General features: G+C 41.8%; 50 protein-coding genes (1 of these 50 only partly in view). 40 read left to right on the top strand and 10 right to left on the bottom strand.

Annotated features, from left to right (window positions below):
* From rbsC to CSV61_RS07410, 12 genes are all read left to right on the top strand, one after another.
* Nucleotides 1-887, top strand: the 3' portion of a protein-coding gene (rbsC, locus tag CSV61_RS07445; RefSeq protein ID WP_099638692.1) for a ribose ABC transporter permease. 55 nt of this gene lie to the left of the window's left edge; the window shows 887 of its 942 coding nt (coding positions 56-942); the start codon falls outside the window, past its left edge; the stop codon is at nt 885-887.
* Between the two features lie 15 nt (nt 888-902).
* Nucleotides 903-1,838 (top strand): ribose ABC transporter substrate-binding protein RbsB, encoded by a 936-nt coding sequence (gene rbsB, locus CSV61_RS07440; protein ID WP_099638691.1) that lies wholly within the window; start codon nt 903-905, stop codon nt 1,836-1,838.
* A 120-nt stretch (nt 1,839-1,958) separates the two neighbouring features.
* The gene (locus CSV61_RS16755) at nt 1,959-2,135 is read left to right on the top strand and encodes a hypothetical protein (protein ID WP_158233798.1); all 177 of its coding nucleotides are present in this window, start codon (nt 1,959-1,961) and stop codon (nt 2,133-2,135) included.
* A complete protein-coding gene (locus CSV61_RS16750) occupies nt 2,132-2,281 on the top strand; it encodes a hypothetical protein (RefSeq protein WP_158233797.1) in 150 nt (49 codons plus the stop codon). Before CSV61_RS16755 ends, CSV61_RS16750 begins: the two co-directional genes overlap by 4 nt.
* Nucleotides 2,266-2,466 (top strand): hypothetical protein, encoded by a 201-nt coding sequence (locus tag CSV61_RS16575; RefSeq protein WP_158233796.1) that lies wholly within the window; start codon nt 2,266-2,268, stop codon nt 2,464-2,466. The genes CSV61_RS16750 and CSV61_RS16575 overlap by 16 nt, the downstream gene beginning before the upstream one ends.
* Before the next feature lie 478 nt (nt 2,467-2,944).
* Nucleotides 2,945-4,198: a M20 family metallo-hydrolase gene (locus CSV61_RS07435; protein ID WP_099638690.1), complete on the top strand. Its 1,254-nt coding sequence runs from the start codon at nt 2,945-2,947 to the stop codon at nt 4,196-4,198.
* Between the two features lie 35 nt (nt 4,199-4,233).
* The gene (locus CSV61_RS07430; protein WP_099638689.1) at nt 4,234-4,458 is read left to right on the top strand and encodes a DUF3311 domain-containing protein; all 225 of its coding nucleotides are present in this window, start codon (nt 4,234-4,236) and stop codon (nt 4,456-4,458) included.
* Complete coding sequence (locus CSV61_RS07425; protein WP_099638718.1) at nt 4,458-5,921, top strand: sodium:solute symporter family protein; 1,464 nt, start codon at nt 4,458-4,460, stop codon at nt 5,919-5,921. The genes CSV61_RS07430 and CSV61_RS07425 overlap by 1 nt, the downstream gene beginning before the upstream one ends.
* Nucleotides 5,922-5,960: 39 nt before the next feature.
* On the top strand, nt 5,961-7,586 hold the full coding sequence (locus CSV61_RS07420) for an amidohydrolase (RefSeq protein ID WP_099638688.1): 1,626 nt from the start codon (nt 5,961-5,963) through the stop codon (nt 7,584-7,586).
* Nucleotides 7,587-7,866: 280 nt separating this feature from the next.
* Complete coding sequence (locus tag CSV61_RS16920) at nt 7,867-8,013, top strand: hypothetical protein (protein WP_167693435.1); 147 nt, start codon at nt 7,867-7,869, stop codon at nt 8,011-8,013.
* 20 nt (nt 8,014-8,033) lie between these two features.
* A complete protein-coding gene (locus tag CSV61_RS07415) occupies nt 8,034-9,584 on the top strand; it encodes a sodium/proline symporter (protein WP_083035071.1) in 1,551 nt (516 codons plus the stop codon).
* A gap of 19 nt (nt 9,585-9,603) precedes the next feature.
* Nucleotides 9,604-10,089 carry a hypothetical protein gene (locus CSV61_RS07410; protein ID WP_099638687.1) on the top strand — a complete coding sequence of 162 codons (486 nt, stop codon included), beginning with the start codon at nt 9,604-9,606 and terminating at the stop codon, nt 10,087-10,089.
* Between the two features lie 98 nt (nt 10,090-10,187).
* On the opposite strand, the gene CSV61_RS07405 is transcribed toward CSV61_RS07410, so the two are convergent.
* A complete protein-coding gene (locus tag CSV61_RS07405) occupies nt 10,188-11,804 on the bottom strand; it encodes a PucR family transcriptional regulator (RefSeq protein WP_099638686.1) in 1,617 nt (538 codons plus the stop codon).
* A 149-nt stretch (nt 11,805-11,953) separates the two neighbouring features.
* Between CSV61_RS07405 and CSV61_RS07400 the strand changes: the two genes are divergently transcribed.
* The 4 genes from CSV61_RS07400 to CSV61_RS07385 all read left to right on the top strand — a co-directional run bounded on the left by CSV61_RS07400 (nt 11,954) and on the right by CSV61_RS07385 (nt 18,073).
* Nucleotides 11,954-13,423: a CoA-acylating methylmalonate-semialdehyde dehydrogenase gene (locus CSV61_RS07400; protein ID WP_099638685.1), complete on the top strand. Its 1,470-nt coding sequence runs from the start codon at nt 11,954-11,956 to the stop codon at nt 13,421-13,423.
* 20 nt (nt 13,424-13,443) lie between these two features.
* Nucleotides 13,444-14,811, top strand: coding sequence for an aspartate aminotransferase family protein (locus CSV61_RS07395; protein ID WP_099638684.1), 1,368 nt, complete (start codon nt 13,444-13,446; stop codon nt 14,809-14,811).
* Between the two features lie 177 nt (nt 14,812-14,988).
* Nucleotides 14,989-16,128, top strand: coding sequence for an alanine dehydrogenase (gene ald, locus CSV61_RS07390; protein ID WP_099638683.1), 1,140 nt, complete (start codon nt 14,989-14,991; stop codon nt 16,126-16,128).
* 268 nt (nt 16,129-16,396) lie between these two features.
* Nucleotides 16,397-18,073 (top strand): N-acetylglucosaminidase, encoded by a 1,677-nt coding sequence (locus tag CSV61_RS07385; protein WP_143561069.1) that lies wholly within the window; start codon nt 16,397-16,399, stop codon nt 18,071-18,073.
* 45 nt (nt 18,074-18,118) lie between these two features.
* On the opposite strand, the gene CSV61_RS07380 is transcribed toward CSV61_RS07385, so the two are convergent.
* A complete protein-coding gene (locus CSV61_RS07380) occupies nt 18,119-19,030 on the bottom strand; it encodes an NAD(P)/FAD-dependent oxidoreductase (protein ID WP_099638681.1) in 912 nt (303 codons plus the stop codon).
* Between the two features lie 385 nt (nt 19,031-19,415).
* Between CSV61_RS07380 and CSV61_RS07375 the strand changes: the two genes are divergently transcribed.
* Nucleotides 19,416-21,437, top strand: coding sequence for a pectate lyase-like adhesive domain-containing protein (locus CSV61_RS07375; protein WP_099638680.1), 2,022 nt, complete (start codon nt 19,416-19,418; stop codon nt 21,435-21,437).
* A 31-nt stretch (nt 21,438-21,468) separates the two neighbouring features.
* Nucleotides 21,469-23,874 (top strand): RCC1 domain-containing protein, encoded by a 2,406-nt coding sequence (locus tag CSV61_RS07370; RefSeq protein WP_099638679.1) that lies wholly within the window; start codon nt 21,469-21,471, stop codon nt 23,872-23,874.
* A gap of 51 nt (nt 23,875-23,925) precedes the next feature.
* Here CSV61_RS07370 and CSV61_RS07365 read toward each other — a convergent pair whose 3' ends face one another.
* Nucleotides 23,926-27,810 (bottom strand): DUF5011 domain-containing protein, encoded by a 3,885-nt coding sequence (locus CSV61_RS07365; RefSeq protein WP_158233795.1) that lies wholly within the window; start codon nt 27,808-27,810, stop codon nt 23,926-23,928.
* Nucleotides 27,811-27,826: 16 nt separating this feature from the next.
* The gene (locus CSV61_RS07360) at nt 27,827-28,432 is read right to left on the bottom strand and encodes an Ig-like domain-containing domain (protein ID WP_099638677.1); all 606 of its coding nucleotides are present in this window, start codon (nt 28,430-28,432) and stop codon (nt 27,827-27,829) included.
* A gap of 93 nt (nt 28,433-28,525) precedes the next feature.
* Here CSV61_RS07360 and CSV61_RS07355 point away from each other — a divergent pair, with 93 nt between their 5' ends.
* The 4 genes from CSV61_RS07355 (at nt 28,526) to CSV61_RS07340 (ending at nt 34,667) form a co-directional block, all read left to right on the top strand.
* Entirely contained in the window at nt 28,526-31,396 is a 2,871-nt protein-coding gene (locus CSV61_RS07355) for an Ig-like domain-containing protein (RefSeq protein ID WP_099638676.1), read from the top strand.
* Between the two features lie 68 nt (nt 31,397-31,464).
* Nucleotides 31,465-32,208, top strand: a complete 744-nt coding sequence (locus CSV61_RS07350) for a cohesin domain-containing protein (protein ID WP_143561068.1) — start codon at nt 31,465-31,467, stop codon at nt 32,206-32,208.
* 10 nt (nt 32,209-32,218) lie between these two features.
* Nucleotides 32,219-33,634, top strand: coding sequence for a putative Ig domain-containing protein (locus CSV61_RS07345; RefSeq protein ID WP_099638674.1), 1,416 nt, complete (start codon nt 32,219-32,221; stop codon nt 33,632-33,634).
* Between the two features lie 97 nt (nt 33,635-33,731).
* Complete coding sequence (locus CSV61_RS07340) at nt 33,732-34,667, top strand: carbohydrate kinase family protein (protein ID WP_099638673.1); 936 nt, start codon at nt 33,732-33,734, stop codon at nt 34,665-34,667.
* A 167-nt stretch (nt 34,668-34,834) separates the two neighbouring features.
* Here CSV61_RS07340 and CSV61_RS16570 read toward each other — a convergent pair whose 3' ends face one another.
* The 4 genes from CSV61_RS16570 to CSV61_RS07335 all read right to left on the bottom strand — a co-directional run bounded on the left by CSV61_RS16570 (nt 34,835) and on the right by CSV61_RS07335 (nt 35,716).
* The gene (locus tag CSV61_RS16570) at nt 34,835-35,026 is read right to left on the bottom strand and encodes a hypothetical protein (protein ID WP_143561067.1); all 192 of its coding nucleotides are present in this window, start codon (nt 35,024-35,026) and stop codon (nt 34,835-34,837) included.
* Entirely contained in the window at nt 35,023-35,193 is a 171-nt protein-coding gene (locus CSV61_RS16745) for a hypothetical protein (RefSeq protein ID WP_158233794.1), read from the bottom strand. The genes CSV61_RS16570 and CSV61_RS16745 overlap by 4 nt, the downstream gene beginning before the upstream one ends.
* On the bottom strand, nt 35,190-35,360 hold the full coding sequence (locus CSV61_RS16740) for a hypothetical protein (RefSeq protein ID WP_158233793.1): 171 nt from the start codon (nt 35,358-35,360) through the stop codon (nt 35,190-35,192). The genes CSV61_RS16745 and CSV61_RS16740 overlap by 4 nt, the downstream gene beginning before the upstream one ends.
* Before the next feature lie 71 nt (nt 35,361-35,431).
* Entirely contained in the window at nt 35,432-35,716 is a 285-nt protein-coding gene (locus CSV61_RS07335) for a hypothetical protein (protein WP_099638672.1), read from the bottom strand.
* A gap of 573 nt (nt 35,717-36,289) precedes the next feature.
* On the opposite strand from CSV61_RS07335, the gene CSV61_RS07330 reads away from it, so the two are divergent.
* The 3 genes from CSV61_RS07330 to CSV61_RS07320 are packed head-to-tail and all read left to right on the top strand — an operon-like array spanning nt 36,290 to nt 38,526.
* A complete protein-coding gene (locus CSV61_RS07330; protein WP_099638671.1) occupies nt 36,290-36,994 on the top strand; it encodes a CBS domain-containing protein in 705 nt (234 codons plus the stop codon).
* Nucleotides 36,995-37,018: 24 nt separating this feature from the next.
* Nucleotides 37,019-37,762: an ABC transporter ATP-binding protein gene (locus CSV61_RS07325; RefSeq protein WP_099638670.1), complete on the top strand. Its 744-nt coding sequence runs from the start codon at nt 37,019-37,021 to the stop codon at nt 37,760-37,762.
* Nucleotides 37,762-38,526 (top strand): ABC transporter permease, encoded by a 765-nt coding sequence (locus tag CSV61_RS07320; protein ID WP_099638669.1) that lies wholly within the window; start codon nt 37,762-37,764, stop codon nt 38,524-38,526. Before CSV61_RS07325 ends, CSV61_RS07320 begins: the two co-directional genes overlap by 1 nt.
* Here CSV61_RS07320 and CSV61_RS07315 read toward each other — a convergent pair whose 3' ends face one another.
* A complete protein-coding gene (locus CSV61_RS07315; RefSeq protein ID WP_099638668.1) occupies nt 38,527-39,714 on the bottom strand; it encodes a cation:proton antiporter in 1,188 nt (395 codons plus the stop codon).
* 267 nt (nt 39,715-39,981) lie between these two features.
* On the opposite strand from CSV61_RS07315, the gene CSV61_RS07310 reads away from it, so the two are divergent.
* From CSV61_RS07310 to CSV61_RS07290, 5 genes are read left to right on the top strand one after another with little or no spacing between them, the layout of a single operon-like run.
* Nucleotides 39,982-40,944 carry an ABC transporter substrate-binding protein gene (locus tag CSV61_RS07310; protein WP_099638667.1) on the top strand — a complete coding sequence of 321 codons (963 nt, stop codon included), beginning with the start codon at nt 39,982-39,984 and terminating at the stop codon, nt 40,942-40,944.
* Between the two features lie 4 nt (nt 40,945-40,948).
* The gene (locus CSV61_RS07305; RefSeq protein ID WP_369824329.1) at nt 40,949-41,980 is read left to right on the top strand and encodes a FecCD family ABC transporter permease; all 1,032 of its coding nucleotides are present in this window, start codon (nt 40,949-40,951) and stop codon (nt 41,978-41,980) included.
* Complete coding sequence (locus CSV61_RS07300; protein WP_099638665.1) at nt 41,967-42,758, top strand: ABC transporter ATP-binding protein; 792 nt, start codon at nt 41,967-41,969, stop codon at nt 42,756-42,758. The genes CSV61_RS07305 and CSV61_RS07300 overlap by 14 nt, the downstream gene beginning before the upstream one ends.
* Nucleotides 42,748-43,167, top strand: a complete 420-nt coding sequence (locus tag CSV61_RS07295; protein ID WP_099638664.1) for an ankyrin repeat domain-containing protein — start codon at nt 42,748-42,750, stop codon at nt 43,165-43,167. The genes CSV61_RS07300 and CSV61_RS07295 overlap by 11 nt, the downstream gene beginning before the upstream one ends.
* Nucleotides 43,167-43,505 carry an antibiotic biosynthesis monooxygenase gene (locus tag CSV61_RS07290; RefSeq protein WP_099638663.1) on the top strand — a complete coding sequence of 113 codons (339 nt, stop codon included), beginning with the start codon at nt 43,167-43,169 and terminating at the stop codon, nt 43,503-43,505. The genes CSV61_RS07295 and CSV61_RS07290 overlap by 1 nt, the downstream gene beginning before the upstream one ends.
* A 698-nt stretch (nt 43,506-44,203) precedes the next feature.
* On the opposite strand, the gene CSV61_RS07285 is transcribed toward CSV61_RS07290, so the two are convergent.
* Nucleotides 44,204-45,556 (bottom strand): YjiH family protein, encoded by a 1,353-nt coding sequence (locus CSV61_RS07285; RefSeq protein ID WP_099638662.1) that lies wholly within the window; start codon nt 45,554-45,556, stop codon nt 44,204-44,206.
* 178 nt (nt 45,557-45,734) lie between these two features.
* Between CSV61_RS07285 and rbsK the strand changes: the two genes are divergently transcribed.
* From rbsK to CSV61_RS07240, 10 genes are all read left to right on the top strand, one after another.
* A complete protein-coding gene (gene rbsK, locus CSV61_RS07280; protein WP_099638661.1) occupies nt 45,735-46,616 on the top strand; it encodes a ribokinase in 882 nt (293 codons plus the stop codon).
* A gap of 161 nt (nt 46,617-46,777) precedes the next feature.
* Complete coding sequence (locus tag CSV61_RS07275; RefSeq protein ID WP_099638660.1) at nt 46,778-47,302, top strand: DinB family protein; 525 nt, start codon at nt 46,778-46,780, stop codon at nt 47,300-47,302.
* Between the two features lie 94 nt (nt 47,303-47,396).
* Nucleotides 47,397-49,019, top strand: coding sequence for a M20/M25/M40 family metallo-hydrolase (locus CSV61_RS07270; RefSeq protein ID WP_099638659.1), 1,623 nt, complete (start codon nt 47,397-47,399; stop codon nt 49,017-49,019).
* Between the two features lie 74 nt (nt 49,020-49,093).
* On the top strand, nt 49,094-49,420 hold the full coding sequence (locus tag CSV61_RS16565; protein WP_143561066.1) for a hypothetical protein: 327 nt from the start codon (nt 49,094-49,096) through the stop codon (nt 49,418-49,420).
* A gap of 389 nt (nt 49,421-49,809) precedes the next feature.
* Nucleotides 49,810-51,690, top strand: a complete 1,881-nt coding sequence (locus CSV61_RS07265; RefSeq protein ID WP_099638658.1) for an ABC-F family ATP-binding cassette domain-containing protein — start codon at nt 49,810-49,812, stop codon at nt 51,688-51,690.
* Between the two features lie 20 nt (nt 51,691-51,710).
* The gene (locus CSV61_RS07260; protein ID WP_099638657.1) at nt 51,711-52,832 is read left to right on the top strand and encodes a virulence factor; all 1,122 of its coding nucleotides are present in this window, start codon (nt 51,711-51,713) and stop codon (nt 52,830-52,832) included.
* 167 nt (nt 52,833-52,999) lie between these two features.
* A complete protein-coding gene (locus tag CSV61_RS07255) occupies nt 53,000-53,215 on the top strand; it encodes a hypothetical protein (protein ID WP_099638656.1) in 216 nt (71 codons plus the stop codon).
* 132 nt (nt 53,216-53,347) lie between these two features.
* Complete coding sequence (locus tag CSV61_RS07250) at nt 53,348-53,842, top strand: hypothetical protein (protein ID WP_099638655.1); 495 nt, start codon at nt 53,348-53,350, stop codon at nt 53,840-53,842.
* On the top strand, nt 53,812-55,278 hold the full coding sequence (locus tag CSV61_RS07245; protein WP_158233792.1) for a BCCT family transporter: 1,467 nt from the start codon (nt 53,812-53,814) through the stop codon (nt 55,276-55,278). Before CSV61_RS07250 ends, CSV61_RS07245 begins: the two co-directional genes overlap by 31 nt.
* Nucleotides 55,279-55,437: 159 nt before the next feature.
* Nucleotides 55,438-57,540, top strand: a complete 2,103-nt coding sequence (locus tag CSV61_RS07240) for a methyl-accepting chemotaxis protein (RefSeq protein ID WP_099638653.1) — start codon at nt 55,438-55,440, stop codon at nt 57,538-57,540.
* Nucleotides 57,541-57,671 lie beyond the last annotated feature (131 nt).

Below are 57,671 nucleotides of genomic sequence, written 5' to 3'. Positions count from 1 at the left end.
TATTATTGATCGTGGTCATTATTTCTATTATGAGTCCGAGTTTTTTAACGCTGAACAACTTGTTCAACGTATTGCGTCAAGTGTCAATTAACGCATTGATTGCGTTCGGGATGACGTTTGTTATTTTGACCGGTGGAATTGATTTATCAGTTGGATCGATTCTCGCATTAACCGGTGCCGTGACAGCAGGTATGATGTCAGGCGGTATGGATCCGATTTTAGCTATGCTACTTGGTGTATTACTAGGTGTGCTGCTCGGTGCAATCAACGGATTGATTATTGCGAAAGGGAAGGTCGCACCATTTATCGCAACACTCGCGACGATGACGATTTTCCGCGGATTGACTTTAGTCTATACTGAAGGACGTCCGATTTCAGGACTTGGCGATTCATTCACATTCCAAATGCTCGGAAAAGGATATGTTTTCGGTATCCCGTTTCCGGTCATCACGATGGCGATCTCCTTTGCAGTGCTATACTTTATCTTGAAGAAAACGACATTCGGCCGTCGTGTCTATGCGGTCGGTGGCAATGAAGAAGCGTCACGTCTTTCCGGAATCAATGTCGATCGCGTAAAGATTTATGTCTATTCATTGGCAGGCGGTCTAACGGCAATCGCGTCACTTATTTTGACGTCACGCCTAAACTCCGCACAACCAACAGCAGGAAATATGTTTGAACTCGATGCGATTGCGGCCGTTGTACTTGGCGGGACAAGCTTGACTGGCGGACGCGGTTGGATTGTCGGTACATTAATCGGGGCATTGATTATTGGTGTGTTGAATAATGGTTTGAATTTGATAGGCGTATCCTCTTTCTTCCAACAGGTAGTAAAGGGTGCAGTTATATTAATCGCAGTGCTCTTAGATCGTAAAAAAACCGCATAAGGAGATGTAAATTGTATGAAACATATCAAATGGTTACTACTTATGGCCGTCGTTCTCGTTTTGGCTGCTTGTTCATTAGAGCAACCGGGTTCAAATTCTTCCTCAGATGATCAAGGTGAGGCTGGAAATGACGGCGACAAAGTGTATAAAATCGGTCTTTCCGTATCGACGCTAAACAACCCGTTCTTCGTGACATTGAGTGAAGGAGTCAAGGACCAGGCGAAAGAGTCTGGATCTGAAGTGATCGTTGTCGATGCACAAGACGATGCATCTAAACAAGCGAGTGACGTAGAAGATTTAATCCAACAAGGTGTAGATTTGTTGATCATCAATCCGACTGATTCACAAGCGGTTGTATCTGCAGTAGAATCGGCAAACAGCTCTAACGTTCCGGTCATCACAGTAGACCGTAGAGCAGAAGGTGGAGAAGTCGTTTCGCACATTGCTTCAGATAATAAAGCAGGCGGTGTGTTAGCTGGGGAATACTTGATCGAGCTGCTTGGTGAAGAGAATCCACAGGTTGCAGAACTTGAAGGAATTGCGGGTTCATCCGCAGCACGTGACCGTGGAGCGGGCTTTAACGAAGCGGTGGACGGCAAGGTAAATATTGTAGCGAAACAAACAGCGAACTTTAACCGTGCAGAAGGTTTGACGGTAATGGAAAACATTTTGCAAGCTAACCCAGACATCCAAGGCGTATTCGCGCATAATGATGAGATGGCGTTAGGTGCGTTAGAAGCCATTCAGTCGGCTGGTAAAGATATTATAGTCATTGGATTTGACGCAACAGACGACGCTGTAGCATCTGTCAAAGATGGTAAGTTGTCCGCAACGATTGCCCAGAAGCCCGAGGAAATTGGGGTCAAGGCAATGAAAGCCGCGGTTGCTCTGTTGAATGGTGAAGAGGTAGAAGCAGATATTCCCGTTGAATTGGAGTTAATTAAAGAGTAAGTGTGAGTTTTAGTTTGGGAGGAGCTCTCTGGCCAGGTTTTTTGGCTGGGGGGCTTTTTTGTGTTTTTTGGGGGCGAGGGGTAGGTAGGGATTGAGCGGTTGTGGAGGGGGATTGAGCGTTTGCGGGCTGCTATAGAGCGGATGTGGTGGGTGATAGAGCGGTTGCGGGCTGCTATAGAGCGAATAGCTGGCGGGATAGAGCGGTTATGGCTTGCGATAGAGCGAATCTCGTATGTGATAGATTGGTTGGTAATATATAGGGGGAATATCGTGTCATTGAGCGGATGTGGTGGGTGATTGAGCGCTTACGAGCAGCTATAGAGCGGATATGGTGGGTGACAGAGCGGTTGTGGGCTGTTATAGAGCGAATAGCTGGCGAGATTGAGCGGTTATGGCTTGCGATAGAGCGAATCTCGTATGTGATAGATTGGTTGATGATATAGAGCGGGAATTTCGTGCGATTGAGCGGATGTGGTGGGGTATTGAGCGCTTACGGGCTGTGATAGAGCGGATATGGTGGGTGATTGAGCGGTTATGGACTGTTATAGAGCGAATAGCTGGCGAGATTGAGCGGTTATGGCTTGAGATAGAGCGAATCTCGTATGTAATAGATTGGTTGGTATTATAGAGCGGAAATTTCATGCCATTGAGCGTATGTCGGGGTGGATAGAGCGTTCATGGCCCACTATAGAGCGGTTAACACGTATCATTGAGCGCATCTCTGGTTGGATAGAGCGCTCACGGCCAACTACAGAGCGGTTACCACGTCTCATAGAGCGAATCTCCGGTTAGATAGAGCACACGCGGCCAACTATAGAGCAACTCCCACATCCACCATTCATTAATGTATAAAACCCAAGTATCCATCATATGCATAGGATGTAGATGGTTGGACTTTATTTTAAAAAGGACATGCCTATTATGCAATGTGTGGATGTGATAGATCGCCGCTAAAAAGATAGTCAATTCAGAGGTGCTTTTCAGATTCTGGTAGACTTTTTGTTTGTGTTTGTCCGTAATCACTTTACATTTAGTAAAATGAGAATTAATGTAATCAGATGTATACTGAATAATCAAAAGGTATGAATTCAAAGAGGAGTGGGGAAATGAAAGCGTTAACAACTTCTGTTAATAGTGCTAGATTAAATGATAATCTTCAAACTTTAAGTGAAATAGGGAGAATTGGTTCTACTGGAGTCTGTAGACTTGCACATTCCCCTGAAGATAAACAGGCTGTGTTACATGTAAAAAAGTATATGGAGCAAATCGGTTTGAAGACGGAAATTGACCATTTTGGTAATTTAATTGGCAGGATGGATGGTGTATTGAATGATTCTCCGGCTTTAGTCATTGGCTCGCATATCGATTCGCAACCTTATGGGGGAAAGTACGATGGGGCGCTCGGAGTGATCGGAGCGATTGAAGTATTGGAAACGCTGCAAGATAAGGGAATAAAACCTGAGATACCTATTATACTATTTGCCTTTGCTGATGAGGAAGGCGCACGATTCAATAAGGGGTTGTTTGGTGTAAGAGGCATGTTAGGTAAATTAGAGGAAGGAGAGCTCGAACGTAAAGATAAGAAGGGAATGACGAGACGAGAGGCGTTGATTGAATTTGGATGCGACCCGTCAAAATTTGAAGAATCTCTAATTGACCCTTCTACCATAGCGGCATTTTTAGAGCTTCATATTGAACAGGGACCTGTGTTGGAAGCGAAAGGTGAACCTGTTGGCATTGTGACGGGTATTTCTGGTCCTTTATGGTTAACGGTTGAAATGGAAGGTTTAGCTGGTCACGCTGGGTCTGTACCGATGCCTATGCGTCAAGATGCTTTAGTAGGGGCCGCTAAAGTCATTGTAAAGCTTAATGAGTTAGCTCAAGAGATCCCAGGAGCACCGACAGTAAGTACAGTCGGGAGTTTGCAAGTATTTCCGGACTCTCGCAATATCATTCCTGAAAGAGTGACTTTTACAGTTGATTTACGAGATATTGATGAAAGTAGACGAGATCGGATTGAACAGGTTTTACTTCAGGAGTTAGAGAGAATTGCAGACGAACATAGCTTAACGTATACAATCACTGAAGATACGCGAAGTGAACCTAGATTTTGTAATGAAGCGATTATGCAGATTATGAGAGAAGAAAGTGCGGAAATGCACTTAACGCCTCCAGAATTAATGAGTGGCCCTTTTCATGATTCGCTTGAAATGTCTTATGTGTGTGATTATGGCATGATTTTTGTCCGTTCTAAAGACGGTATTAGTCATAACCCGAAAGAGTATAGTTCACCAGAAGATATCGCACTAGGCGTAGAACTACTGTATAAGACTGTTTATAGAATGGCTTGTAAAAGGTGATCAAACACAAAGAATATAGTTAATGGGGGGATTGGATGAGTAAAAAGAAGTTCAATACGATATATATAATGATCGTGACTATTCCATTTTTATTGTTAATATTTCCTTTATTTGAACTGGCAAACCGAGCAACTCCAATTGTAATGGGACTACCTTTTTCATTTTTCTATATCATTCTATTAATTCTACTAACATTTGTTGGGATTTTGATTTTATATCGTTTTGATCCAGATCATAAGCTTGAAGAAGGTGATGAATGATGGAGCATTGGTTAATTGCGTTAATCATTATGATTGGTTATTTAGTCATTGCATTGGTTGTTGGCGTATGGGCGGGTAAAGGACAAGATTCTAGTTCCCTAGATGAATTCGCAGTCGCAGGGGGGAAACTAGGATTAATCGTCATGTGGTTCTTGATGGGGGGAGCAGTGTTTAGTGCTTTCTCGTTCTTAGGCGCACCGGGCTGGGCTTTTGAAAAAGGCGCACCTGCTTATTATATTATTATCTATACAGCCTTTGCGATATTGCCTTGGTATATTATCGGGCCTAAAATCTCGAAGATTGGTAAGAAATTTAATCTGTATACTATATCTTCGTTTTTCAGAATCCGTTATGGAAGTAAGGCTCTTGGAATAATAGTAGGGTTACTTGCATTATTGGCATCTATTCAATATTTAGCTACCCAGTTAACAGGAATGGCACACATCTTTAATATTATGACAGAAGGTAGAATTCCTTTTTGGCTTGGAGCTCTTCTTGCATACGGGATTGTTGTGGTGTATGTGGCAACAGGCGGACTACGAGCTGCGGCTTGGTCTGACGTATTCCAAGGTTTACTGATGATCATTATTTCATGGGTTGTAGGAATAGCGATCGTGAATCAGTTACACGACTCGATGGGCGCTATGTTTACGAACATTGCAGTAGAAAGCCCTGGATTCTTACAAATAGGAAAAGAAGGATCTACTATGGGGACGATACCCTTTACAACGACTATTTTAGTATCCGTAATTGGATTCTTGATGTGGCCACATTTATTTACAAAGTCCTATGCATCTGGCCCTAAAGTCATTAAGAAAACCGTGTTGGTTTACCCAATATTTGCGTTATTCTTAATACCATTATTGCTGGTTGGATTTGCAGCTAAAGGGATTGTAGATGCGAATATGATTGAAAGTGCAGATCAGATTCTTCCATTCTTGATCACTACTATTATGAATCTCCCAGGTTGGGTCTACGGATTAGTTGGCGCGGGTGCACTTGCGGCTGCCATGTCATCTGCTGATGCGATTACGCACAATGCAACATTGGAAACAACGGACGGTGTGATTCGTACTATCTTCAAAGATTTATCCGACAAGACCGTTTTGAAGATTATGCGTATAGGTGTATTCGTCATTGGAGGTTTAGCCTATATTATTACGATTTTCGGAGGTCAAGGACTAATTGTCTTACTTTTAGGTGCGTATGGAGCTATTGTGCAATTTGCTCCAGGCGTGTATAGCGCATTGTATTGGCGAGGAGCAACGGCAATAGGTGTGATTAGTGGCTTGGTTGTAGGAGCGATATTGAATTTTTATTTCCAACTCGTTGCAGACTCCACGCCATTTGGTATTCATGCAGGAATTATAGGATTGATTTTTAATGTGATTATTATGATTGTAGTCAGTTTACTGACCAAGTCAAAGAGAAGCGAGGAAGAAGATATTTATATTCGTAGCTAATTAATACATGTACATTTTAGTACAGAGAGGTGATCTACAGTGCATGCAGATATAGTATTTACTAATGGAGAAGTTATCACAGTAGATAAGGACTCATCCATTATGGAAGCCGTAGCGATTAAAGATCAGAAGATCATCAGCGTGGGTCAGATCGACGAAGTAAGTAAATTGATTGGAGAAAACACTAAAGTATTGGATCTGGAAGGAAAGTCTCTCCTTCCAGGTTTCATAGATCCGCATCTGCATTTAACTATTTATGGAACGAACTTACTCGGCATTAATTGTGCAAGTCCTGAAATCGATTCGTTGGAAAAATTGTATGAGCAAATGAAAAAGAGAGCGGAACAGACTCCAAAAGGGGGATGGATCCGAGTTACGGGCTTCAATGAACAGGCGCTAAAAGAAAAACGTTTTCCTACAATACAAGAACTTGACGCGATATCTACGGAACATCCAATTGTAATGATTCGTGTTTGTAACCATACATCGATCGCAAATAGCAAAGCATTGGAATTAGCTGGTTTCACAAAGGAGTCTGAAAATCCTGCGGGCGGAGAGATAGAGCGTGATTCCAGTGGGGAATTGACAGGGAAAATGATTGAGAATGCACATATGCAACTATTTTCTATAGCAGATTATAGTGCGGAGGAAATTACAAAAGGATTGAAATTAGCATCTCAGGTATTTGTGAAGTCTGGCATAACGAGTTTACACGATGCGGGTAGCTATGGCTGGGGACCCGATATTTTAAAACTGATGAAAAAAAGTATAGACTCAGGTGATGTGAAAAACCGAGTATACGCTCTCATTGGATCATTAACCGATTCAGAGTCGTTTGTTCGACATATGATGGATGAAGGTGTAGTGACTGGAGAGGGCGATGAATGGTTTAAGATTGGACCTGCTAAACTCTTTACAGACGGCAGTAGTACAGGGCCCACTTTAGCCACAAGAGAACCTTATGAGAGTGACCCGACAGATAGAGGTATACTGTATTATGACCAAGATAGAATGAATGAAATTCTAGGGGAAGCTCATAGCAAAGGGTACCAAATCACTGCGCATGCACAAGGCGATCGAGCAATTGAAATGGTGTTGAATTGTATTGAAGAGGCGTTAAAGAAGCATCCTCGAACAGATCACCGCCATCGTATTGAGCATGCAGGAATAGCCAGTCCAGATCTTCAGGAACGGATGAAGGAATTGGGAGTTGTAGTGATTCCTAACCCAGCATTCATGTATGTGAATGGGGATGCTTACCTGGAGTATTATGGCGATCGAGTAAATGTCATGTATCCAGCAAAAGATTATTTGGCAAAAGGAATACCTTTTGCATTTGCCTCCGATACGCCCGTAGTAGACCCTAATCCCCTTCTCGGGATTCATGCAGCAGTGAACAGAAAAACCGTTACAGGTCAAGATGCAGGAACTTGTCAGCGAGTGTCTGTGCTAGAGGCAATCAAAGCCTATACGTTTATGGGTGCGTACGCGAGCTTCGATGAAACACAAAAAGGGAGTATTGAAGTTGGCAAATTAGCGGATTTGGTTGTGCTGGATCAAAGTATTCTCTCTGCTGAGATAACGAATCTTAAAGAAATAACAGTAGAGATGACGATGATCGATGGAAAAATAGAGTATGAAAAACAGGTGAGTTATCAGAAGTAAATACCGTTATATTTTAGCATACAGCAAAGATTGCCATTCGACTTTTTCGGATGGCTTTTATTATGGAGAAATTTAACTGGATAAAAGTTCCAAAACTTTTATAAGTACTAGAAAGCAATTCTCCACCATAGAGTTTTCGTGGTATATGATATGCAAGACATAGTGACCAAACTTGCCTAGCACTAAATAACAATGTGTCCAATGTATGATTACCTGATTCTAAATATACTATATTACACATTCGGAGTAGTCTGATTGCGTGAAAATGGGAGGTGAATACATGTTAGGTTTTCCTGTAGAAACTTTTTGGTGGTTTGTTCCATGGCCTTTCATATGGGTAGGGTTGGCTGCAATTCTCTATTTTAAAATGAAACGCGACGATGAGATGGAAGAGAAGATGGACAAAGAACAAAATCAAAATCAGTAGTTACGATAGGGGGGCATTCAATGAGCATTGATGGGATCATTTTCATTGTATACTTAGGGGTTCTATTAACGATTGGCTTGTGGTTTTCACGCAAATCATCAGCTTCCACAGAACAGTACTTACTTGGCGGTCGCTCTCTCGGACCAGCCGTCACGGCTATGACCATGCAAACTACAGCTATGAGTGGCTTCATGTTTATGGGAGCCCCAGCGATGGCCTTTAAATATGGCTGGTATGCCATTTGGTACGCTATTGGAGATGCGGGTGGATCGATTATAAACCTCTCTGTATTAGGTAAACGAATGAGAAGAATGTCTGAAATATTGGGAGCGCTTTCACCGATTGAGTATTTGGAAAAACGTTTTGAAAGCGCTAGTGTACGAGTGGTCGGATCCATCATTTCCATCGTGTTTTTATTTGGCTATGTTTGCGCTCAGTTTATTGCGGCTGGGAAAGCCATGTCTACACTGACAGGCTTTACTTATGAACTGTCTCTGATTATCGGTATTAGTGTCATTATCATCTATACCGTGGCTGGCGGATATCTAGCGGTTGCCTACACTTCATTTGTACAAGGCATGATTATGGTACTGGGTGTCGTTGGGATCGGTATTCTCGCGTATTTTCATGTGGGTGGCATCACAGGATTGAACGTTGCGCTACAAGCTATAGACCCTACGTATTTAAGTATCTGGGGTAAAGATCTAGCTTACTACGGTCAATGGGGAATGGTGCTCGGGGCAATACTGATTTACTCGATTGGCTACATGGGACTTCCACATGTAGTAGTTCGCCATATGTCGATGAAAAGTACAAAAACAGTAAAAGGTGCTGTCATGATCAGTGCGCTGTGGAATCAATTTTTTATCTTTGTACCATATATTCTAGGTTTGATTGGGATTATTTTACTGCCTACCATTGCTGATCCAGAAATGATTATTACAGAGCTAGCCTACACGTTATTCCCTGGTATCTTTGCGGCACTATTGCTCTCAGCTATTATGTCAGCGGTTATGTCTACTGCAGACTCTATCTTGATGCAAGCGGGTTCGATTCTTTCACGTGATGTGTATCAACGTTTCATCAATAAGGATGCTAGCCCTAAAACAATGATTCTTGTTTCGAGATTATGTATTTTAATGGGAGGAATTGTAGGAGTTGTCGTAGCCATTTATGAGCCACCTTCCGTATTTGCATTGGTTCTGTTCGCTTTCGGTACATTGGGGAATGCATTCTTAGTTCCTTATGTGGCGTCGGTTTACTCTAAAAAAGCTAATTATATCGGTTGCTTATGTGCGATGATCGGCGGAGCTTCAACGAATATCATTTGGACTTCCATGGGGTTAGAGACGTCTACAGGACTTCATCCATTCTTGGCAGGTTTACTCGTGTCACTAGTCGGTATGATCATCGGAAGTCGGTTTGGTCGCAAACCATCAGATAAAATATTGCAAGCATTTGAACAGTCTAGATACAAACGTGTATTCTCAAAAGAATTTGACCGAAACATTACACGTGATTTGGCTCCCGAAGCGAGCAACGTATCAAAGTTTTTAGCAGATACTAAATAACTTACAGGAGTCGGTATTCATGAGCGCTATATTATTACAAGAAATCGAATTTACTAAAGAAGAAGTTTTGCTAGGCCTGCAGCAATACGAAAAAGAAACGTACTTCCAAGTCCAAGATATGATCTACTATCCATATTACTTTTTTGAATATCAAGTGAGTGCTAAAAGCTTACTAAAGTTTAAAGGGAAGGCAGCTTGCACAATAGATGGCCTGGGCGGAAGGGGAGCGATAGTGGATGTTCGGCCGAGCTTTTCTAGAAAGAAGGAAGAAGTGGGGCTTTTTCCTGAGCTTGTGATTGCGGAGGAAGAAGCAATTGATGCGGCCAAGAGGTTTATTTTTGATCATGCTTCTTCAAAAGCTAAATTTGTTACGATGCCTAAAATTACAGAAGTTCAAAGAACACTCTTCTATCGTCCTTTTTGGTTAACAGATTACAAATTAGACAATAAGAAATCAGGACAGCTCATTGTGGATGCGATTAGTGGAAGCTATCATCCGTTGTAACCGTAAGTTGCGAAGCTACTCGTTAAATATTAAATCGTAAACAGCCACTATTCGCGATATATAAGCGAGTAGTGGCTGTGTGTAGGTAGAGATCCTATTTAGACTAACACCTTTTTAGCCATAATAGCCACTTCAAGCGCAATCCGATTAAGTGGAGACATAAAGTTCTCCCCTATTATGGATTCAATCTTTTCGAGTCGGTGATACAGTGTTTGTCTTACGATAAACAGACGATCTGCGGTTTCTTTTTTTGAACCACCACACTCCAAGTAAATGCGGAGCGTCTCGAATAAGTTACCGTCAGTCTTTTTATCATAATCCATCAGATCTTGAAGATAATCATCTACATAGAGATCAAGATCTCCTTGTTCGTCGAGTAGAAGTAATAGTCTGTAAATACCTAAATCTTCATAAAAATTACTTTCAAATGCAAACTTTTGCTTGAGTTCCGCTACTCGTTTTGCTTCTTTATATCCTTCTTTGATTTGTGAATGGTTCTGGTGAACTGAACTAATACCCAATTGATATTCACGTTCGTTAAAGAATGTGTGATCGTCCATTCCAGCCAACTGCTCGGCCACTTGAGTGAAATGATTCATGTCTTTTACATGCTTCCCTGAAGCGATAAACGATGCAATAATCGTAATTTCATTTCTAGTTACAGAAATAGCCGGAAAGAAACTATGTCGTTTAAAGACCGAACGAATCATCATAGATTGTTGTAAACGGATTTCCTCCCAGTTGTTCTCATCTAAAGTGGATTCATTCGTGTCCAACTGAATGACGAAGATTCTGTAATAAGTATTCGAGCTTTTTGTTGGCAAATAGGCTTGAATGTCTTCTTGTTCTACAGGCCGTCCATGTAGTAAGTTGCGCACGAATTCATCTTCATTAAATTGATTTCTCTCTTGAATGGTACGGTTTCTAAGCAATATTTGGGCAATTGCAAGAGAGGCTCTATCCAATAGTAAAAAAGCGAACTCATTGGCTGTTTCTTGTGGAAGGTGAAGGCATAAATAGCCAAGAGCCTGGCCTAAGCCGTTAATAGAGAACAAGGCGAATGGCTGGCCATCAATTATATAAATGCTCTGACCTAGCTTTTGCGTAGGCTTCTCGCTAAGAAATTCTTTTATACTATGTTTCCATGTAGTGGATTCAAGGGGGTAATAATAAGATTTGGCTTCATCGGATATGAATAAAACATGTTGGTTGAACAAGGAGTGTAGTTCGTGAAGAATCTTCAAAATTCCGTTTGGCATTAAACTTAACTGATTAAATCTTCTCGATAAGGTATCTAGCGTAGACAACATCTCGTAATGGCGATTGATGATCACTGTGTGTAAGTCTTGTGAAATATCAACGAATTTAACTGCTTTTTCGAACACGACAATAGGAAATTGCTTTGCATCAGCGAGTGTAATAATCTCTTGCTGTATTTCACTAACGTATGATCCTATTTCCACACAAAGGCAGGCAACATTTAGTTCGATTAGCTGGTTTACGTACTTTAATTGTGTCGCACTATCTAGTTGTAGATGAATACCTGTCGTTAAAATAATTTCACCACCGTTGACTAGTGAACTAAACTCACTAACCTCTAATACATGTGACCATTTAACCTGTCGATCCAACCCAGTGCGTCCAGCTATCACTCTGGCGTGCTTGAACGTTTCACGGGCTAATACATCTTTAACGGTCAACGAAAGTTCATTCATGTACATTAGACCTCCATAACGTGAAAAGATTTTCAGTACGATGTTACACAATGTAAAATGAAACTATTTTGAATAGTTGTTAAACTATAGAAAGTAGTTTAGCTCAAGTCTTGTTGTAAAGCAAGACTAGATGAATAGGAGGATGGAAAATGAATACGATAGTAGTAGAAAAGAAAACACTTTCCAATTTTATTAATGGACAATGGGTAAAATCACTTACTGATAAATATGAAGAGGTACCAAATCCAGCGACAGGCAAGATTATTGCAGAAGTACCTATTTCAACTGAAGAAGATCTACAAGTTGCAGTAGATGCAGCGAAAAAAGCGTTCACTTCTTGGAGAAAAACGGCTGTGCCACAAAGAGCTCGTATCCTATTTAAATATCAACAACTTCTGATTGCTCATTGGGATGAGCTGGCACAATTAATTACGATAGAAAATGGAAAGAACTATACAGAGGCTTACGGCGAAGTGTTACGCGGAATCGAATGTGTGGAATTTGCTACAGGGGCTCCGACCTTGATGATGGGGTACCAACTACCTGACATTGCGACAAATATTGAATCGGGTATGTATCGCTACCCTTTAGGAGTGGTTGCAGGGATCACCCCTTTTAACTTCCCGATGATGGTTCCTTGTTGGATGTTCCCACTTGCCATTGCAGCAGGAAATACATTCATTTTAAAACCTTCAGAGCGTACACCACTTCTAGCGAATAGATTAGCAGAGCTATTAACTGAAGCAGGACTGCCCGATGGAGTGTTCAATATCGTTCATGGTGCACATGATATCGTGAACGGAATTTTAAGTCATCCAGACATCCCCGCTGTTTCGTTTGTTGGATCACAGCCGGTAGCGGAGTATGTGTATAAAACAGGAACCGCTCATGGTAAGCGTGTTCAGGCGCTAGCCGGTGCTAAAAATCACTCGATTGTTATGCCCGATGCCAATATGGATGTGGCAGTTACTAATATTACCAATGCGGCATTTGGTTCAGCTGGCGAAAGATGCATGGCCGCTTCCGTCGTAGTCGCAGTTGGAGATATTGCGGATCAACTGGTAGGGCGTTTAGTGGATGAAGCCAATAAATTAACTATCGGAAACGGATTGGAAGAAGGAGTGTTCCTTGGACCGGTCATTCGAGATTCCCATAAAGATAAAACACTTTCCTACATCGAGTCGGGGATTAAAGAAGGAGCAACTCTCGTACGTGACGGACGAGGCGATGAATCTACTTCCGAAGGGGGCTATTTCGTAGGGCCGACAATTTTTGAAGGCGTTACAACGCAAATGCGAATTTGGAAAGAAGAAATATTCGCACCTATACTTTCGATCATCAGAGTAGAAACATTAGATGAAGCAATTGAGCTTACCAATCAATCAGACTTTGCAAATGGTGCTTGTTTATATACAGATAGCTCGAAGGCGATTCGTCAATTCCGAGAAGAAATTGATGCAGGAATGCTAGGTATAAATCTTGGCGTACCAGCACCTATGGCATTCTTCCCGTTCTCTGGCTATAAGAAGTCATTTTATGGTGATCTGCATGCAAATGGCCGTGATGGTATCGAATTTTACACACGTAAGAAAATGTTGACTGCACGTCATGAATATTGATAAAAAGGGAGGCAACATTATTGAAAACTTTACGTGAACAAGATCAGAATAAAGCATCGTTAATTGAACAAAATCGGGATAAAGTTTGGCCCCATATTTCAGCATACAATGAAAAAAATCCTCCAATGATTATCGATAGTGGAGAAAATGCCTGGATTACAGATCATGACGGTAATCGCTATTTAGATGGGATGTCAGGGTTATGGTGTGTCAATGTGGGCTATGGAAGAGAAGAAATTGCACAAGTAGCCTATGAGCAAATGAAGAAGCTCGCTTACGTGCCTATGACGCAAAGCCATAAACCGGCAATTGAACTGGCTGCCAAATTAAATGAGATGCTAGGAGACGACTATAAGATTTTCTATTCAAATAGCGGATCGGATGCAAATGAGGTAGCGTTCAAGCTTATACGCCAGTACCATCAACAAAATGGAGAACCTTCCAGACATAAATTCCTCTCCCGTTACCGTGCATATCATGGCAGCTCGATGGGGGCGCTGTCCGCTACGGGGCAGGCTTTACGAAAATACAAGTATGAGCCGCTAGTACCTGGATTCTTACATGTCGCACCTCCAGATAATTATCGAAAACCTGAAGGAGTTTCAGTGGAAGAGTACAATATTCAGCGTGCTTTAGAGCTTGAAGAGAAAATCATTTGGGAACAAAAAGACACGATCGCAGGGATTATTATGGAGCCGCTCATTACAGGAGGGGGAATCTTAATTCCACATCCGGTGTACTTGGAGAAAGTCCAAGAAATCTGTACTCGTCACGGTGTCTTATTGATCATAGATGAGGTGATTTGCGGATTTGGACGTACTGGAAAAGCATTTGGACATCAGCATTACAATGTGAAACCCGATATTGTCACGATGGCGAAAGGCTTGACTAGCGCATACCTTCCATTATCCGTGACAGCTATCCGCAAAGATATCTATGAAAAATTTGACACAGGCGAAGATCACAGTCATTTTCGCCATGTAAATACATTTGGTGGAAACCCGGCTGCTTGTGCAGTGGCGCTAAAGAACTTAGAAATTTTGGAACGTGAAGATCTGATCAATCGTTCTGCAGAACTTGGCGAGCGATTATCCGATGAACTGGCATGTTTACAAGATCATCCCTATGTTGGAGATATTCGAAGTATCGGTTTCTTGATGGGAATTGAACTCGTTGAAGATAAGAAGACAAAAGAACCAGCGACGAATGCACGTATCACGAAAATTATTGGAGAGTGTAAAGCGAATGGACTGATTGTCGGTCGAAACGGTGAAACAGTAGAAGGATTTAATAATGTCCTTGCGCTTTGTCCGCCACTTTCATGTACGGACGAGGATTTCGATTTCATCGTATCTGTTATGAAAAAAGTATTTAAAGAGAATGAATAACAAGTTGTCTATCTTATAATTGTGTATAAAGCACCTCTAGTGTACATGTATAAAGTAATCAGAGGTGCTTCTTCTATGCAGTAAATGGCATTACGTCATCTAAATGGCTTATACCGCTAAATCTCAAAGAGTTGAAATTTATACAATAGTATACATTTGATCCAAGGAGGAATGGGTATGTTGATTGGTGTACCAAAAGAAATTAAAAATAACGAGAATCGCGTAGCGATGACCCCTGCAGGAGTGTACACACTTCGCTCGTCTGGCCATGAAGTACTGATCGAAACGAAAGCTGGTTTAGGATCAAGCTTTACAGACGAGGAATATATTGAGGCGGGCGCACAGATTGTTCAGACAGCAGAAGAAGCATGGAGCGCTGAAATGGTTATGAAAGTAAAGGAACCGATTGCTTCTGAATATCGTTATTTTCGTAAAGGTTTACTACTATTCACATACTTGCATTTAGCACCTGAGACGGAGTTGACTCAAGCTCTTTTAGAAAATGAAGTAACAGGACTAGCCTATGAAACAGTTCAGTTGCCTAATAACTCATTGCCGTTGCTCGCACCTATGAGTGAAGTAGCAGGAAGAATGGCGACGCAAATCGGTGCTCAGTATCTTGAAAAAACGAAGGGTGGAAAAGGTATTCTGCTAGCTGGGGTGCCGGGTGTTTCTAGAGGGAAGGTTGTAATAATTGGCGGTGGGCAGGCAGGAGCAAATGCTGCACGTGTGGCAATCGGGATGGGTGCTCACGTAACCGTACTGGATCTGTCAGTTGATCGTTTACGCCAGTTAGATGATATATTTGGCAATAACATTCAAACACTCGTTTCGAATCCGTTCAATATCGCAGAATCGGTCAAGTCGGCAGACCTCGTCGTAGGTGCAGTATTGATTCCTGGAGCCAAAGCACCGAAGCTTGTCTCTGAAGAAATGGTTCAATCCATGAAACCCGGATCGGTCCTCGTGGATATCGCCATTGATCAAGGAGGAATTTTTGAAACATCCGATCGTGTAACGACACACGACGCCCCAATCTATACTAAACATGATGTCGTCCATTATGCAGTGGCTAATATGCCTGGAGCAGTACCACAGACATCGACAGTAGCATTGACCAACGTAACAGTCCCTTATGCGCTTCAAATTGCTAATAAAGGATGTAGCCAGGCCCTCCTAGATAATGAAGCCCTTCGAAAAGGTGTAAATACTATGAATGGCTATGTAACATACAAAGCCGTTGCAGAAGCACAAGACTTAGACTACACGCCTTCTATGTCTATATTAAAAAATAATGGTTTAGTAACGAATATTTAAAACATCGCTATATATTTACTTATAATTAGTTGAAAGTACAACAAGTCCCTCTGCCTACACTATATTTTCGAAACAACAATATAGTGTAGCAGAAGGATTTTTTCACGTACTACAATCGTCTAGCGGTACAGGTGCCAGTGGCTCGTATCGATGCAATCAGTATGTGTTTTACTCCATCACCGTGATGCTCTTGTGACTAATTTTTCCATTTCCCGTATCAAATCTAGTGAAATCCTGTATAATCAACACCAAAAGGAGGTTGCTAGATTTGAAATCTTTGACGAAATTGATCACAACTATAGCTGTTACTTTTCTGGTCGCGTTCGCACTGACACTATCAGCTGAAGCGGCTAGTTGGCAGGATCATTCGCCTGACCAGAATCCGGACAAGCCGTGGATTGTTACGTTCAGTAAACCAGTAAATAAAAATACGGTCAGCAAACGCACAATTTATATCAAGGACTCTAAAGGAGTAACGAAGGATAATGAAATAACCTACTCAGATTCCGACAAGAAAGTACATATTGCACCGCCTGCAGGAAATTATCGTAGTGGAGAAACTTACACATTGTATATCACGCAAGCCGTGGAGAATACAGAAGGTACACCATTGAAAACACCGGTTACTAAAACGTTCTCCATTAAAGCAGGTGTAACCTATGACTTGGCACATGTACAAGCCAATGGTACGACAACCGTAGTGGAAAAGTTTCCAAGTTTTGAAGCAGCAGCAAGCCGTATGAATAGCCATCAAGTCGTGCTATTCCAAAACCGTATCATCCACATGCCAAGTGGACTGATCTCGACCGTGCCATATGGCGGTAGCTCATTGACGATTTTGTATACTGATGAAAAATTAAACAATCAGGAAACATATGTCCCGGCAGACACGGAACTTGTGTATGTTGACTCGACAGCCACTTCTGTAAAAGTTGAATTGGCGGGAAGAAACTTCTACATCAAACCACAAAATGCAATGATGCTACCGAGTCAGACTGTGACGGATCGCACACATTACAAAGTGAAAAAGGAATCGCTTTACCACTTGATTTATTCACATAAAACACAAAAGTACGCTGCGTATGAAATGGGAGCTGCGCCAAGCTTCATGCAAGAAGGGATAAAGTATTACAGCACGGACGGCAGCCATTTCCATAATGAAACAGGGGCTTTGATAGGCACGGCTCATCAATACTTCCAGTACTTGCCGATGCGCAGTATGACGCGCTATACGGCTGATGAGTTGGATGCGTATATTATGAAGCAGTTGCAAATTCTAGAAGAATCTAATCCTACAACTTACAAAAATGCTACGACAAGAAGTAAGTTGATTGGATTAGGGACGGAGTTAAAACGTATTGAGCAGGAAAGTTATGTGAACGCGATGCATATTTTGGCGTTGGCACAACATGAAAGTCAGTACGGTTTGAGTAAGCGGGCTTTGGAGAATAATAACTTATTTGGATTGTATGTAAGAGATGACAATCCATCAAATCAAGTATTTGCTACGGTGAGTGAAAATATCCAAGAGCTAGTCGATTCGTTCCTGAATAAAAACTATCTACCTCCAGGCGCTGTATATGCAAATGGTACGAACTTCGGAAATAAAGCAATTGGCATGAACGTTAAATATGCTTCCGATCCATACTGGGGTTCTAAAATCGCTGGACATCTATATCGAATGGATCGATCTATGGGTGGTAAGGAAATAGCCAATCAACTGAAAATTGGATTGACGAATCCACCCAGTTTGAATGTACGACCTATACCTTCATCCGCTTCAGGCACGCCAACCATGTATACATATCAAAAGATGGGGATGCCGCTCATTATTTTGGATGAACAATTACCTGAAGCACCTTGGATAAAAATTCGTTCGGATAAAGCACCATATGGCTCGTTGTATGTACATGGCGATTATGTAGATCGTCTTGAATGGCAGTGAGCACTGAAACAACCCCTTACCTTAATAGTAGGTAAGGGGTTGTTCTTAGTCTATTCGATTGAAAAATTCATTCGTTAAGTCACCATTAATCCCTATGGCTGCAGCGCTTCCAGTTCCCGCTGCAACTAGTAGTTGCGAGGGAACGATATGTGAAACGTCACCCGCGGCATAGACATTCCAAACGGTGGTGCGTCCGTATTCGTCGGTCAGAATCCCTCCATGTTTATTGCGCTCGCATCCTAAGTCTTGAGCGAAATAATTGGGGTGACTCCAGAGCGGGGAAGCAAATCCGCCTGCACGGTCTATCAATGTACCGTCTTCAAGCCGTACTCTGTGCAATTGGCCATCCTCTCCTTCAAGTCCCGAAATGATATCATCTACAATTTGTATCCCTTTCGCATTCAACTTCTTTCGTTCCTCTGCCGTTAGCTGACCTTCCCCACCTGTGAATACAATTAAATCTCGACTCCATGTATACACTTCCGCAGCCAATTTAAAGACGTTTTTATCAGCAAAGACGGCCAATGAACGATCTCGCAATTCCCAGCCATCGCAATACGGACAACTGAAAATAGATGTACCATAAAAACGCTCAATGCCTGGCACATTAGGTTGCTCGTCACGCAAACCGACTGCGAGAAGAACTTTTTGCGTGCGGAACGTCTTGCCATCAGCCGTCATCAATTCATAATGCGATTCATCCAAACGTTCCACCGCAACTATTTTCTGATGATGAAATGTCACAGATGGATAATGTGTCAGTTCTTCCCGTCCAATCCGCCGCAATTCAGCAGGCTGGATACCGTCACGCGTTAAGAATCCATGTGACGCACGAGAGACACGGTTTCGTGCATGATCATCGTCAAACATAATGACATTTCGCCTTGCCCGTCCAAGTACTAAAGCCGCACTTAATCCAGCAGGACCTCCACCAATGATTGCACATTCATATATCATAATTGTTCTCATTCCTTTTCATTTCATTTTAGTTATATAACTTCCCATGAAATGCGTGAAGTAAACTGTAGTGTGTGCAGTTTGGTAGAAAGTAGAAGCAACTGGGTTATAAAAATATAGATGCTTCGATTGGCGAAGCTAAAAATGTTTTCAAGTACTAGAGATCTGTTTAAAGCTTTGCGGTTTACTAATTACAGTTCGCACGAGACAAATAGCCCGAAAGGACCGGTTCTGATTTCTTAACTAATGGCCAATAATGCCGATAAATGGAGAAGAGAACTTTATTTCCATATAGCCAGGCGGATAAGTCGAAAAAGATCGTATTCAAGACGTGACTGGCTATTTAGTGCAACACCAAATTTATCGAGTAGGGGAGAATAAGGAGATGAAACAAATTTGGAAAGCCGCGTTTGCACTGATCCTGTTGGTCAGTGTGTTAGGAGCGGGATTGAAAGCAGATGCAGCCGCGAAGCCGGGGACTGCTGAGCCGGTTGAGAAGAAGCCTTATGAGTATGAGTTTGTCGTGGATGAAAATGCAAAATATAATGGATTTTTTGGTGCGAAGGAAATGGTGATTACGTTTGATAAAAATATTAATCAAACAATTGCATACAACGATGTGTATATCGAGCAGATAGTAGACGGTAAAAACATAAAAGTACCAATCGTATTAAAGTCGTCAGCTAATGGGAAGAAACTTACTATCACATTTAAAAACCTAGAATTTGTAGATTATATTGACAAAGAAGACTTCCAGTTAGTAATAAAACAAGGCACGTTATATTTTGATCAACTGACAGACTATAAATTACCGTTTAAATTTTATGATTTAACGCCTGGGTTCGAATCCGTTTTTGTCAATGTGGATAATGCTGATGAAATAAATAATAAAATATTTAAACATAATGAGCCTCGTAATATTAAGATTCAAGTCCCGCCACTCTATATTACAAAGATTGAGACTATTCATCGTTACAATGGTGTCACAGATGTAGAAGCACCAAATCTCTCTAATATTGATGTGATTGCAGACCCTAGAGCGACTAGATTAAAAGTTGAATTAGGAGTGGATAATCAATTTGAAAGAGATTTGGATCGTTCGACAGCGGGTGTGAATGGCTTTTCTATGGGGCAAGCAGGTATTAGCGATCTACTCTGTAAGGATACAAGTATTCCAGAAGAGAACTGCGAAGAATATAATCCGGGTGATGATTTTCAATTAACAGCCTACAGCGACTCAGGACGTAAACTTGAGACTAGAAATTTTAAAATGCAAATCAATGATCGTCTGAAGGATTTTAAAATTGGTGACTATGTGAAGGCAGATGCGAAACAGTTTGGTAAGCCGATCTCACTTTATGACTTGATGGCGACACCGACTACATTGGAAAAAATTATGGAAGGCACACAGTTAAGTGCGTTGAATAAATTAGGTCTTACTTATTCAGTAGGGAACAGTATTGAAGTATATAACTTAGAACAACTTCAAATGGCATTAGCTAATGTCAAATTTAAAACTATTATTATAAATAATGATATCAATGTAATGGATCTACCCGAAGACACGCTTGTAATTGATCGCAATGTCACAATTAGAGGCAATAAAAATACACTTAAATCAACTATTATAGGACATGTACAATTAGGAAAAGAAAAGAATAGAATTATTCGTATTGAAAATTTGGACATTAATGGAAACCTTACTATAAATGTAGGTGAAGAAGGAATAGCAATATTGGATGAAGTAAGTGTTACAGGGACACCAGGACCAAGTACACAAATCATCAGCGGTGGTAAGGACTCTGTTCATCTAAATAATTTCAAATCTGTTGATGGAATAGAGGTTCGTAATAAGCAGAAACTTCGTATTGTTACAACAAACACTACTACTGAACCACTATATATTGACTATAAAGCGCAAGCACCTGTCGATTTAGAGATAGTTAGTGGAACGGTACATTTAAATTCAGATGATGAATTAACACTTGATAATGTATTTACCGTAGTTGCTGATAAAACACACGCCACTGTAAATACGACAGGTAAATTAGTAGCTCCATACTTTATTTTTAAAAATCAAACTTTACAAGAAGATGATGTAACTAATGGTAATGAAATCCCGTTTTCAGGAGAATTTGAAATCCCAGTAAATGGAACCGAGGCTTCTGTTGATAAAGAAGAGGTAGTCGGAAAGATTATGGGTGGAGAATATTTGGGGAAATTAACTTCTTGGAAGGTAATAAAAAATAATACTGAATGGAGTATAGATCTAAACGATACAAAAATAAACATAAGCGGAATAAAGAAGTTTGGTACTGGAACTATATCATTCAGTGCTCTTGATGAAAAAAAGGTTTCTTATGTTATACATTTAACAATAAAAATTGGCGAAGTAAACCAACAGTAAAAGAAATCAAGTAAAAGGAGTTGAGTGTAGTTTGTTTACTCAATTTATTAGAAATCATGCAGTCCTATATCTATTACTTGCTTTCTTTCTTTTCTCTTTTGTGAATACTACAGAGGCATATGGAGTAGCTAATCACAAAAACGTGGTAGATGCAGGTAAGGGGCATCTAGTTGTATTAAAAGAAGATGGTAGTGTCTGGAATTGGGGAGATGGAACATATGGTCAATTAGGAATGGGGGCTTCTGGTTCTTCCAATATACCTTTACCCGTACAATTAACCGGAGGCAATCGGCTCTTAAATATTTCAGCAATTTCAGCGGGAGGAAACTTTACAATTGCACTTGATTCAAATGGACAACTGTGGAGCTGGGGACTAAACTCTTATGGCCAGTTGGGTCGTACTACTACTTCCATAGATAAGAATCCGGGAAAAATTACTTTAGAGGGTTCCAGTAGACCTAAAATTGTAGATTTATCGGCAGGAGAAAATCATGTATTGGCAGTTGATGAGGCGGGAAATGTCTGGGCATGGGGGTATAGTTTTTATGGACAGCTGGGAAAAAAAACAAAATCTTACTTCAGTTCAATTCCAGAAAAAATTGCCGGCTTAGATAATGTTGCGGCAGTAGCAGCGGGGAAAGATCACTCAGTTGCACTAAAAAAAGATGGAACAGTATGGGCTTGGGGGCGTAATACTTACGGCCAGCTAGGTCTGGGTGATTCAGCCAATGAAAATGTGATACCTAAACAAGTGACTGGACTGAGTAATATTATAGAAATCGCAGCTGGGGATGATCATACGTTAGCGTTGAAGCAAGATCGTACATCTTTATTAGCATGGGGACGCAATGTTACTGGCCAGATTGGTGATGGTGGATATGAAAATAAGTTGACGCCCTTCTTGGTAAAAGGTGTGAGTAATATTCGCTCAGTTGCAGCTGGCGATAATCACACAATTATTACGAAAGACGACGGCACAGTCTGGCAATGGGGACGTAATACAAGTGGTATACTGACATCACAGACGGCGCCTATTCAAATTCAAGGAATGTCTGATGCGGTAGCTATTGGTGGCGGAGGTTATCTGGACAGCTTTACATTAGCCGTGAAATCCGATGGCACCGTATGGCAGTGGGATAAAGCATCTTCAGACTCTACTACCAAACTACCAATATTCAAAAAAGTATCCGGCATCGACGGTGTCATGAAACTAGATGAGTTCCCCTTCGTTCAAGGTGGACAAGTAAAGTTTAAATATATCGGAAACAGTCTGACTGAAGACGTGAAACTGAACGGAAGCTTTAATGATAATGTTGACCTGCAAATGGAACGTAAGCCAGGAAATGTTTGGGAACTACAAGTCGAACTGCAGCCCGGGCAGTATGAATACGGCTTCCGCGTCAACGGGGAGTGGACAGTCGATCCGCTCAACCGCGATAAAATCATTGACGACTTCGGTCGGACATTCAGTGTGCTGAAAGTTGCTCCTTATGCAACTGTTGGTCCAATTATCGATCATAAAGAGGTAACATTCACGTACAGCAGTTACGATTATAATAACCAGCTTGAACCACAAGCACAATCAAAATCTGTTTCAGTCATGGGGAACTTCGGGGATGATTACCACTGGATCGAAATTCCGATGGTCAAGCAGCCGAACAACACATGGAAAGTGTCCAGAACATTAAAGCCAAGAGATTACTTTTATTCATTTGTCGTGCGAGATAATGAAAGCGGGGCAGTTGCTGTAAAGCGCAATGATCCCTTGAATCCAAGCTTACAGACGGACACCCTGACGAACATTTCTCGAAATACATTTGTTGTAGCTGAAAATGTGCTGACGAAAATTCCTGTTGCGTCGATCACACTCAGCAAAGGACCTGAAATGGACTTAATCGTAGGTGAGCAATCCACGTTGACTGCAAGAATCAGCCCATCGAACGCAACAAATCAAAACGTTAACTGGTATTCGAGCAAACCGACTGTGGCGAGTGTGGAAGGTGGGAAAATCACTGCGCATTCCGCAGGAGAAACGACCATTGCGGTAACGTCTGTGGATGGCGGTAAGATTGCTAGCGTCACAGTTGTTGTGAAACGGCAAGACGGTGCAGTATCGTACCCACGCGTAGGGTATAAAACAGAGGATGACCGATTTAATGTGGAGCCTACAAAAGCCTGGAAAATTAACCTCAGCCAAGAACTGGACATTAAGACCTTTAATCCAGATTCTGTCTACATATTAAATGAGTCAGGCGTGAAGATTCCACTTGGTTATCAAGTTTCTAATAAAGGAACCACGATGGAAATTCGATTGCAGAATGGCTATCAGTACAAAAAAGGCGCTAACTATTATCTATTTATAGAAGATACAGTGAAGTCATCCAACGGTGCCAAATTGAAACAGAAGGTGCAGATGAAATTCCAGATTAAATTATAACTGCATAGTAAAAAAGGAGTTGCCCCAATTGGGAGCAACTCCTTTTTATCATCATTTGATTGTAAATGTTTGCAGTAAAGACTGTTTCAAGAATTCCTTATTCTTCGTATTACCTTTGAATCGACGGTCGATATGCAAGGTGTACTGCTTTCCACGAATGTAAGCCTGTTGCGGTATGACATAAATCGTCTTCCCGTCACTACTCAATTGTAATGTAGTGGCTACGTTCTGATTGGTTGCATCATCTGTGACATAGATCAATCCGGAGTATAAGGCATCGCGGTCTACTCGAGCATTGAAATTAATGTTCAACACTTTATGCGTATCGTAAGAGGGTATATTTTTGCTCCAGTCAATTGCGGGCGTAGCTTCAAGTGCTGTGATCTGGCTGATTTGATTTCCTTTTATTACGACCGCATATAGCTCACCTGTTGGCGTCGAGATCTTGTCATTAGGCGTATATTTCGTCCAGTTTAGAATATCAGCAGGTGAAGCAGTAGCTATATATCTGTCTTTTAATTGTTTGTCACTTGACAGTGTGCTGCTTATGAATGAAAAATCTTTACTGCTCGTTGTGTAATAAATTGTACCGGGCGTTTCCAGTAAAGCTAACTGTAGCGTATATGCCGCGCTGCCTGTTGCCGGCAAATTAATGAGCGGTGCACTCACATTGTCAACGAGGGCATACGTCCCAGGTTCATTAATCAGACCTGTAGTTGAGGTGGAAGTAGTTACACTTGGTACGGCAACTGTGTATCCATCAACCAGTTTAGACAATGTCTTAGTTCCTGACTTCGGCAGCTTCAGCTCAATTGGCTGCATAAAGCGTGATAAGTTGCCAAAGCTAATTTCATATGACTTGCTGGCCAATGGTTGCTTTAAAGTGAAAGTAGAATTCCCAGATTCTATTACGTTACTTGCAGGAACATGAGCTTCCACGTTGTTATCTTTTGTGATAAATGTGACACCGTGATCCTTTGCTGTGTTCATTTCAGCAGGACTTAATGAAACGGAAGGGGACAATGGTGTAAGATCTCCGTTTTTTTCAAGTGGCAGACTGCCGGTCGAACTGCTGACGGCGTGCTTCACTGTAACAATGTAGGTTTTTGCAGTCGTATTACCGTCTGCTGAATTTTCTACACGATACAATTTGGGTTTGCCGTCCGAAAAGTCTGTTTTCACTTGTGGATTCGGTGTGACAGTTCCGATACTTGTAATGACAGGTGTTAAGCTATTTAATTTTGCCGTTTTAGGTACTGTTACGGTGATTTTTTCTGCTTTTTGGTCAATGACACTGATTGCTTCTACTTCTTTAAAGTTGAATGAAGTGATTAACGCACTAAGTTTTGCATTATCAAATATGCTGACATTTACTGGTAGGGAAGGCTGGCTTTCAATACCGTTTACTATTTGTGTGACGTAGTAACCAATGCCTGCTGGGACGTCCTTGAATGTAGTATTATTTGAATTAGTCTCTTTTTGAGATTTGACTAACTGCCCATATGCATTATATAGATTTACTTTGGTTGTAGCGTGTGGATATATGCCTTTATTTTCACTATCATTTGGAATAGAATTTACTTCGATAGTGCTCGAGGTTGCTTGAATTTTTCCTGGTTTTGGTGGTGCTACAGTAATAGATCTATACTTTGTTAAAGCTTTTGCTCCTCGTGTTGCTACAGCAGTGTATTTGATTTTGTATGTGCCGGGTTCTTTAATAATAAAGTCAGGGTGTTTTATAGAGAATCCCTTTACTTCATGGGTATCATTCGTATCCATAATAACAAGCGTTGAAGCCAATGTAAGAGGATTCTGTGTGTTCGATAAATAATCTTCTGCTGTAATTCCAGGATCTTTAAAATGATTATTCCTTGTATAATAGGGCTCAACTTCATGATCCATCGTTAAGTTGATATTTTCAGGACCAATTAATTTTATAGAGGGCTTATCAATGTCTACTACTTCTACTATGTTAGATTGACGACTTGGTTGTCCTTTAACGGTTTGTGTTACATAATAGCGGCCAGGAATAACTTTGGTAAATACAAGAGTAGTTTGTTTACTTTTTAAAAATTTACCTGGAGCTCCAATTTCGACAGAATTATCAGGATCGTTTTCATCAATTCTGTATAATTTTATATTAGTTGGTGATTCTGACGTTCCCGGAAAAATATTAGATACTCCAATTTCACCAATAGCAGCAGTACTACCTATTGCAATAACAGGTTTTGGCCGCACCGTAACCGTTCTTTTTTGTTTTGTTGCGGGTAGACCAGCTGTATCTTTCGCATTATAAAAAATTGTATACGTTCCCGGCTGGTTAGTATTGACAGGACCAGGATCATACGTAACATTTTCTTCCGCAATACCAATATTATCAACAGCGGTAAAGCCTGGGTCTGTAAATGTGTCTCCAACTTCTAAATCTATATCTATGGCTCCGTTTTTATAAGGGTGTAATATAATTTCGGGAGGAGTGGTATCTTTTATCTCCACACGATCTGAAAACTTACTCTTTACGCCTTCTACTTCCTGAAAGACAAAGTAGCCTTTACCTACGGGGACATCTGGAAACGTATAGGTGTTTTCGTTTAAGTTTGTAATTTCTCTAACTTTTTTTGCTTTGCTTAAATCATTAGATTCACTAGGGTCTTGATATAAATACAAATCTGCGTCATTGAATACATTTTTAACGGTTATTGAACCATAAAGGTGTTGTTCGATAGGATGATTGACGTGATTCTCTTTTGAGTTTACCGTTCCAACAATATCTATTTTCTGGGGATATACGACAATCTCTCTGGTTTCAGTAGAAAACAGTCTTTCATTATCACAATCTGTTGCGGTGTATATTAATGTGTATATGCCAGGCGTCGGCTGTTGATCAGTGCCAATAGCACGATCTTTGTATCTCATAGACACGCTAATCCTTAAGTCGTTATCATCTGTACAGCTTAACGGAGCTTTTGAAGCCGTAGATTTCCCGTTTTTATCTATTACTTTATAACCGTTTTCTTTATATTTATTTTGTTCATTTATATTATGGAATATCTCGATTCTATGAGGTCCTTCTAACTCAATAATAGGCTTTTGTTCATTTACGATTTCAACAATATTTGACGGCTTACTTTCTACTCCGTTTTCTTTTTGTATAACTTGATAAAAGCCGGCTTTTAATTTTGTGAATGTAGCGGTACTTCCCTTTGACGTTATTTGTTGATCTTCAACAAACTCGTCATTTGATTTCTTTGCTCGTAATAAAACAAGTTCGTTCTCATTTTTTGTACCAGAAACCCGTATCTCCCCCAGGTTATTAGTGGAACCTGAATTTTTCATAGAATCCAGTTTAACAGCAGCAGGATATACAGTTATATTCCCAGAAGGTGTGCTGTCTGCACCGTCAATGAAGTGAGTTACACTGTACCTGTCATTTGCATCAATTTTATCGAATATTACTATATTTTCAGCATCAGGTTTTTGTGTTTTATAGGGTGTTGATGAATCTGAATTGTAAAGATATACTTCACTACCCGGTATCACATTTTTAACAATAATCCTATAGGGTTCTGTAGTAACATCTTCTTTAACTGATATAGGTTTAGGCTTTACAGTTATTGCTGGTGAAACTTTGGTCAATTTAGGGTCAGAGTCTATTTTTTCAGCTCTTACTTCATAAATTCCTGGAGGAACGTCGGGAAAGGAAGTCTGTTCATTTAATAAATCTCCTACTCGATTACCATTATTTATTTTGTGTAGTGTAATTTTCCAAGCGGAGTTACCATCATCCATATCAACCCCTATAACACCCTTATTGTCTGCACCAACTTCCACGTCATATGTAACCTTGCCTGGAAAGCCTTCTGCCACACCAGGCAACGGCCCAATAGTAGAAAACACTAACAAAAAAGCCATAAAAGCTGGGAAAAACTTCTTCATCTTTTTCATTCCTTCCTTATTTAACCTTATAATATTGCTTTTCTATTAAATGACTTTCTTCATTCCACACGTTAATCGTTAACAAATCGCCTGTAACCAATCCAATCTGTCCTTTAGAAAATGAATCAGCACCATCGCGATGAAGTTTGTTCCGGCTTCCGTTATTAATTGAATAGGTGACAGAAATCACATCGGGTTTTACTTTAACGGAGACAGTAGTGGCAAGTTTATTCATAGTGGCGGAAACGTCTGTTATGTACAATCCAGTCATCTCGAACTCTTTCGTTACCGGCTTGTTCAGTATCTTGCCAGAAGCAGCTTGAAAACTGGCTGGGATTGTCAGTGTATATCGTTCACCAAACAAGTATGGATTTTTTGGTTTTACTATAACTTTATCTAAATCTGCCGATAGAGAAAGAGATAGCGTAGTATTTTTAGATTGTATAGTAATAAGTTCAAGATTGGCTTTTTGATCAGATACGTCATGTGTAAATGTTATATTCCATGGTTTTATAGGGTCGGTAATGGGCTCGATACTCGCTGCGTAACCGATTTGATTACTGAACAGACTTGTCAGCAAGAAACCAAGTAACGCGACAGTAGTAACAATATGTACTCGCATAGTAAATTCTCCTTTAATGTGTGGATTTATAGTATGTGGATACTACGAAGAGGAAAAACTCTCTTTATATATTATCGGGAAGGAAGTTGAAAAATGAAGATACATAGGAAAATGATTGGTGTGCTGGCCCTTTTTGTAGTTATGCTGTCTGTGATGCAGCCTCTCGAGATGAAAGCGAATGAAATTGACACCTCTAAAAGTTGCGGCGTAGAACGTGGCAGGGATATCGTCTTTGTCATTCAAGATACTCCAGCCATGCAAGCACAAGATCCACTGCAGGACAGAATTACGGAAGCATTATACATGGTGGACCAGGCGAATTCATTGGATCGTATCGGTGTAGTAGGTTTCAATGAAGCCGTAACGAAGCCATTCCCGTTATCGTCCAATAAATATCAGGCGAAGGCCGCACTGAAAAAGTTTGCTGTATACGCTGATGAGAATGCAAATAATGCTAGTGTTGGTCTGGAAAAAGCTATCCATGACTTGTCTGACCCAAAGTCTGTAAATGAAAAAATCATTATACTGATGACTGTGGGTACGTCTATACACAATGAAAAGAGTCTAGCGCTTGCTACAGAAGCGTATGAGAATGATATTCAAATCCATACGATCAGTTTTGGCAGTACACCTTCATCAATTATCGATGAATCGACGTTACGAGAAATCTCGAGGATTACAGGTGGGAATTTTAATACCGCGGTAAATGCATCTTACCTACGAGATGTTCTTTCTAATTTACAGCAGGAAATCGTCAATTTTCGGGGACGGGAAGTCCGTAGTGACTGGACGCTGACGAGTGATGTTAACTTGCCGCAAGGATTATTGGTACATAACAATGTGACGATCAATTTGAACGGTTATAACCTAACTGTTGCCGAAGATATAGTTCTGATGAAATGTGCAAAACTTCGCGCAGTAAACGGCGCAGTGATTCAAGCAAAGAACCTTGATCAAAAATCAGGTTCAAGCATTCGGCTGAATAACAGTCAGCTGAATGTAACGGGAAAAGTAACGCAAGATGGTTCCATTGTAGTGAATGGAAACTATAAAAATTCAGCCGAACCTGAACTGGCGCTAGCATCCTATACACAGCGGATTCACGGCTATTTGAATTTAAATGGTCAAGAAGCATTAATTTCATCACCCATTTTGCAAGAAGGTCATATAGATTTGAATGGTGGAACATTCCACGCTAAAAATAATCTAGAACAAAAAGGTCGTTTTAATGTACAGGAAGGCAAACTACAAGTAGACGGAAATTTGATGATCAACGGTGGACCGTTACTTGACGATGCGTATATAGAGAATAAATCACTCGATGTAGGAGCTGGTGTTGTACAAGTAGGATCTAAAGATTCAATGGAGAAAACAAGGCAAAGCGGTAACGTTACACAAAAAAACGGACAATTATATGTCAACCACGGTACAGTCAGAATTTACGGTGACTATATAATAAATGATGGCTGGCTGACCATGATCAAAGGTTCCATGGATACGGACACACCTCAATACGGTGAAGGCGACGGAGATTTTGTACATGTTTTTGGCGATTTCTCGACAGCGAGTAAACGAAACCATGCCACGCGAACATATATACATCTGGGCAAGCCAATGAATGATCAAGGGCATTTGACAGACGGTGTGCTGAAAATAGAAGGTACATTTACTCAATCCGGTGACGGGGAAGGACATCCAATTTATTCGGATAGAATGCTGCAGTACGAAAAAGACTACAGCCGTTATAATTTCCATGCGGAAGGCAGACATAAAGTAGCGCTGATGAACAAAGGGAAAGTCAGTGCCCAGACAAAAGGATTTACCTTTAATTTACTGGAGTTGCATGGCAAATTAGCAGATTACCCGATGGATCCCTATGTCAGATGGAATAAGCTGAATGAAATCGTGAAATCAGCCAATTCCAATTTAGCCAGTCTGTCGATTAATGACAAAGCAGTGCCCGGCTTCACGCCGTCTGTCAGGGATTATTTCAGATTTGAAGTGCCGGCAGATGATTACCCGGCAGGCGGAGCTCAAACGTTAAAAGTTGATGCCCGTCCACAGGATGGTAATGCACTCGTTGATATTTTAGATCGAACACTGGCCTCTGACGGAACAGGACAAGTAAAAGTACAAGTTACTGCTGTAGATGGCACGAAAAGCATCTATACAGTAGAAGTGAAGATTGGACCTGGGTCAGGCGGAAAAGTTACTTCTATTAAACTGGATAGAAATGAAATCGTCTTTACCGAAGATGATTCGGGAGGTTATAATCCTGATAAAATCGTTATTGGATACACAGTGTATCCGACCAATGCAACGAATCAGCAGGTAAACTGGACGTCAACCAACCCGACTGTTGCATCTGTTACCCCTAGTGGAATAGTGACACCCCATACGAAAGGGGAAACAAGCATTGTGGCGACAACAGCGGATGGAGGCTTAATTGATTCAGCTACTGTAAAGGTCATGGGACAGAACGACTTACTGCAGGGAATCAAGACGCTTGAAGATTTCGTTAGTGACAATGACCGTTATGATAAAATTATGGGTGGCTTGTATGATATTAATAATATCGGAATAGTGGTTCCAGGAAATTATATTGATAGATTAACCTTCACAGCATCTGGGAATTTGACTGGTGGGAAAATTGAATTAGTTAATGATGTAGATCGTGTAGAAGTTCGAATTAATGGGACTACACTTGGAGCAAACAAAGTAGATAAACACTTTATATTCAACCGCGCATCCATGAAAGTTACCGACTACGTAGAAGTCATCGCATATGATGCTGCATCCAATGAACTCGAGCGAATTGGAACAACTTATCCGGTGAACTTCACATCAACTTCGGGAGTGTCACCGGGTTATTACTCTATCAAAACCCTTTTAGAAAACCAGGTTATATTCAATCAAATCTTGGAAGAGTACTCACCTAAACAGCTACGATTTTCTGCCAAATGATAAAAAGGAGGCAGGGCGCGGATAGAAGCGCCCGTACATAATCCATGAAAAAAATAAAGATTCTATTAATGTTCAGCATTCTACTGCTATTGATCCCCACTATATCGGCAAAAGCAACTGTGAAAAAAACTGTGGTCGGTGTATCATCTGCTTTTATAGAAAGAAGTGGCTCTACAACATTATCTGTATTTATCAGTAGTGATGAAAAAATTGCAGGTGGTTCATTCGATATACACTATAATCCCGAACAGTTAAGAATTAATGCTTCAGATGTCAAAATGACGGATACACTTTCTGAATATCTATCCGTTGGAGGAAGCGACGCATCGGGAAAAATCTCCATTTCATTTGCGAAAGCCAGCGGTAGTGTGATTGACGGTACTGTAATGGAAGTGAAGGCTACAGTACTGTCTGCGGGTTATGGGAATATTAACAATTTAATACTGGAAAACACAGAGTTATATGATGGGCAGGGAAAGCGCATTACAACACAATTAATAAATGGGCAAATTAAACCATTCGTTGGCAAGGAGTCCACACATTCTAATGCAGTTACAGTGGATAAGCCATGGCTTATTACTGTAAGCAGGCCGTACAATCCGGCGACTTTAAACACAAGTGCTGTCACGTTAAAGCGCGGGTCCACTGATTTTCCAATTGAATTAGAAGTGGTCAATGATAGACAATTTCGGGTAAAGCCGATTGGATCGTATATACGCTCTACATATACATTGGAAATTACGGATCAGCTTCGTTCAATTAATGGTGCAAAGCTAAATGAGCCAGTACGGCTTAAGTTTAAGGTGAATTGAGGTGAGGGACATGAAGAGTTTAATGAATAAAGTCTTATTATTACTACTAATAATGGTCGCTATCGGAGTGTCGAATTTTATTACAGAGTCAACATATGCGGAAATATTAGAAGTCGGTGAAAGCCGTTCACTTGGTACAACAGTGGAGGTGCCTGTAACGGTTCGGGATGCAATGTATTTGGCATCAGGTAATTTCGTGATTACAGCACCAACCGGTAGAGGAGTGGTTTTGAAAAGCTTCCGTCCGTCACCTGCATTTGATGATCAACTATTTCGGACAAGATTTAGCGTTACCAATAACGCACTCGATCTGAACTTCTTGTCTATTTCCAATAAAGAAGAAAAATTGACAGATAAGAAAGCAACGGTAGGGTATTTAGTTTACGAACTTACTAGTCAATTTAAAGAAGGGACATCCATAGACCTTTCGATCACAACAGCTGGCATGAAGGGGCGTTTAAATACAGATTTGGTTGTGAATCCAATGGACGGGAAAATTGTCCGCAAAATGCCGGTTGGAGATGTCGTGGGAAATGATAAGCCAACAGCCGCTGCCGCTATTCGTATCCTGCAACATTTAAATAATCCGATTACAGACCGTGAAGCGTTCCTGTCTGCAGACGTTAACGGAGACGGCGTTCTAACGCAAGAAGATGCACAAATTATTTTGGATTATATTGCGGGTAAGCGAACAACATTTCTTGCAATCCAGGCAAAAGAACTGGATAACGCGGTGTTGAAGAGTGAATATAGCGAGAAAGTGGCCGCTATGAACGGTCGTGCACCTTATACATTTAAGCGTGTAGGAACTTTTCCGGCAGGTCTGACTCTGGATGAAACGACAGGTGAAATCAGTGGAACACCAACACGTGCCCAAAGTTACAACTTTACGATTCAAGTAACTGACGCGCTTGGTGATATCGAAAAACGGATGTTCAGCATCAACGTAATTGATTCCAACATCATGTCTATCGAAAAACCATTGCCAATCAACGTCAAACTGAACGGAACACCTGAACTGCCTACAAAAGTGAATGTCACATATAAGGACAAAACAACAGGTAAGGAAGCAGTCAGTTGGGAGCCGGTTGATACATCAAAAATTGGCACAGTGATCGCGAAAGGGACAATCGGGGATAGCGGATTTACGGTAAGTGTCGAAGTCCATGTTGTATCGGCAAATTACTTGAACAGCGTAAAAGTTGGATTTGTGCAGTTTCTGAATCTCCATACAATTGAAGTCGATGTATCGGAGGATGTCTATAAAGTGACTGTTAACAACACGTATAGTATGCACTTTGAAGGGGATAAAAAGTTCAGCTTAATCAGCTCGAATTTCTCGGCCAATTCAACTGTCACATTCCGCATGTACGACAAATACGGCAATCTCCTAGAAACAAAGCAACACGTGTTAAAACCCAATTAACTAAACAGAGCCATCTTCGCCGAACGATAGATATTCAGCGAAGATGGCTTTTTTCTGTGATACGATAGAAAGAAATCTTCTGAAGGAGTTCGAATACATGAAGAACCGACAAGAAAAACATGTCCTGATATATGGGGACATTTTCGTAGACTATATCGCAACAGACGAGACGAACACGGAGTTTTCAACATTCCTAGGTGGTGCAACAGTCAATGTGGCGGCGGGTGTTTCGCGCTTGGGTGCAAAGTCTTCATTAATTACCATGATCGGAGAAGACGAGGATTCGATCTTTGCAGAAAATCAGCTGCGACATGAAGGCGTCGATGTTACGTTTGCTGTCCGTTCGCCCGAGAAGAAAGTGAACCGTGTTTATGTACATTTGACTCCTGAATATGACCGAGTATTTGTAAAGTACATCGACGACACACCTGATCTTCAAATTCAACCGAGTGATTTACAAGAAGAAGCTTTCCAAAATGCATCGATTTTACATATATGTTCCGGTACAATGTTCCAGCCAACTGCTTTGGAGACGACTAAAAGAGCTGTTGAATTAGCAAAGGATCATGGATTGTTCCTTTCAGTAGATCCAAATATTCGTCCGTTACGTTGGGAAAGTGAAGAGAAATGTCGTACTACCATTCTCTCGTTTTTAGATCAGACAGACTTGCTAAAACTTACGGAAGAAGAACTCACTTTTCTTATGCAGGAATCAAGTATAGAAAAGGCATTAGATCAAATTGCTGCCTATACTATCCCTGTCATTATGATGACGATGGGCAAGGGGGGCACTCTTGCCATCATTGAAGGGGCGCAACATCATGTAGCGGTGGAGCCAATCGACCCCGTAGATACCACCGGAGCAGGAGATGCATTCTTGGCCGGTGTACTTCGCGGTCTTCATCTGAATGGCAAGCCCAAATCAATAGAAGAAATGCTTGCACATATCGAATTTGGCAATCAAATGGGCGCATTATGTGCAATGAAAGTCGGTGCGCTCTCCGCGATGCCGCATGCGGATGAATTGGAATGATGATGTAACTTGGATTGTATATGAGCGCTCTATGGGTGGGGCTATTCGCTCTATTGCGGCTTGTGAACGCTCAATGTGATCGTTTAATCGCTCTATCGTAGCCCTCGAGCGCTCAATGTGTCTGTTTAACCGCTCAATCGCGTCCTGCGAGCGCTCAATGCGTCTGTTCAACTGCTCAATGGACCGTCCATCTGCCCAATTGCAACTCGCAATCGCTCAATGTGACCGTTCAACCGCTCAATAGCAGCCCGCAACCGCTCAATGCGACCGTTCTTCCGATCAATCGCAATCCGCAAGCGCTCAATGTGTCTGTTTAACCGCTCAATCGCGTCCCTCGAGCGCTCAATGCGTCTGTTCAACTGCTCAATGGACCGTCCATCTGCCCAATTGCAACTCGCAATCGCTCAATAGCAGCCTGCAACCGATCAATGCGACCATTTTTCCGATCAATCGCAATCCGCAAGCGCTCAAAGTGTCTGTTTAACCGCTCAATCGCGTCCTGCGAGCGCTCAATGCGTCTGTTCAACTGCTCAATGGACCGTCCATCTGCCCCATTGCAACTCGCAATCGCTCAATGTAATCGTTCAACCGCTCAATAGCAGCCCGCAACCGCTCAATGCGACCGTTTTTCCGATCAATCGCAATCCGCAAGCGCTCAATGTGTCTGTACAACCGCTCAATGCAACCGTCCAACCGCTCAATCCCTTACCAAACAGAATGAAAAAATGTACACAGTGCGCTGTGTACATTTTTTTACAATAACTTTAGGAGCCATATCTAATAGTACAAATATCCTCTATATCAATCTCTTGGACTTCAGAATCTCCAAACGGTTGAAAGTGGATGGTACGTTCTTTTCGATCAAACTGTAAGTAGTACCCGTTATATTGTATCTCTTTGGAATCCTTCAATGTAATCTCTACAGGCGCCCCCATTGTTAAGTCGACGAGTATATGAATGACTTTCTTTTCCTCATAACATCGCGCTTTTCGTTTCGGAATATACGGCACATCGTAATCATCGTTAGGTCTGAACTTTCTAGATGACATGTTTTTATGCACCTCCTTCTTTCTTTAGCGTATGTGGGAATTTGCTAGAGAACTGTGCCACTTCATTGGATATATTCAATAAGAATGGATTGGTGTATGCTTTTGAGTGAAAAGTTTGTTGGAGATTGTATTTTGATATAGGTAGAGGCAATTGAACTAGAGTAATTATGAAAAAAAGAGAGTATTATTTTATAACATGTGACTTTACAACCGGTTCATATGAAGCAATGAAGTGGAAAACCATTGAGGAATGGAGCCGAAAAAACGGTAGGTACTGTCCAAGATGTGATCATGAAAATATAGACAAAACTACCTTGGTGGGAGCTATACCGATGTAACGAGGATGAATTCAGTAGACAAAGACTTTGCACGTACTGCCATTGGAAATTCAGATCGTTATGATATTGTATTGATCCAATCTGAAGCCAATTAATAAAAAGCCATTGCAGTGTCCCTAATCAGGCATCGCAATGCTTTTTTATTTCTTCACGAGTAGAGCTTATCGTGAGGTTTAAAGGCTCGAATTGGAATTGAAATATGCTATACTTTGCCTAGAATAGGGGGCGAAGTGTCATGGAACATAAAAATTCAGAGCGTTTTCTCATTGCGTTTAACCGAATCGATAAATCGTTAATGAAGATTACCGATTTGCCGAATCATTTGTCATTCTCAAAGAAAATAGATAAAGCCAAGTCACAAAATGCTTTAATTGCCCGCTATGAAGATGATTTGCGTGAATTCGGCAGTTTACGTAATGCGATTGTTCATAATCGAACGGGGTTTGACTATGCAATAGCGGAACCGCACGATGAAATTGTAGAACTCATTGAAGGTATAGATGAACGATTATCACACCCAGTAACCGTCAAAGATTTATTCTCTGGAAAAGTACATACTGTGCAAGCAGATGAATCACTCGCCACAGGCTTGCGTTTAGTGAGAAAATGGAAAATCAATCAATTGCCTATTTATAAAAAAGGTCAATTCATCGGATTAATTACAGCAGACGGTATTATGAATTGGCTAGCCGATCAGGATAGTGAGAGCATTTCCCGGGAAATACCGACATTATTAGACGTATATAATCATGAAAAAAGAAGAAAAACCTATCGTTTTGTCAAAAGTTCGATGTCGGTTTATGAAGCAGAAGGGTTTTTCAGAAAGTCCATTGCGACAGGGAAACGTCTAGAAGCACTGCTCATTACCGAGCAAGGTGGTAAAGATGAGAAATTGATGGGCATTATTACTCCTTTGGATTTATTGAAAATAGATGAATGAAGAATAGTAGAAAAGGTGAAATAGATGGATAGTGAGCAGAATACAACCTTATATGAGCCTGCGATTCATTTTCAAAACGTTTCGTTTGAAGTGGAGGGTACGAAGATTCTCGATACGATTACCGGATCTTTTCCTACGAATGAAATTACGGTGTTGGTCGGACCTTCGGGTGCAGGGAAAACGACTTTATTGAAAATGTGCAACGGTTTGTTGAGTCCTACTAGTGGGGATATTACGGTGCAGGGGCGGACGATTCATGAAATGTCACCGGTTGACCTCCGTCGAAAAGTGGGGATGGTGTTACAAAGTTCACCGATGATCGCTGGAAGCGTCTATGACAATTTGGCACTGCCACTGCGTTTACAAGGCAAGACGTTGAGTAAAGAAAAAGCGTTGGATATTTTGGATCAGGTCGGTCTCGAAGGGGAGTATCTTGAACGCGACAGCCGGACCTTGTCTGGTGGTCAGCAGCAGAAAGTATCAATTGCTAGAACGTTATTGAATCAATCGAAAGTTTTGTTGATGGATGAAATTACGTCTGCACTAGATCCATCTTCATTGAATGAAGTAGAGGATTTGATTCGTAAACTGCACGATGAGCATGCCATTACGGTCATCTGGATTACGCACAACTTGGAACAGGCGAAGCGAATGGGGCAGTATGCATGGATCATGGTCGACGGGAAGTTAGTGGATGCCGGTGAAATCTCTGTACTCGATCATTCAGATATCCCATCGGTCGATCGCTTTTTGAAAGGAGACTTTTGATGAGTACCTCTGCTTTATTCCTTACATTAATATTTGTATTAATACCGCTAGTACTGTCAAAGACACTTGGGTTGCGGTTAGAGAAAGATACCATTATCGCGACGATCCGTTCGACAGTGCAATTAGTGGCGGTCGGCTTCGTACTAAAATTTGTCTTCGATTCGGAAAGTTATATGTTCATCTTCTTGATGGTTGTTTTGATGATTGGAGCAGCCGTGCAAAATGCGCGTAAAAAAGGAGAAAGTATTAAAGGAATCACATGGAAGTTGATTGTGACGTTTGTATTAATAGAAGTATTGACGCAAAGTATCTTACTTGGTTTCAACATTGTTCCAGCTACTGCGCAATATATTATTTCATTGACCGGTATGGTAATCGGAAATTCGATGGTCCTTGCGATTTTATTCCTCAATCGCTTTGTGTCAGAAGTTGAAGCGCATCGCTCGGAAAGTGAACTGATCTTGTCACTTGGCGGCACACCAAAACAAGCGATACATAAGCAATTGATCCGCTCTATTCAAGCAAGTATGATCCCGACAATTGAAAGCCAAAAGACGATAGGATTGGTGCAATTGCCAGGTATGATGAGCGGTCAAATCATTGCAGGGGCGGATCCGTTAGAGGCTGTCCAATTTCAAATCTTAGTCATATTCCTATTATTGACAACAGCTGCAGTAACGAGTGTTTGTTTAGGTTTACTTTCCTATCCGACACTGTTCAATGAACGCATGCAAATGATTCAACAACAAAAGCACTCGAAGTAATTACTTTTCGAGTGCTTTTGAAAGTGGATAAATGCCGATGCTTTGCACGATGAGTGACAACAAAACTACGGCAAATCCTAACGAAACGAGCGTATCCGCGGAACTGTCTGCGGTATCGGCCAAGCTCAGCAATAAGAAAATCGACATCGTTCCACGAATGCCTGCCCATGATAGGAGCGAGGCTTTTTTGACGTTTAATAATTTTCGATAGCCTGAAAATAATTGCATCGTCCCTGCGATTACGATAAATCGTACAATAATCGAAACAATAAATATCCCGATGACCAGCAATCCATTATGCAAAGGGATCAAGTAATCAGCTGCCACAATTCCAATAGCTAAAAATAATATGGAAAGCAATGCAGGTTCCGCCACTTCCCAAAAGCCATTCAAGGATTCTCGGTGCATATCCTCCTCATCAGCACGTCCAAGTTCCGCAGATAGCATAATACCTGCCGCCACTGTCGCCAATACACCTGAAAACCCGAATGCTTCAGCTAAATGAAACGCTCCGTACGCAATGATGATACTGAGTACAACTTGATTTTCTCGATGTGCAGAAAGGTGGATCGCTTTACTGACTATCCAACCTGCGACTAATCCGGTCGCCACACCACCGATCGAGACGGATAGGAATTCTCCTACGAATGACCAAAAGTCAAACTTTTGTTGCGTCATAAACATGGTCAACAGCACAGTAAATAACACGACACTAGTCCCGTCGTTGATCATAGATTCCCCGTCGACAATATCTGCAACCGAAGGATCATCTAACGACTTTTTTAATATGGATACAACAGAAACAGGATCAGTCGGCGTCAGAATAGAAGCAACCAATAATGCCCCTACCAATGAAATCTCTATACTCGCTCCCATCCAATATGTAGCGAGTCCTAAGAGAAGTGCGGTCACGAGTAAACCAGCAGTACTAAGCGTGCCGATAACTCTGGCATGCTTTCGTAATGAGCTGGCCGAGTAGTGGTACGCAGACGCGAATAGCAGTCCTGGTAAGAAAATGGTATAGATAATTTCCTTGGATATATTGATGCTATCGAAGTAAGGAATGAATGACAGACCGAACCCAATCGCGACTAGAAAGACAGGAAGTGGAAAGTTCTTCTGCTTTTTATCGATTGTCATCGCGACGTAGCCTATGGTTAATAAAATAATAATTTGTGAAGTGCTCATCCTATTCACGCCTCTCACTATAGTATGTTATAGCTAGCATTCCCTTGAAAGAGGGGTAGGAAACAGGTTGAGTGGATAAGTTCGAGTTGGAGATTGAAGCGGTAGGAAAGGTAAGTCAGTATCGGACAACCAGTTGAGCAAGCCCCCCGACAACACTAGTACAATGTAATCATTCTTAGAAATCTATTTGACAATGATTCTCATTATCGATTATGATATTCCTCAATGAGAAACATTCTCATTATATTCGAGGGGGAATGAGAAGAAATGAAAAAGTTAGCAAACGTGTTAAGTGTGCTGATGTTGCTGTTTGTACTCAGCGCATGCGGTGCTCAGGATGAAAAGACAGACGCATCCACAGTAAAAGCGGAAGAGGTTGAGAAAACAACGGATACAAGCATCGAAGTGACAGACATGGCAGGCCAAATCGTAACATTCACCGAAACGCCAAAGTCTGTCGCCGCGCTAAGCTCAGGAGATCTTGACATGTTACTAGCGCTTGGAATAAAAGTAGTTGGGCGACCGACAGTGCAAGGACCTCCGAATAAAGATCTAGAAGGCATTGCTGAGATTGGGAATCCACATCAACCAAATTTCGAAAAGATTGCGGAAGTGAATCCTGAAGTCCTAATTGCTGCACCAAGTTTCAAACAACATGAAACAAATATGGAGCGTCAAGGAACGAAGACCGTTTACACAGCAGCTAACTCTGTGGAAGACATTCAAACTACCATTGGACTATTTGGCCAGCTGTTTGATAAAGAAAACGAAGCGAAAACGATACAAGACACGATCACAGAACAAATTGAAAAAAGTACAGCAGACAAAGCGGATGCTGTGAAAACGTTATTAGTATATGGAGCACCTGGTACATACATGGTGGCACTTCCAAATTCATTGTCAGGTAATCTACTAGAACTGGCTGGGGGAGAAAATATTGCAAGCGATTTTCCAAATGAAGAAAAATATCCACAGTACGCGAGCTTAAGCGTAGAGAAAATCATTGAACGCAATCCTGAAATGGTGATGCTGATCACTCACGGTGAACCGGAAGCTGTCAAAGCGGCATTCGAAGGCGAAATGTTGAAGAATCCAGCATGGAAAAACTTAGATGCTGTAAAAGATGGAAACGTCATCGTCTTACCTTCTCACTTATTCGGTACGAACCCTGGAACTAAAGTGGTGGAAGCACTCGACGTGATGAAAGAAAGCTTAGGACAGGTTAAATAAGATGATTGCAACAAGAGAACAGGCGCTGAAAGAACGTCATCCACTTGCCAGGAAACGAGTCATCGTCCTCGTAACGAGTGGAAGTTTGCTCATGATCGCGGCTGTCTTAAGCTTAATGATTGGACCGGTTTCATTCTCTATACAGGAAATTTGGGATGGAATCTTTGTGGTCAATGACACGATGGAACGACGAATTGTCTGGGAACTTCGCTTTCCCCGTGTGCTAGTCGGCATGATTGTCGGAATCAGCCTCGCAGTAGCCGGCGCGATACTACAAGGAGTAATGCGTAACCCGCTAGCCGACCCGGGAATTATTGGGGTTTCATCAGGTGCAGGACTTGCGGCAACAGTCATTATGATTATTTATCCAGCTTACATCATGTTCTTACCACTTGCTGCATTTCTTGGGGCACTGTCAACGGCCGTTGTCATTTATGCATTGTCGTGGAAAGGCGGGGCATCGCCTTTACGTATCATTTTAGTGGGAGTCGCCATTAACGCAGTAATCGGCGCATGTATGAGTGCGTTGATGCTTCTTTACAGTGACCGTGTGCAAGCGGTATTGCCTTGGCTTGCTGGGGGAATTGCAGGTGTCGGCTGGGTGCAGTTTGAAATGATCATCTATTATGCGATCGCTGCATTCGTCCTAGCCATCTTCTCGGTCAAACATATTCGTATATTGCGTCTAGGGGACGAAGTAGCCAAGTTGCTCGGCCATAATGTGGAGCGAAGTCGATTTTTCCTCATCGTGTTGAGTACGCTACTGGCAGGAATGGCGGTCAGTGTTTCGGGATTGATTGGATTCGTTGGTCTTGTTGTGCCACACATTATGCGTTCCATAGTAGGAGGCGATTACCGGTTTTTATTACCGGCATCCGCTCTCGGTGGAGGATTGCTAGTCGTAGTTGCGGACACGATTGCCCGTACACTATTTAATCCAATCGAACTGCCAGTTGGCATCTTACTATCATTCCTTGGCGGGCCATTCTTCTTGTATTTAATTCAAAAACGGAGGGATTCATTTGCTGATAACTGAGGAACTAACCTATCGCCACTCGGATTCATTCGAATTAACGTCCATTGATTTGCATATTAAGCAAGGGGAGATTGTCAGTTTGCTAGGTCCTAATGGTTCAGGCAAGTCGACGTTTCTACGGTTGATTTCTAGACTGATCACACCAGGAAGCGGTGAAGTTCTGCTAAATGGTGAACGGTTGAAACGAATGAAATCTCAAGAAGTGGCTCGGAATTTAGCTATGCTTCCGCAAATGCAAGATCATCAACTTGATGTCACGGTAGGCGAGTTAGTAGAATTCGGACGACATCCTCACCGCTCAAGCTATGGCAAGTTAAGTCGTGAAGATCAGGAAATTATCGACTGGGCAATCAGCGTAACAAAGTTAGGGAAATACAAAAATCGCATGTTGCAGTCATTATCCGGTGGTGAACGTCAGCGTGCATGGATTGCGATGGCCATTGCGCAGCGTCCGAAAGTATTATTACTAGATGAACCGACCACGTATTTGGACATTTCGCATCAATTGGAAGTCATGGAATTGGTCACGCAATTAAATGAAACGTACGGCATGACTGTCATCATGGTTCTTCATGATATTAACCAAGCAGCAAGTTACAGTGATCGTCTCATTGTGTTAAAAGACGGCAGTGTACACTTTGATGGAATTCCACAATGCGTTCTATGCAAAGAAATGTTTCATTCTATTTTCGAAATTGATGCGGACATCTTTATGAATAACGGAAAATGCTTTTTCACACCAAGTACATTAGAAAAGAGTGAGTGCTATGAGAACTGAGGCAGAAAAGAAGCAACCTATTGATCAAGCATTGGTACGAGACTATTTAATTGCGGCACATGGGAATTTTGAAGAAGTACAGAAACTGATCGAACAGGAGCCTGATTTAGTACATGCCGTAATGAACTGGGGCGGTGATGACTGGGAAAGCGGTCTTGGGGCTGCCGCACATACAGGCAATCGCGATATTGCAGAGTACTTATTAAGAAAAGGAGCACGTATGGATATATTCGCTGCCGCCATGCTCGGCGAACTTGAAATCGTGAAGGCGTTGTTGAAATGGTATCCCAGCTGGGACGAGCTCAAAGGTCCACACGGCATTCCGTTACTTCGCCATGCGGCAGTCGGTGGCGAACAATCAGCGCCCGTGCTCGAATATTTACAATCTATCAAACTGGAGGTAGTATAATGCAGAAAATAATTGCAGTAAATACAATTTATGTTGAAAAAGGGAAAGGTGAGCAAGTAACCACTCGTTTCGCAAAAGCCAAAGCTGTGCACACGTTTGAAGGCTTTATTCGCATGGAAGTATTGCTGAATGAAAACAATGACGATCATGACGAAATAAAAGTGTGTACGACGTGGGAAGACCGTCAATTCTTCGATCGCTGGCTACATAGTCGTGAAAATGCAAAAACACATGACGCCAAAGCACCGGCCGAACCCAGTCCGATCCTAGGTAATGAAGTGAAGATATTCGATGTCAAAGTTCAACACTTACTAGCAGCAACAATAGAAGCTAAGTAAATCAACACAGCGGCAAGCACCAACTTGTCGCTGGCCTTCCGATGGTGATCTATGCAGTGGAATAGGCCTCCACTGTGTAGATGGCTTTCGGTAAGCCGTTAGCATGTATATCGCGTAAACACTTGAAAGCAAACTGGACACGTCTATTTATTGGAAATTAACGTGCAAAAGCCCACCATTGCTTTACCACGCGAATTCCCAAACGCAACCCTCCCTTTACTTGCGGACATTCACGACATTCCAGCAGGGTTGCTTTCAAGCTGTTTTATTTGGCTGCTCTCTTTATTGAGAGCAGTTTTTTTTATGTGGAGGAATGTGATGTGGAAGGGGGGGTTGTTGGGAATCTGCTCAATGTTTGGTGGGATGCGCTCTATTGGTTGTGTTGTTCGCTCAATGTTGGGCTTGGAGCGCTCTATCTATCGTGTTAACCGCTCAATATCGGACGTGGAACGCTCTATCAGTCATGTAATCTGCTCAATCCGCCGTACTTTCCGCTCAATGCCGTTCGTGAAGCGCTCTATCTATTGTGTTAATCGCTCAATGTCGGACGTGGAACGCTCTATCAGTCATGTAATCCGCTCAATACCATACGTAAAGCGCTCAATCAGCCATGCTACCCGCTCAATATCACAGGCCAACAGCTCATCAAACACAAAAAACCCGCCACTTCAAAAAGAAGTAACGGGTGCTCATCGAACTTAAAACAACAAATGGGCAATACCTGCGATGATGGGCAAGGCAATGATGGTACGCAATAAGAAAATGATGAGTAAGTCGAAAATATTTAATGGGATTTTCGTGCCTAGGATCAAGCCACCGACTTCAGACATGTAGATCAGCTGAATCACAGAAACTGCGGCAATCGTAAATAGTGTAATAGGCGACGTGATGACGCCTTCAGCTAAAATAACAGGCAAGAACATATCCGCGAATCCCACGACCATTGTTTGTGCGGCTTCTGCAGCTTCGGGAATGTGCAAGAAGTTCAGGATATACTCAAATGGTTTACCTAAGATACGGAATACACTCGTATATTCAGCCATTACTAAAGCGACTGTACCGAAAGCCATAACAACCGGTGCCACGCCGAACCACATATCGAGCACGTTCTGCATGCCTGCGCGAACAGTTTTCATAAAAGAACGTTGTTTTGAAGCTGTATCAAGTGCGCTAGTTAGTCCTAGTTTGAATACGCTTGTTCCGGCAGGGAGTTTTTCATTCTCCGTGGAATATTCCCGGTCGTCAATATACGTGTTCTTAATGGAACGTAATGGATAAATTCTCGGCATAATGAGGGCGAGAATCAACCCTGTGAATAGAACCGTTGCATAAAATGGTAGGAAGTAGTTTCCGAGACCGACTTTGTCAATGATGACGAGTGTAAATGTAATTGATACTACAGAGAACGTAGTCGAAATAATCGCTGCTTCACGTTGTGTATAATGCCCCTCTTCATACTGTTTGCTCGTTAGCAAGACACCGATAGTACCGTCTCCAATCCATGAAGCGAGTGCGTCTATGGAAGAGCGTCCAGGTAGTTTGAATAAAGGTCGCATAATTTTCACCATCAACGTACCGAAGAATTCGAGCAATCCGAAGTTCAGTAATAAAGGAAGCAGTAGACCGGCAAAGAAGAAGATACTGAACAAGAAGGAAACGAGTCCATCACCTGCAAGTAGCAAACCGCCTGTGTCCTCGCTCCAAATCGCTTCAGGTCCTGATTGATAGACGACCATGATCGCGAAGATTGCCCCTACAATGCGGGTAATCGTCCAAAAGGGTGTCACTTTGAATAAGTTTATAAAGAATGAAGGTCTGTTTGGATCTTTTTTAACGAATAAATAGAATACGGATCCGAGTGCAGATGCAATGATCAAGTACATCATCAGTTGTGGAATAATTGGTTCCAATGAGCCTGACAATAAATCCGCCAATTTGGCAATCGGTACTTTCCATCCAGCTGCAAATGGCAGTGGAATCATGAATAGTAGAATACCGAGTATAGATGGAATTAAAAATACTAACCAAGTGCTAGCTGTATATTTTTTCAAGGTATTTCTCTCCTTGTGTATAATCTAGTTGATGTATATTTATTCATTATACTGTTTAACGAGTCGTTGTAAATACTTAAGCACAAAGTGTAACTTTTCAGTCAGTAAGCAGTCTATATTGCAACAAGATATGCAAGAGCATAGGATCGATAAAAAGAGCAGGAAGCGAGGCGCATGCATGATTACAGTAATTGGCAGTGCAAATATGGATGTCATTGCACAAGCAGACAAATTTCCGTTACAAGGTGAGACAGTTAGGGGAAAAGACTTTCAGACGGCCCCTGGCGGCAAAGGGGCAAATCAAGCTGTAGCCTGTGCGAAGCTTGGGCAAAACGTTCAGCTAATCGGCACGACGGGTATGGATTCATTCGGAGAGATGATCAAAGCTAATTTGCGGAGGCAGCGAGTGGATATTTCGAATATGACACAAACGGAAGGTCCTTCTGGTGTAGCCGTTATTTTATTGACGGAAGGGGACAACCGGATCATTTCCATACCAGGAGCGAATCACGCATTGACTCCAGAGCGGATTGGGGAATTGAAATCTGTGATTGGAGCCAGTCAACTGGTCATGATGCAGCTGGAACTTCCGATAGATACGGTGTGGGCTGTGCTCAAGCTATGTGAGGAATTAGAAGTGCCTGTCATGATGGATCCCGCGCCTTCAAGTAGCTTTCAATTGGAATACATGCCGTATGTTCGTTATCTGACTCCCAATGAAACTGAGTGCGCAGAACTCTTTGGAACTTCAATAGAAGAAACTGTGACCAATTATCCGAATCAATTGCTCGTGACACTAGGCAAAGACGGTGTTTGTTACCATGATGGGGAACAAATCATCTATGTACCAGGTGTGCCGGCAGAAGTTGTGGATACAACAGGTGCGGGAGATACGTTTAACGGAGCGCTCGCTAGCCGATTAGTACAAGGAAGTACTCTACAGTCAGCGGTTCAGTTCGCCAACGTGGCAGCATCCTTATCGATAGGTAAATTTGGTGCACAAGGCGGTATGCCGATTGAACAAGAAGTAGTAAAAAGAGTGGGAAAACTCGCGAATTAAATTGAGTAGAAAGCCTATTGTAACAAGGCTGACTGGCACCTATTTGTCACTATTGAGAGGCTTTATAAAAAATCTAACCGTTCCCCCTTTAAATCTTTGAGTAAAAAGCGTATGCTATGGCAATAGAATGGATTACGAGGAAGAAATGGAGGTAGATGTTGATGGTTTTTGGAGAAAACATCAAGGTCCGTAAACGCATCTTGCAGTTGATTGATGGCTTAACAGATGAGGAATTTAACGGAACACCATCACATGGCGGCTGGTCACCCAAACAGATTGTAGAACATTTAGCTTTAATGGAATGTCGAGTTGCTACAAACATCGCCCAAGAATTGAAAAATCCTGAGAGTCTGCGTGTATTCAAGAAACCGATCAGTGTATCGGCAAGTCCTTTAATAAAGGCCTATTTTATGGAGTATACCCAACCAACAGACATGCATCTTTCCATTGCAGAGATTAAAGAAAAGTTGCATGCATCGAGAAACTATTTGCTAGATATCTATGAATCAGCCACAATTACAGAACTTCGCTGTAAATCGATCAAGCATCCGGTTTTTGGCAATGTTCCGTTGATTCAATGGTTTCAATTCGTAGGTTTTCATGAAAAGCGTCATCTACGACAATTGAAACGAGCAGTGGAGCAAGTGAAGTCGACTCGCGAACAGCTAGTTTCAACGTCTAAATAATAAACCAGAACTTGTTGCCTCCTAGAGCACAAGTTCTTTTCTTATTTTGCTTTGAATCGGATATACTTTACTTAACCGTGAAGGAGGAGATGGAATGAATAGATATCGTTTTGATACTCCCGAAAAGCTACGCGTATTACTTTGTGAACTAGTCAGTTGGGATAGTCGTACATTGACGGAAGGAGAGCGCTTCTTTTCTTGGAAGTTGCAAAATAAGTTGAGCGAATTGGAATATTTCACTGAGAACCCCGACAATATTACGCTTCATGATGCAGGTCTCGGACGCCAAGCCGTGCATGCTTTGTATGAACATCCCGAGGCTACAGAAACAATTGTCTTGATTAGTCATTTCGATACTGTGCAAACAGATGAATACGGGGCGCTTGAACCACTTGCTTTCCATCCAGAAGAATTGACGAAGAAGTTGCTAGAAAACAAAGATACGTTACCTGAAGCAGCACGCATTGACTTGGAATCAGGAAAATATTTATTTGGCAGAGGCACGATGGATATGAAGATGGGGTTGGCTCTACATATTCAGTTGATTGAACGAGCAAGTATAGAGAAGTGGCCTATTAATTTATTACTATGTACAGTACCCGATGAAGAAGTAAACTCAGCGGGGATGCGCGCTGCTGTTACGGAACTTGTACGTCTACAAGAGCAGGAAGGTCATCGCTATAAACTATTCTTGAATGGAGAGCCTTCCTTTTCACAAGGACCTTCGGATACGAAAGAATATATTTATTCTGGGACCATCGGAAAGATTATGCCCTCCGCTTTGTTTTATGGAAAAGAAACGCATGTCGGCGAACCTTTAAAGGGGATTACTGCAGATTATATGGCATCGTTTTTAACGCGTAAGATGGAGTGGAATCCTTTATTTCGTGAAATACATCAGGACGAATCAACACCTCTTCCGGTCACGCTGCATCAAAAAGATTTGAAAATCCAATATTCTACGCAAACACCACAGCGAGCAGCTGCGTTATATAATGTATTCTTATTCAAACGGACAGCCGCTGAAATCATGAGTTTATTCGAACAAGTGGCAAATGAGGCGATGGTCCAGTGTACTGAACAGTATAAAGCAGTGTGTGATCGTGAATCGGCTGTACCACTAGAAGATATTCGCGTATTGCGTTTTGAAGAGTTGCTAAAGTATGCTGAGGATCAGTTAGGAACTAACGAAGTGAATCGTTTGAAACAGGAAGTATTATTGCAAGAAGAATGGGATGACCGCGAGCAATGCATACGCATTGTCGATACGTTAATGATGGAGTGTCAGGAGTTAGGCCCAGCAACGATACTATTCTATGCACCGCCTTATTATCCGGCTGTCAATTCATCTGAAGATCCACTTGTACAGGAATCGATTGAGTTTTTGCAGGAGCGTGCGCAAGTATTTGATCTGACCATTGAGCAGGTGCATTATTTTAATGGAATTTGCGATTTAAGTTATGTGCATTATAAAGACGAAGAAGATCATTGGAAGGCGTTTGCAAAAAACACACCAGTTTATGATGAAACGTATTCGATTCCATTCGAAGACATGCGCAAACTAACTGCACCGGTGTTGAATGTGGGCCCATTTGGTAAAGATGCGCATCAGAAAACAGAGCGGTTGCATATTGATAGTGCGTTTAAGGAGATGCCGGTGTTGTTGGAGCAGTTGGTGAAGAAGCTTGCGGGCCTGAGTCAGTCGAAGTCTAGGTGAGGTTTCTTTATACTTAGTAAAGTATTATCCGACTAGTCGTTGCTCGATTGGTTGTTGGGTACTGAAGTTAGCGAGTGTCTGCTTTCTGGACTCGCGCAGGCACGTGGGGGATTGCCTCCAGCCAGGAGCCAGCTGGCGGTGGTGCTGCCAGTTGTCTCATGGCCAAGGCCTACCCCGCAGTTGTGCCTGCGCTACTACGTGGTAATTATTTTTGTTGTGGTTCTAATGGGAAGAGCATCAGTGACTTAGTGATACTGTCTTCTATATTTGAAAATGAAGTATACGAACTGCCTTACACACGATTTAACGAAGGTGACTGCTGTGTAGGCGTAGCGATGAGCCATAGACGGGCGCACTTGCTGTCTATGGCTCATCGTGAAAGCCATCCACCAGCGACATAGTGGGGGACAATGAACTTGCCACTTACATAGGCAGCTAAACCACAACCTCCTGATCAAATAGGGAAAGAAAATGCACGTGTAAAAACCGCAATCCCAAACCTCTTATTACGCACCCTTTACAGAAACGTAATTCGACAGCACTTCCACCATTTAAAAAAACTACCTGAGTTGCTCTACCCCCAGTGCAAAAGCCACCGACCAGCGCCGAAGTTTAAGCAATGACTTCTCCATGTACAATTGCCCGAACACCTCCCTCCATTCCACACTCCACTCGCTTCTATTACCCACTAAACCGAACAACACATAGTACATAAACGTGCATGTTTTCAACTTATCCGAATTTCAGCTATACTAAGAGTAGAAGCAATTTAAGAATAGGATGTGCCAGGATGAGTCATTTAGTGGTAGAAAAGTTAACAAAAACAGTTGGAGAAAAAACACTTTTTAAAGACGTAGGATTTAATTTGAAAAGTGGAGATAAGATTGGTTTGATCGGGATTAATGGCACGGGAAAATCTACGTTACTATCCATCATTTCGGGGCAGGGAAGTGCGGATACGGTGACAATGGATCATCCGAATAAGTTCCGTGTCGCCTATTTGCCTCAAGAACCGATTGTCAATCCGGACTTAACCGTGATGAAAGCAGTATTCGAAAGTGATGCGCCTGTCATTCGGACAAATCTTAATTACGAACATGCGTTGCAACTACTTACCGAAGATTCTTCGAACGAAGAGTATCAGGAGCGTTACTCATTCTATCAAAATGAAATGGATTCAACGGGTGGCTGGGATTTGAATGCCTTGGCACGTACTATATTAATGAAGCTAGGGATTGAGACATTTGATAAAAAAATGGGCGAATTGTCAGGTGGCCAACTGAAACGTGTGGCTCTCGCTAAAGTATTAATCGAACCAGCGGATTTATTATTACTAGACGAGCCGACGAACCATCTAGATGTTGCATCGATTCAGTGGTTGCAAGACTTCTTGCAAAATGTTCAAGGGGCAGTATTATTCGTTACACACGATCGCTATTTCTTGGATCAAGTTGCTACACATATTTACGAGTTAGCGGATCAAACACTTTATTCGCATACCGGAAATTACGCAGATTATTTGGAGTCAAAAGCACTGCGCGAAGAGATGTCAGCTGCTTCGGATCAAAAAGATCGTAATCGCTACCGCAGCGAATTAAAATGGATTCGTCGTGGTGCTAAAGCGCGTTCGACAAAACAGAAAGCACGAATTGATCGCTTTGATGATCTTCAAGCAAAAGTGAAGCAGACCGATGAGTCATTGGACTTTGAAATGGATTTACAAACGACGCGTCTTGGTAAAAAAGTGTTGGAAATCAACAATATTACGAAAAGATTTGGCGATAAAGTTATATTGAACGGTTTTTCTGCTATTCTACAAGCGAAAGAACGGATTGCAATTATTGGACCGAATGGTGTAGGGAAGACGACACTACTTCAAATGCTAGATGGTACAATTAAGCCGGACACCGGTGAAGTCGATACAGGCTCTACCGTAAAGATTGCTCATTTCCATCAACATTTGCCACCAATGAATGAAAACCAGCGTATTATCGAGTATATTCGTGAGACGTCCAATGACATTGAATCAGGAGACGGCGAACGATTGTCTGCGACGCAAATGTTGGAAAGATTCTTATTCCCTTCCTCTGCACACGGAACGCCAATCGGTAAATTATCAGGTGGGGAACGCAAACGTCTCTATCTATTGAAGTTATTAATGGAACAGCCGAACGTTTTGCTGCTAGATGAGCCCACGAATGACTTGGATCTCGAAACACTTTCCGTTTTGGAGTCGTTCATTGATACGTTCGCTGGAGTCGTCGTTACGATTTCCCACGACCGTTTCTTCTTGGATCGAATCTCACGTAAGCTGTGGATTCTAGACGGCTCAGGTGAAATCGACGTACGTCTTGGTTTGTATTCGGATTACCTTGATGAAAAGAATACAAAAGACGTAAAACCACAAGCAAAAGCGTCGGTTGTGGCTCCGGCTCCAGAAGTTAAAGCACCTAAAAAGAAAATGACGTACGCTGAAAAAATTCAGTGGCAAACGATTGAAACGGATATAGAACGAATGGAAGAAAAAATAGCGGAAACAGAACAAAAAATGACGGCTACAGGCTCAGACTACGAGCAGCTTCGCCAACTGGATGAAGAGCTAGCATCGCTAAATCAACAATATGAAGAACTGGTCGAGCGTTGGTCTTATTTGCAGGAATTAGCTGATTAATTATATTGGAGGAGATTTTCTTGAAAATCAAATCGATTGAACCGACACCAAGTCCAAATTCTATGAAAATTATACTGGATACTCCATTACCTGATGGAACAAGCCATAACTATAAAAAGAAAGATGAAGCGCAAGCACCTGAGCCAATCCGCTCTCTTTTAGCAATACAAGGGGTTAAAGGGATTTATCATGTACTCGACTTTATGGCAGTGGAAAGAATCGGAAATGTGGCGTGGGAATCTATACTTAGAGAAGTACGCTCTATATTGAATGAAGAAGGCGAAACGACAACACAAGCCGAGGAGCAAAAGATAGACGAGCACTTCGGTGAGGTCTATGTTCATGTCCAGACGTATAAAGAGATCCCGTTGCAAGTGAAAGTGTTCAATAGTGATGAGGAATCTCGGTTTGCGCTAAGTGAACGTTTCGTTCAAGCTATGGAGACGGTTCATCATTCCGAAGTGGAGAATTATATTTTACTTCGGAAATGGGCAGATTATGGGATCCGTTACGGAGAGTTGCAAGAGGTCGGTGAACAAGTCGTTTTAGAACTTGAAGCGGCATATCCTGAAGCGCGTTTGCGCGAGCTCGTCGAAAAGGCGGAGAAGGCTGAAGAAGAAACGAAAGACCGGGGACAAAAAGTAACCGTATCGGAATTTGTCGTTCCAGAATGGGAAACACGTTTCCGATTGCTTGATCAAATGCCGGATCCGGACGAGTCGGACTATCCAGTATTGATGATGGCACTGAAAGACGAGAAAATGTCGATTCGTAGACTCGCTACCGTGTATCTCGGCATGATAGAAGAGGAATCAGTCATTCCGTATATCGAAAAGGCCTTACTAGATAAAAGCTGGGCGGTCCGTCGTACGGCTGCCGATTGCATGAGTGATCTTGGATATGTTGGTTTTGAACCTGCAGCGATCCGTCTATTGCAAGATAAAAACAAGTTAGTACGTTGGCGTGCAGCCATGTTCCTCTATGAATCCGGAACGGAACAAGCATTACCTGCACTGCATGAAGCAGAAAACGATAATGAATTTGAAGTGAAACTGCAAGTGCGAATGGCAATCGCCCGAATTGAAGAAGGCGAAGAGGCAAAAGGTTCAATCTGGCGTCAAATGACGGAAAGAACTAAATAAATGATGTAAGTCTATGTTGATTCGTGTCGAATCTTCATAGACTTTTTTAAATAGTATCGTTGACAAAAAAATTCATACAATTCATGATGGACGTAGATATTCGGAAAGGCATTCCGATAATCGTAAAAGCATATATTTTGTGGAAGTAGAAGAATGGAGGGTTTTGCATGTTTAAATTAGCTATTGAAAATACAGATGCGCTAAGACCGGCATCTGAAGTAATGGACATTCAACGACTAGGCGTAATGCGCTCAACAAGTCTCAGCTTTTTACGTATTTTAATTCGTAAAATGATGCGTGAAGCGTGGGAGATTGAGCAAACGACCTTTGATATCGATGACGAAGGATACGGTGAAGCGCTTTATAGTATTACTACCCCATAAGGTACGTATACATTTGTTGCATTATCCCGTGAGATCAGTGAAGAAACTCGAAGTGATCGGGTCATTTCCGAAAGATGGGATGTAACATTTGCGCTTTGCGATGGAGCCATTTCCGATAAAAAACTAAAACGAATGAAACAAGAACTTCCGAAACAAGAAACGGGCCGAGGAGATGTCACGGATCTCGTATGGTCGAGAGCGAATAAAAGCCAACGTGTTTTTTCTCATGTTGTGGAAGCGCTATCTCAAGGTAAGCAGCCTGATGTAGAAATGATTTACGATATTGGCTATCTATTCCGCACCACTGCAGTCTATGGAAATGGCAAATTTGGAATTGCACCTTACGAACATATGAAAGATAATCATACGTTCAGCGGCGCCTATCAATCTCAAATGTTTGCTTTGTATATGTTACGTCACTTTAGCTTTGATTTGGTTGAACATATCGCGCGCAAGAACAATCCTGAAGCGGCTACGTTACAGCCAGAAATAAAGAAACTACTTGGAACAGGTAATGCAACAGGACTAGGAATGGTACCTTACTTAATATCTCATCCAAAACTTCTTCATCTATTAACTTGGATTTCGTTGCAAACATGGTCGATTGGACATTTGCATTTGCAGTGAAATACTTTGGCGCCTTCTGGCAATTATTATTATTGGGTACATTTTTCATCGCATTATTCCTAGCATTCTCAAAGTACGGAAAAATTCGCCTAGGTGGAATGAATAAGCCCGAAATTGGTTATTTTAAATGGTTAGCCATGATTATGACGACATTGCTTGCAGGAGGCGGAGTTTTTTGGACGGCTGCAGAACCCATGTATCACTTTTTGGATCATCCTCCATTGTTCGCAGGAGTTGAATCGGCAACGGAAAATGCTATTATTCCAGCATTTGCACAGTCCTATTTGCATTGGGGATTCCTCGCCTGGTCGATCCTTGGTACGTTAGGGACGATTGTACTCATGTACGCGCATTATTCCAAAGGGATGCCATTAAAACCACGTACCTTGCTCTACCCGATCCTCGGTGAAAAAATTATGCGTAAAAGCGTTCTTGGTACTACTATTGATGCATTTTCTGTCATTGCAGTAGCAGCCGGCACAATTGGACCGATTGGCTTTCTTGGTCTGCAGGCAGCGTATGGAAGGGAAGCATTATACGGTGTGCCGAATACGTTAACGACTCAAATTCTCATTATTATTGGAGTCGTGGCGATAGCTACTATTTCAGCAGTCAAAGGATTACGGAAAGGTATTCAATTTTTAAGTAATTTGAATGTGATGATCACGTTGATTTTGATGGTGGCGATTCTCCTTATTGGGCCGGGCGGATTTATCATCAATACATTTATTTCATCATCGGGCGTGCATCTTCAAGAGTTCTTCAGCCTGGCCACATTCCGCGGTGATGCTGGGTCATGGACGATCTTTTTCTGGGGATGGTTCCTTGGTTATGGACCGATGATGGCAATCTTTATCGCTACGATTACGCGTGGACGTACGATTCGTGAGCTCGTGTTAGCGGTATCTATAACAGCACCTGTTGTAACCGCATTCTGGTTTACGACTGTCGGTGGGGCAGGTATATTTTATGAAATGGCACAGCCAGGTGTAATATCCGAAGCGTTAAATACATCGGGAATGCCAGCAGCTATGATTGCCATTACCGAACAACTACCATTGAATATGATCATTGGGCCCCTGTTTCTTCTTGTTACGATCTTGTTCGTAGTCACAACAGGTGACTCCATGGCGTATACGATTTCTGTTGCAATTACAGGTGACGGCCATCCACCGAAAGTCATGCGGGTATTTTGGGCAGTGATTATGGGAGCAGTGGCAAGCGTTCTATTAATGATTAGTGAAGGCGGAGTGGAAGCCATCCAATCCTTTATTGTAGTTACGGCCATACCAGTCTCTCTCTTACTGTTACCTACATTCTGGGCTGCTCCAAAAGCGGCTAAACTATTATATGTTGAACAATTCGGAGAAAAAGCACTGGCTGAGAATGTAGAAGTAGATTTTGTCGAGATGAAGACTGAAAATGAAACAGTATAGAATAATTTAAAGCAAATAAAAACTTCACAATGATACTTTCGTAACCTTGTCGACTAGACAAGGTTTTTTATTGTGTGACATTTAGCTAAAAGGTATACTTTTAGCAGGGACTAAAGGTATACTACTAATATACTTAAATTTACTAGGAGGGACTATGAAGTGAAGAAGTCTGCAAGTATTGCGATGAAACTCTCAGGACTTATTATCGCGTTATTTTTAATATTGTTTTTAGTTTATTCAATCGTTACGAGTGTCATGTTACATAAGCAAAGCATTAAAGATGCCGAGGAATATGCATTAGAAAGTGCTAATAAAAATTCGCTCGTTCTGAGTGCGAAACTGAGTGAAACAAATGAAATGTTGCGCACAACGAGTCACATATTGGAAACATTACAAGCGACGGGCGATATGAAACCGGAAGAAGTTATTCGCATCATCAAAAGCAATTTGCAAAAAAATGATGACGCGACAGGTATGGCTGCGGTAGTCAATCAGTCTGCGTTTGCTAAAGGAGAAGTCATACCAAAGAATTTGCTTGATGAAAATCAGCAATTCATACCCTATGTTTTTAAAGAAGACACTACGACGAATGTAGAACCGTTAAGTGGAATGGATGATTCCACAGCGAATAGTTGGTATACCGTTCCGAAAAATGAGACGCGTGCCATTTTGACAGAGCCTTATTCGTATGAAACGAATGGTCAAACGATTCTTATGACGACCATTTCCGTTCCGATGGTGGATGCTTCAGGAAATTACTTTGGTTTATTGACAACCGATTTATCTATAGATTTCTTAACTGACGTAGTGAAGACCATTCAACCAAAAGGCGGCTACGCTTCCATTATTACAGACGCTGGTTATATCACAGCGAACAGTTTGAAAACCGAGTTGAACAATACCAATATGGCGGATGCTATTGATTGGAATAGTGCTAAAACTAATCTGGACCAAGGGGAATTGGCGAGTATGTATGTAGATTCTCAAAGTCTGCATGAAGAAGCATTTAATGCGTTCGCTCCGATTAACTTAAATGGAATCAATGAGAAGTGGTCAGTACAAACGGTAACACCAAGATCTGAGATTTTAGATACATTTACCACTATATTGTGGATTACTATTATATCTGCAATTGTCATCGTGTTACTGATGTCAAGTGCCTCCACGCTCTTCATTTATCGTCAATTAAGACCATTGAAAACATTACAACAATCTATGGAAACCGCTGCCACGGGCGATTTGACCATGATGGTAGATGAACAGAATATTCGTCACGATGAAATAGGCTTAGTAGCGCTTGCTTACAACGATATGTTGCGTCAGACAAATGCAGCTCTACAAACCGTGCAACAGTCTTCGGGACAGCTGAGTGATTCATCGACACAAGTCACACATGCCTTTGAGGAGCTAGTAGCTGCCAACCAGGAAGTATCTGTAGCAACGGATGAAATCGCACAAGGGGCTTCGAAGCAATCCGAGGATACGGAAGTAACCAGCTTGCGAATTTCCGATTTAGCAGACCGTATGGATCATATCCACGCTATGTTCATGACGATGAACGAATTATCTACAGAGGCGTCTAATTCTACGGAAAATGGAATGTCGGAAGTGAAAAAATTACGCGATCATAATACGACAGCCAACGAAGTCAATAAAAAGGTACAACTTCAAATACAAACATTGACCGATAAAATTTCGTCTATCAATCAGGTTATTCAAACATTGCATGATATTACAGCCAGCACGAATCTTCTAGCGCTCAATGCGAGCATTGAAGCGGCACGAGCTGGCGAAAGTGGGAAAGGATTTGCGGTAGTTGCGAATGAAGTACGTCAGTTAGCGGAGCAGTCCCGTAGAGAAACTGAAGTCATTCAAGAAACCGTGAAAGAAATCTTATCAGAATCACAACAGACGGTTGATGTCATCGATTTGAACATGAAGTCAATGGATGGTCAAAACCAGTCCGTTACCGATACAGAAGAATCATTCGTACAAAACGCAGGAATCGTCGATCAAATACGTGAATCGATTGCGGAGCTATCCGAAAAGCTTTCTGAAATGATGGAACATAAGGATGAAGCCATTTTGGCGATCCAAAATGTCTCTGCTATTTCAGAGCAGACGGCTGCATCCTCTGAACAAGTGAGTGCGTCAGCTGCCGCACAGCAAGGAGAGTTGGAACAAGTAGCGGATTCCACCAATCAAATGAATCAGATCGCAGGAGAACTGCGAAGTGTAGTTGAACGATTTAAGTTATCGTGATGTAAAGGCTAGGACATAACTATCTCACCCCGTTTCCCTGCACTCCGAAAGGCACGCTTTCCGAGGGGCGTGGCTTGAGCCAAGCGAACAACGAAGGGTTCGCTTTGCCGTATTTCTGTGTACTTTGCAGA

It is taken from the genome of Sporosarcina sp. P3 (genome assembly GCF_002743415.1).
Taxonomy (GTDB): domain Bacteria; phylum Bacillota; class Bacilli; order Bacillales_A; family Planococcaceae; genus Sporosarcina; species Sporosarcina ureae_A.
Note: the sequence above shows the minus strand (reverse complement) of the source record. Positions and strands in the feature narration are given on the sequence as shown.

Bases quoted from the DNA above. Each gene is read 5' to 3' on its own strand.
- CSV61_RS07250 (WP_099638655.1), top strand. From the start codon at position 53,348: ATGAAACAAGAACTTCCGAAACAAGAAACGGGCCGAGGAGATGTCACG.
- CSV61_RS07335 (WP_099638672.1), bottom strand. From the start codon at position 35,716: ATGTCATCTAGAAAGTTCAGACCTAACGATGATTACGATGTGCCGTAT.
- CSV61_RS07360 (WP_099638677.1), bottom strand. From the start codon at position 28,432: ATGCGAGTACATATTGTTACTACTGTCGCGTTACTTGGTTTCTTGCTG.
- CSV61_RS07375 (WP_099638680.1), top strand. From the start codon at position 19,416: ATGAAACAAATTTGGAAAGCCGCGTTTGCACTGATCCTGTTGGTCAGT.
- CSV61_RS07430 (WP_099638689.1), top strand. From the start codon at position 4,234: ATGAGTAAAAAGAAGTTCAATACGATATATATAATGATCGTGACTATT.
- rbsK (WP_099638661.1), top strand. From the start codon at position 45,735: ATGATTACAGTAATTGGCAGTGCAAATATGGATGTCATTGCACAAGCA.
- ald (WP_099638683.1), top strand. From the start codon at position 14,989: ATGTTGATTGGTGTACCAAAAGAAATTAAAAATAACGAGAATCGCGTA.
- CSV61_RS07400 (WP_099638685.1), top strand. From the start codon at position 11,954: ATGAATACGATAGTAGTAGAAAAGAAAACACTTTCCAATTTTATTAAT.
- CSV61_RS07255 (WP_099638656.1), top strand. From the start codon at position 53,000: ATGTTTAAATTAGCTATTGAAAATACAGATGCGCTAAGACCGGCATCT.
- CSV61_RS07415 (WP_083035071.1), top strand. From the start codon at position 8,034: ATGAGCATTGATGGGATCATTTTCATTGTATACTTAGGGGTTCTATTA.
- CSV61_RS07270 (WP_099638659.1), top strand. From the start codon at position 47,397: ATGAATAGATATCGTTTTGATACTCCCGAAAAGCTACGCGTATTACTT.
- CSV61_RS07245 (WP_158233792.1), top strand. From the start codon at position 53,812: ATGGTCGATTGGACATTTGCATTTGCAGTGAAATACTTTGGCGCCTTC.
- CSV61_RS07355 (WP_099638676.1), top strand. From the start codon at position 28,526: ATGAAGATACATAGGAAAATGATTGGTGTGCTGGCCCTTTTTGTAGTT.
- CSV61_RS07405 (WP_099638686.1), bottom strand. From the start codon at position 11,804: ATGAATGAACTTTCGTTGACCGTTAAAGATGTATTAGCCCGTGAAACG.
- CSV61_RS07330 (WP_099638671.1), top strand. From the start codon at position 36,290: ATGGAACATAAAAATTCAGAGCGTTTTCTCATTGCGTTTAACCGAATC.
- CSV61_RS07275 (WP_099638660.1), top strand. From the start codon at position 46,778: ATGGTTTTTGGAGAAAACATCAAGGTCCGTAAACGCATCTTGCAGTTG.
- CSV61_RS07320 (WP_099638669.1), top strand. From the start codon at position 37,762: ATGAGTACCTCTGCTTTATTCCTTACATTAATATTTGTATTAATACCG.
- CSV61_RS07295 (WP_099638664.1), top strand. From the start codon at position 42,748: ATGAGAACTGAGGCAGAAAAGAAGCAACCTATTGATCAAGCATTGGTA.
- CSV61_RS07340 (WP_099638673.1), top strand. From the start codon at position 33,732: ATGAAGAACCGACAAGAAAAACATGTCCTGATATATGGGGACATTTTC.
- CSV61_RS07310 (WP_099638667.1), top strand. From the start codon at position 39,982: ATGAAAAAGTTAGCAAACGTGTTAAGTGTGCTGATGTTGCTGTTTGTA.
- CSV61_RS07410 (WP_099638687.1), top strand. From the start codon at position 9,604: ATGAGCGCTATATTATTACAAGAAATCGAATTTACTAAAGAAGAAGTT.
- CSV61_RS07435 (WP_099638690.1), top strand. From the start codon at position 2,945: ATGAAAGCGTTAACAACTTCTGTTAATAGTGCTAGATTAAATGATAAT.
- CSV61_RS07315 (WP_099638668.1), bottom strand. From the start codon at position 39,714: ATGAGCACTTCACAAATTATTATTTTATTAACCATAGGCTACGTCGCG.
- CSV61_RS07425 (WP_099638718.1), top strand. From the start codon at position 4,458: ATGGAGCATTGGTTAATTGCGTTAATCATTATGATTGGTTATTTAGTC.
- CSV61_RS07350 (WP_143561068.1), top strand. From the start codon at position 31,465: ATGTTCAGCATTCTACTGCTATTGATCCCCACTATATCGGCAAAAGCA.
- CSV61_RS07380 (WP_099638681.1), bottom strand. From the start codon at position 19,030: ATGATATATGAATGTGCAATCATTGGTGGAGGTCCTGCTGGATTAAGT.
- CSV61_RS07265 (WP_099638658.1), top strand. From the start codon at position 49,810: ATGAGTCATTTAGTGGTAGAAAAGTTAACAAAAACAGTTGGAGAAAAA.
- rbsB (WP_099638691.1), top strand. From the start codon at position 903: ATGAAACATATCAAATGGTTACTACTTATGGCCGTCGTTCTCGTTTTG.
- CSV61_RS07365 (WP_158233795.1), bottom strand. From the start codon at position 27,810: ATGAAGAAGTTTTTCCCAGCTTTTATGGCTTTTTTGTTAGTGTTTTCT.
- CSV61_RS07325 (WP_099638670.1), top strand. From the start codon at position 37,019: ATGGATAGTGAGCAGAATACAACCTTATATGAGCCTGCGATTCATTTT.
- CSV61_RS07345 (WP_099638674.1), top strand. From the start codon at position 32,219: ATGAAGAGTTTAATGAATAAAGTCTTATTATTACTACTAATAATGGTC.
- CSV61_RS16920 (WP_167693435.1), top strand. From the start codon at position 7,867: ATGTTAGGTTTTCCTGTAGAAACTTTTTGGTGGTTTGTTCCATGGCCT.
- CSV61_RS07290 (WP_099638663.1), top strand. From the start codon at position 43,167: ATGCAGAAAATAATTGCAGTAAATACAATTTATGTTGAAAAAGGGAAA.